At 50.0% G+C, this 57,671-nt stretch carries 44 protein-coding genes; 17 read left to right on the top strand and 27 right to left on the bottom strand.

What is annotated here, in order from left to right; translation table 11 throughout:
• Nucleotides 1-72: 72 nt before the first annotated feature.
• Nucleotides 73-939: a PfkB family carbohydrate kinase gene (locus AC2215_RS21065; RefSeq protein ID WP_486811977.1), complete on the bottom strand. Its 867-nt coding sequence runs from the start codon at nucleotides 937-939 to the stop codon at nucleotides 73-75.
• Between the two features lie 87 nt (nucleotides 940-1,026).
• Here AC2215_RS21065 and AC2215_RS21060 point away from each other — a divergent pair, with 87 nt between their 5' ends.
• Complete coding sequence (locus AC2215_RS21060) at nucleotides 1,027-1,284, top strand: hypothetical protein (RefSeq protein ID WP_486811976.1); 258 nt, start codon at nucleotides 1,027-1,029, stop codon at nucleotides 1,282-1,284.
• Between the two features lie 309 nt (nucleotides 1,285-1,593).
• Entirely contained in the window at nucleotides 1,594-2,022 is a 429-nt protein-coding gene (locus AC2215_RS21055; protein WP_486811975.1) for a hypothetical protein, read from the top strand.
• Between the two features lie 87 nt (nucleotides 2,023-2,109).
• On the opposite strand, the gene AC2215_RS21050 is transcribed toward AC2215_RS21055, so the two are convergent.
• Together AC2215_RS21050 and AC2215_RS21045 are read right to left on the bottom strand one after the other, a co-directional pair.
• Nucleotides 2,110-4,383 carry a heavy metal translocating P-type ATPase gene (locus AC2215_RS21050; RefSeq protein WP_486811974.1) on the bottom strand — a complete coding sequence of 758 codons (2,274 nt, stop codon included), beginning with the start codon at nucleotides 4,381-4,383 and terminating at the stop codon, nucleotides 2,110-2,112.
• 343 nt (nucleotides 4,384-4,726) lie between these two features.
• The gene (locus AC2215_RS21045; protein WP_486811973.1) at nucleotides 4,727-5,566 is read right to left on the bottom strand and encodes a sulfotransferase domain-containing protein; all 840 of its coding nucleotides are present in this window, start codon (nucleotides 5,564-5,566) and stop codon (nucleotides 4,727-4,729) included.
• A gap of 325 nt (nucleotides 5,567-5,891) precedes the next feature.
• Here AC2215_RS21045 and AC2215_RS21040 point away from each other — a divergent pair, with 325 nt between their 5' ends.
• Nucleotides 5,892-6,362 (top strand): peptidoglycan-binding domain-containing protein, encoded by a 471-nt coding sequence (locus AC2215_RS21040; protein ID WP_486811972.1) that lies wholly within the window; start codon nucleotides 5,892-5,894, stop codon nucleotides 6,360-6,362.
• Between the two features lie 131 nt (nucleotides 6,363-6,493).
• On the opposite strand, the gene AC2215_RS21035 is transcribed toward AC2215_RS21040, so the two are convergent.
• Nucleotides 6,494-7,801, bottom strand: a complete 1,308-nt coding sequence (locus AC2215_RS21035; RefSeq protein WP_486811971.1) for a PAS domain-containing sensor histidine kinase — start codon at nucleotides 7,799-7,801, stop codon at nucleotides 6,494-6,496.
• Nucleotides 7,802-8,577: 776 nt separating this feature from the next.
• Entirely contained in the window at nucleotides 8,578-10,320 is a 1,743-nt protein-coding gene (locus AC2215_RS21030) for an ABC transporter ATP-binding protein (RefSeq protein ID WP_486811970.1), read from the bottom strand.
• A gap of 363 nt (nucleotides 10,321-10,683) precedes the next feature.
• Between AC2215_RS21030 and AC2215_RS21025 the strand changes: the two genes are divergently transcribed.
• Entirely contained in the window at nucleotides 10,684-10,947 is a 264-nt protein-coding gene (locus AC2215_RS21025; RefSeq protein WP_486811969.1) for a hypothetical protein, read from the top strand.
• An 850-nt stretch (nucleotides 10,948-11,797) separates the two neighbouring features.
• Here the strand turns inward: AC2215_RS21025 and AC2215_RS21020 are convergent.
• The 5 genes from AC2215_RS21020 to mutL form a co-directional block, all read right to left on the bottom strand.
• Nucleotides 11,798-11,998 (bottom strand): hypothetical protein, encoded by a 201-nt coding sequence (locus tag AC2215_RS21020; protein WP_486811968.1) that lies wholly within the window; start codon nucleotides 11,996-11,998, stop codon nucleotides 11,798-11,800.
• Between the two features lie 303 nt (nucleotides 11,999-12,301).
• Nucleotides 12,302-13,237 (bottom strand): RuBisCO small subunit-like domain-containing protein, encoded by a 936-nt coding sequence (locus AC2215_RS21015; RefSeq protein ID WP_486811967.1) that lies wholly within the window; start codon nucleotides 13,235-13,237, stop codon nucleotides 12,302-12,304.
• Nucleotides 13,238-13,252: 15 nt separating this feature from the next.
• A complete protein-coding gene (gene hisI, locus AC2215_RS21010; RefSeq protein WP_486811966.1) occupies nucleotides 13,253-13,738 on the bottom strand; it encodes a phosphoribosyl-AMP cyclohydrolase in 486 nt (161 codons plus the stop codon).
• Between the two features lie 337 nt (nucleotides 13,739-14,075).
• Entirely contained in the window at nucleotides 14,076-14,210 is a 135-nt protein-coding gene (locus AC2215_RS21005) for a transposase (protein ID WP_486811978.1), read from the bottom strand.
• Nucleotides 14,211-14,930: 720 nt separating this feature from the next.
• The gene (gene mutL, locus AC2215_RS21000) at nucleotides 14,931-16,610 is read right to left on the bottom strand and encodes a DNA mismatch repair endonuclease MutL (RefSeq protein ID WP_486811965.1); all 1,680 of its coding nucleotides are present in this window, start codon (nucleotides 16,608-16,610) and stop codon (nucleotides 14,931-14,933) included.
• Between the two features lie 327 nt (nucleotides 16,611-16,937).
• On the opposite strand from mutL, the gene AC2215_RS20995 reads away from it, so the two are divergent.
• A complete protein-coding gene (locus tag AC2215_RS20995; protein ID WP_486811964.1) occupies nucleotides 16,938-17,315 on the top strand; it encodes a CAAD domain-containing protein in 378 nt (125 codons plus the stop codon).
• Between the two features lie 435 nt (nucleotides 17,316-17,750).
• Here the strand turns inward: AC2215_RS20995 and AC2215_RS20990 are convergent, their stop codons facing one another.
• The 4 genes from AC2215_RS20990 to AC2215_RS20975 form a co-directional block, all read right to left on the bottom strand.
• Nucleotides 17,751-18,692 (bottom strand): DNA polymerase III subunit delta', encoded by a 942-nt coding sequence (locus tag AC2215_RS20990; protein WP_486811963.1) that lies wholly within the window; start codon nucleotides 18,690-18,692, stop codon nucleotides 17,751-17,753.
• Nucleotides 18,693-19,046: 354 nt separating this feature from the next.
• Entirely contained in the window at nucleotides 19,047-19,964 is a 918-nt protein-coding gene (locus tag AC2215_RS20985) for an alpha/beta fold hydrolase (protein ID WP_486811962.1), read from the bottom strand.
• Nucleotides 19,965-20,051: 87 nt separating this feature from the next.
• A complete protein-coding gene (locus tag AC2215_RS20980; protein ID WP_486811961.1) occupies nucleotides 20,052-20,876 on the bottom strand; it encodes an SDR family oxidoreductase in 825 nt (274 codons plus the stop codon).
• A complete protein-coding gene (locus AC2215_RS20975; RefSeq protein WP_486811960.1) occupies nucleotides 20,873-21,313 on the bottom strand; it encodes a DUF1824 family protein in 441 nt (146 codons plus the stop codon). The genes AC2215_RS20980 and AC2215_RS20975 overlap by 4 nt, the downstream gene beginning before the upstream one ends.
• Before the next feature lie 97 nt (nucleotides 21,314-21,410).
• Here AC2215_RS20975 and msrB point away from each other — a divergent pair, with 97 nt between their 5' ends.
• Complete coding sequence (gene msrB, locus AC2215_RS20970; RefSeq protein ID WP_486811959.1) at nucleotides 21,411-21,818, top strand: peptide-methionine (R)-S-oxide reductase MsrB; 408 nt, start codon at nucleotides 21,411-21,413, stop codon at nucleotides 21,816-21,818.
• 191 nt (nucleotides 21,819-22,009) lie between these two features.
• Nucleotides 22,010-23,185 carry a formate-dependent phosphoribosylglycinamide formyltransferase gene (gene purT, locus AC2215_RS20965; protein ID WP_486811958.1) on the top strand — a complete coding sequence of 392 codons (1,176 nt, stop codon included), beginning with the start codon at nucleotides 22,010-22,012 and terminating at the stop codon, nucleotides 23,183-23,185.
• Nucleotides 23,186-23,320: 135 nt separating this feature from the next.
• Here purT and AC2215_RS20960 read toward each other — a convergent pair whose 3' ends face one another.
• Nucleotides 23,321-24,613, bottom strand: a complete 1,293-nt coding sequence (locus AC2215_RS20960) for a glycosyltransferase family 4 protein (RefSeq protein ID WP_486811957.1) — start codon at nucleotides 24,611-24,613, stop codon at nucleotides 23,321-23,323.
• A gap of 400 nt (nucleotides 24,614-25,013) precedes the next feature.
• Here AC2215_RS20960 and AC2215_RS20955 point away from each other — a divergent pair, with 400 nt between their 5' ends.
• The 3 genes from AC2215_RS20955 (at nucleotide 25,014) to AC2215_RS20945 (ending at nucleotide 27,622) form a co-directional block, all read left to right on the top strand.
• Nucleotides 25,014-25,526, top strand: a complete 513-nt coding sequence (locus tag AC2215_RS20955; protein WP_486811956.1) for a hypothetical protein — start codon at nucleotides 25,014-25,016, stop codon at nucleotides 25,524-25,526.
• A gap of 16 nt (nucleotides 25,527-25,542) precedes the next feature.
• A complete protein-coding gene (locus AC2215_RS20950) occupies nucleotides 25,543-26,430 on the top strand; it encodes a hypothetical protein (RefSeq protein ID WP_486811955.1) in 888 nt (295 codons plus the stop codon).
• Between the two features lie 493 nt (nucleotides 26,431-26,923).
• A complete protein-coding gene (locus AC2215_RS20945) occupies nucleotides 26,924-27,622 on the top strand; it encodes a lecithin retinol acyltransferase family protein (protein WP_486811954.1) in 699 nt (232 codons plus the stop codon).
• Between the two features lie 178 nt (nucleotides 27,623-27,800).
• Here AC2215_RS20945 and AC2215_RS20940 read toward each other — a convergent pair whose 3' ends face one another.
• Both AC2215_RS20940 and AC2215_RS20935 read right to left on the bottom strand, forming a co-directional pair.
• On the bottom strand, nucleotides 27,801-32,201 hold the full coding sequence (locus AC2215_RS20940; protein WP_486811953.1) for a tetratricopeptide repeat protein: 4,401 nt from the start codon (nucleotides 32,199-32,201) through the stop codon (nucleotides 27,801-27,803).
• A 630-nt stretch (nucleotides 32,202-32,831) separates the two neighbouring features.
• Nucleotides 32,832-33,185: a Rieske (2Fe-2S) protein gene (locus AC2215_RS20935; RefSeq protein WP_486811952.1), complete on the bottom strand. Its 354-nt coding sequence runs from the start codon at nucleotides 33,183-33,185 to the stop codon at nucleotides 32,832-32,834.
• Here AC2215_RS20935 and AC2215_RS20930 point away from each other — a divergent pair.
• Nucleotides 33,185-33,367 (top strand): hypothetical protein, encoded by a 183-nt coding sequence (locus tag AC2215_RS20930; protein WP_486811951.1) that lies wholly within the window; start codon nucleotides 33,185-33,187, stop codon nucleotides 33,365-33,367. The two genes, AC2215_RS20935 and AC2215_RS20930, sit on opposite strands and share 1 nt — an antisense overlap.
• 202 nt (nucleotides 33,368-33,569) lie before the next feature.
• Here the strand turns inward: AC2215_RS20930 and AC2215_RS20925 are convergent, their stop codons facing one another.
• Complete coding sequence (locus tag AC2215_RS20925) at nucleotides 33,570-34,973, bottom strand: methyl-accepting chemotaxis protein (RefSeq protein WP_486811950.1); 1,404 nt, start codon at nucleotides 34,971-34,973, stop codon at nucleotides 33,570-33,572.
• Nucleotides 34,974-35,242: 269 nt separating this feature from the next.
• On the opposite strand from AC2215_RS20925, the gene AC2215_RS20920 reads away from it, so the two are divergent.
• Nucleotides 35,243-37,009: a hypothetical protein gene (locus AC2215_RS20920; RefSeq protein WP_486811949.1), complete on the top strand. Its 1,767-nt coding sequence runs from the start codon at nucleotides 35,243-35,245 to the stop codon at nucleotides 37,007-37,009.
• A 116-nt stretch (nucleotides 37,010-37,125) separates the two neighbouring features.
• Here AC2215_RS20920 and AC2215_RS20915 read toward each other — a convergent pair whose 3' ends face one another.
• The gene (locus tag AC2215_RS20915) at nucleotides 37,126-37,674 is read right to left on the bottom strand and encodes a hypothetical protein (RefSeq protein ID WP_486811948.1); all 549 of its coding nucleotides are present in this window, start codon (nucleotides 37,672-37,674) and stop codon (nucleotides 37,126-37,128) included.
• A 1,348-nt stretch (nucleotides 37,675-39,022) separates the two neighbouring features.
• Here AC2215_RS20915 and AC2215_RS20910 point away from each other — a divergent pair.
• Nucleotides 39,023-41,674 carry a two-partner secretion domain-containing protein gene (locus AC2215_RS20910; RefSeq protein WP_486811947.1) on the top strand — a complete coding sequence of 884 codons (2,652 nt, stop codon included), beginning with the start codon at nucleotides 39,023-39,025 and terminating at the stop codon, nucleotides 41,672-41,674.
• Here AC2215_RS20910 and AC2215_RS20905 read toward each other — a convergent pair.
• The 3 genes from AC2215_RS20905 to AC2215_RS20895 all read right to left on the bottom strand — a co-directional run bounded on the left by AC2215_RS20905 (nucleotide 41,629) and on the right by AC2215_RS20895 (nucleotide 44,624).
• The gene (locus AC2215_RS20905; RefSeq protein ID WP_486811946.1) at nucleotides 41,629-41,805 is read right to left on the bottom strand and encodes a hypothetical protein; all 177 of its coding nucleotides are present in this window, start codon (nucleotides 41,803-41,805) and stop codon (nucleotides 41,629-41,631) included. The genes AC2215_RS20910 and AC2215_RS20905 overlap by 46 nt on opposite strands.
• 127 nt (nucleotides 41,806-41,932) lie before the next feature.
• A complete protein-coding gene (locus AC2215_RS20900) occupies nucleotides 41,933-44,137 on the bottom strand; it encodes a RelA/SpoT family protein (protein WP_486811945.1) in 2,205 nt (734 codons plus the stop codon).
• A 355-nt stretch (nucleotides 44,138-44,492) separates the two neighbouring features.
• A complete protein-coding gene (locus AC2215_RS20895) occupies nucleotides 44,493-44,624 on the bottom strand; it encodes a hypothetical protein (protein WP_486811944.1) in 132 nt (43 codons plus the stop codon).
• 341 nt (nucleotides 44,625-44,965) lie between these two features.
• Between AC2215_RS20895 and AC2215_RS20890 the strand changes: the two genes are divergently transcribed.
• Nucleotides 44,966-45,667, top strand: a complete 702-nt coding sequence (locus tag AC2215_RS20890; protein ID WP_486811943.1) for an RNA polymerase sigma factor — start codon at nucleotides 44,966-44,968, stop codon at nucleotides 45,665-45,667.
• Nucleotides 45,664-46,704: a tetratricopeptide repeat protein gene (locus tag AC2215_RS20885; RefSeq protein ID WP_486811942.1), complete on the top strand. Its 1,041-nt coding sequence runs from the start codon at nucleotides 45,664-45,666 to the stop codon at nucleotides 46,702-46,704. Before AC2215_RS20890 ends, AC2215_RS20885 begins: the two co-directional genes overlap by 4 nt.
• Before the next feature lie 139 nt (nucleotides 46,705-46,843).
• Here the strand turns inward: AC2215_RS20885 and AC2215_RS20880 are convergent, their stop codons facing one another.
• Nucleotides 46,844-47,695: a tetratricopeptide repeat protein gene (locus AC2215_RS20880; RefSeq protein ID WP_486811941.1), complete on the bottom strand. Its 852-nt coding sequence runs from the start codon at nucleotides 47,693-47,695 to the stop codon at nucleotides 46,844-46,846.
• A gap of 207 nt (nucleotides 47,696-47,902) precedes the next feature.
• Nucleotides 47,903-50,788, bottom strand: coding sequence for a DNA polymerase I (gene polA / locus AC2215_RS20875; protein WP_486811940.1), 2,886 nt, complete (start codon nucleotides 50,786-50,788; stop codon nucleotides 47,903-47,905).
• Between the two features lie 497 nt (nucleotides 50,789-51,285).
• Between polA and AC2215_RS20870 the strand changes: the two genes are divergently transcribed.
• Nucleotides 51,286-52,791 carry an arginase family protein gene (locus AC2215_RS20870; RefSeq protein ID WP_486811939.1) on the top strand — a complete coding sequence of 502 codons (1,506 nt, stop codon included), beginning with the start codon at nucleotides 51,286-51,288 and terminating at the stop codon, nucleotides 52,789-52,791.
• Between the two features lie 48 nt (nucleotides 52,792-52,839).
• Nucleotides 52,840-54,495, top strand: coding sequence for an urea transporter (locus AC2215_RS20865; RefSeq protein ID WP_486811938.1), 1,656 nt, complete (start codon nucleotides 52,840-52,842; stop codon nucleotides 54,493-54,495).
• 11 nt (nucleotides 54,496-54,506) lie between these two features.
• Here AC2215_RS20865 and AC2215_RS20860 read toward each other — a convergent pair whose 3' ends face one another.
• The 3 genes from AC2215_RS20860 to AC2215_RS20850 all read right to left on the bottom strand — a co-directional run bounded on the left by AC2215_RS20860 (nucleotide 54,507) and on the right by AC2215_RS20850 (nucleotide 57,388).
• Nucleotides 54,507-55,718 (bottom strand): glycosyltransferase family 2 protein, encoded by a 1,212-nt coding sequence (locus AC2215_RS20860; protein WP_486811937.1) that lies wholly within the window; start codon nucleotides 55,716-55,718, stop codon nucleotides 54,507-54,509.
• A 294-nt stretch (nucleotides 55,719-56,012) separates the two neighbouring features.
• Nucleotides 56,013-56,615, bottom strand: coding sequence for a Uma2 family endonuclease (locus AC2215_RS20855; RefSeq protein WP_486811936.1), 603 nt, complete (start codon nucleotides 56,613-56,615; stop codon nucleotides 56,013-56,015).
• Nucleotides 56,616-56,707: 92 nt separating this feature from the next.
• A complete protein-coding gene (locus tag AC2215_RS20850) occupies nucleotides 56,708-57,388 on the bottom strand; it encodes a TVP38/TMEM64 family protein (protein WP_486811935.1) in 681 nt (226 codons plus the stop codon).
• Between the last annotated feature and the right edge of the window lie 283 nt (nucleotides 57,389-57,671).

The raw sequence follows: 57,671 nt of genomic DNA, 5'->3' as shown, positions 1-57,671 counted from the left end.
CCAACCGCCCGAATCTCACCCAGAGTCGGCATCCCGTCGACGTCGCGGTCGCAAAACTGACGTTTTATAGACTTACTTGAGACTGGATGGAAAATCCGTAAGCGGGCCAAACTTTTCCAACTTCCGGGTGGCGGCCCGCGCGGCGAATCGACCGGCTTTCTCGAAATCTGTAGCGTTGAGGCGTTGGTAGATGTACCCGGCGATGTAGGTATCGCCGCAGCCGGTGGCATCGATCGCCTCTTTCGGGGCAAAAGCAGGGATTCGATAAAATTGGTTTTGGGCGTATACCAGGGAACCCCGACTGCCGAAAGTGACGATCGTTTCTCCCACTCCCCACTGACTCAGTTGGATGGCGGCGCGATCGATATCGGTTTCACCCGCTAAGATTTTGGCTTCGCGATCGTCGACTTTGAGGATATCGATCGAGGGAAGTTCGAGTTGTTTATTAAACCAATCTACATCGCGCACTTCTCCAGAAGGGGTAATTTCTCGAACTAAGCCTTGTGCGTCTAACGTGAGAAGATGTTGGCTGTTGGCAACTGCGGGTAAGAAACCCTCAGTAAAATCGCGATCGGTTAGCGGCCCAATATGGAAGACTTTAGCTTCGATATCGACAATATCGTTGGGAGAAAAAGATTCGGCAATTGCCCAGACTTTTTCAGTGCGCAAATCTAGGTTTTCTCGATAGTAGATTTCTTCAAATAACGAAGTTTCCGGACTGGGTTGCCAAAATACAGTGATGCCTCGGGATTTGAGTTCGGTGAGGAGTTCGGTGCGATCGCCTCGGGCCGTTTTGGTGATGACGGCGACGTTTAAACCGAGGCTAGCCAGGGCGATCGAGGTGTAATATGCCGTTCCGCCGGGGATGGATTTCTCAATTTTTCCATCCACTCGAATAATATCTTTGGTAATGTGACCGATAACGCAAACATCAAACACTAATTACATTTTTCCTCTTCATCTATACTAATGATAACAACTATTAATCACGACCAACTGCAAAAGATTTGCGATCGAGTTATCGAGATGTTAGCAGATTTTCAAGAAATTAAGCTTGCCGATGCCGATTATTACTGGTCTATTAATGCTCCAGAATGCTATAAAATGACCGACAATCCTGAAATGGTTATGGGTTCGCTGACAGACGATATCGAAGCGTTAAAAAAGCTTATCGATAACGAAGAGCGCCCAGTCACATTTGTCGATCTCGATCGACTTGCATCTGTTCTTCATGGAATTTCTGAGGGTATGAATCCTTGCGAATATCGTAAAATAGAGTCGTAATGATCGTCGATCGCTTAAATGCTAGACCCGAAAGATTACGCCTGTCAAATTTGTGGTTTCCTACAGCTATCTCCTCCTTGGGGAGATGACGGCAATACACCATTATTTGACATTTGTAATTGCTGCGGTGTTGAGTTTGGTTATGAGAATACAACAATACAAACAATAAAACAGTATCGCGAGCAATGGTTATCGGACAAAGATGACTCGCAGCCCAAACAGTAATGCGACGATAGAAGTTAATGCTCCTCAGAGTACTCCTGAAATTGACAAAATTAAATTCAATCCGTAACCTAAAAATCTGAAATCATGAACTCACAGTTTTGGAATGACTTTATTATCGAAGGAACAGAAGACTATGTTGGTCTATGGCTAATTATTCGCGAACTTGAGCGAGAACATCCAACTATTGAAAAGCATGAAATTCAAGTTATGGCTCTCGACTTAATTCGAGAAATACTTGAGACTGGTTTTATGAGAATAGGAATGTTTGAATATAATAATGACAAAAAGCTAGAATATAAACTTTGGGAACTCGGTATTGATAGTATAATATATCGACTTAAAACAGAGTGGGACGAACTTGGAAAAACACCAAATATTGGTGACATTGCTTGGCTAATCACAACAGAAAAGGGAGAAAAAGAAGCTGAAAAAATTATAAGAAAAAGAAAAAAATTAGATTCAGAAACTTACATCCCACATATATTCAAGCATATTTTCGATAGCGAACCATAATCTTTCTTTTTATTGGAGATCGAACTAGATAAACTTAAAGACTCTCAGTTCTAGATAAATTTCGATCGAACTCGTGGATATATTGAATCAACCTAACCCCGATCTCACTCTCGGTTCAAACTTTCGCAACCGCAAGGCATTCGTCACCACCGACACTGAACTCAACGCCATCGCTGCCCCCGCAATCTTCGGATCGAGCAACACACCCAAAATCGGGTACAGCACCCCAGCAGCGATCGGAATACTGCACACATTATATATATAAGCAAAAAAGAGATTTTGGCGAATATTCCCCATCGTGGCGCGGCTGAGTTCGATCGCCGTCACGATCCCTCGCAAATCCCCGGAAATCAGGGTAATATCGCTTGCAGCCATCGCTACATCCGTTCCCGTACCGATCGCAACCCCCACATCTGCCTGGGCTAAAGCCGGGGCATCGTTAATCCCATCCCCCACCATCGCCACCACTTTGCCACTGGTTTGTAAAATCTTCACCTGGGCAGCTTTGCGATCGGGGCGAACTTCGGCAAACACGCGGGAAATCCCCACCTCGCGGGCGATCGCTTCTGCGGTTTGGCGGTTGTCTCCCGTCAGCATCACCACCTCCAACCCCAGATTTCGCATCGCCGCCACCGCATCCACCGATGAGGGTTTGATGGCATCGGCAATTCCCAACAAGCCTTCAATTTCCCCATCCACTGCAATCCACGCCGTCGTGTTAGCCGCCGCTTCCCATTCCCGTTCCTGGGTTTGCAGCGCTTCCATTTTGATGTTTAATTCTACCATCCACCGCCCCGTACCGATTTGTACCAGGCGATCGGAAACGATGCCCTGCACTCCCATTCCCGCCACCGCTTGGAACTCCTCCACCTCTGGCAATGGCATCTTTACCCCCTGAGATCGGGCGTAGTCTACTACTGCCTGGGCGAGAGGATGTTCGGAATTGCGTTCCACGGCTGCTGCCAGTCGCAGGAGTTTGATTTCGTTACCGTAGGCAGTTCCCCCCACCGTGGCGTAGCGGGTGACGCTGGGTTTGCCTTGGGTGAGGGTTCCGGTTTTATCGAGGACGATCGCATCCAGTTCGTGCGCCAGTTCCAAACTATCCCCCCCTTTAATCAGAATGCCGTTTTCCGCCCCTTTCCCCGTTCCCACCATAATCGAGGTGGGGGTTGCCAAACCCAGGGCGCAGGGACAGGCGATAATCAACACCCCAACCGTCGTCACCATCGCTAGGGTGAGGTTTTTGGTGACGTTAAACCACACGAGAAATGTAATCAGGGCGATCGCGATGACAACGGGAACGAACCATTCGGTTATCCTGTCAGCGAGTTTCTGAATCGGGGCTTTGGCAGCTTGGGCATCGCGCACCAGTTGAACGATTTGCGCCAGCAGGGTATCTTTGCCCACCCGCGTCGCCCGGAACTGGAAACTCCCTGTGGCGTTCAGGGTTGCCCCCACCACTTCATCCCCCGCTTGCTTTTCGACAGGGATGGATTCTCCCGTCACCATCGACTCGTCTACCGTCGAGGAACCCACCATCACTTCTCCATCCACGGGGATTTTTTCACCAGGACGTACTACGACAATATCCCCCACCACCACCTCGGCAATAGGAATATCGAGTTCCGTTCCTTCTCGGATGACTCGTGCGGTTTTCGCCTGCAAGCCCATTAATTTGCAGATGGCGGCAGAAGTTTGCCCTCGGGCGCGATGTTCCAGCAGTCGCCCGAGCAGAATCAGAGTAATCACGACTGCGGCAGGTTCGTAGTAGACATCGGCGGCGAGTCCCCGATCTTGGAAGAAGCTGGGAAATATCGTTGCGAATAGGGAATAAATGTATGCCGTCCCGGTTCCCAACGCCACCAGGGTATTCATATCAGAGGTGCGGCGTTTTAGGGCTTTCCCTGCGCCGAGGAAAAAGGAATTGCCGCACCAAAACATCACCGGCGTACTCACGGCGAACTGCAACCAGGGATGATGCAGCCACATCGGGATAAAGGGGATGGGAAAACCCAGCATCATGGGCAGGGAACCGACGACGAGAAAAAGGCTGAGGATGCCACCGACGATAACTTTGCGCTGAAGTTGGTTCTGTTTTGCCGTTTGGGTTGCGGTTTCGGAATCTTCGGGATTGGAACCTTCGGTTTCTGTGTCGGGAATGGCAGTATATCCGGCTTTGGCAACCACTTGTTGGATGGTGTCGGGGTTCGTGGCGGTTCGATCGAATTTGACCGTTGCCCGTTCTAGGGCAAAGTTAACGTTGCACTCAGTCACACCGGGAATCCCTTGAATCGATCGTTCGATGGTTCGAGCGCAGGATGCACAACTCATGCCTTGCAGTCGTAGATGGAGGGTTTCCATATTCGGGATCTGTTAAACGCGGTGGATTCGTCGTCAGGAGAAAGCGTGAATCGGGTCAGGTCGATCGTCAATCCTGAATGCTTCTCTCGATCTTTCCCATTTTTTTGGGTTCTCGTATCTTCGGATATTTACGTCAGGTTATCAACCCAAAATCAAATGAGGATGAAATTCTAACGGTACTGAGGTTACGTGAGGACAGCTATACTTCCGCCTGAATCTTTCTCCCCCTGCTCCCCCCACTATCCCTCAACTCACCCTGGCGATGTCAAACACGAGCTTGAAGATCGCGATCGACCCCAGCCCAAATTTATTAGGTAGATCGTTTCTTTGAAGTTTTACGCTCTTAATCTTCCGAATCCATATCTTGTAATTCCAGCTGCTTTGCCCGATCGTACAGTGACTTTCCCTTCGATTCAATGAGTTGAACTGTTTCAGGCAGGAGTTCGTTTTTGGTGACGGTTTGCCCTTGACTGAACCGATTCGGACGAGTATCCGATGGATAACCTTTCCAGCCTTTTAACTGGTGTTTCTGGGATGAGTGGTTTTCCACGGCTTGACTGACCATCGATGAGTCGAGGGATAACCCAGTAAAGTTTAAGACTCTGGTTAAAGTATCAATGGGATTTTCTTTCAAGCATTCGTAGGAAATAAATAAGATGTCTTTTGACTCGAGTTGCTTCGCTCGAATATGGGTTTGTATATTTTTGCACCATTCAGATAAAGCGATCGAGCAAAATCGATCGGGGTCTTTTTTATTGAATTTTGAATAAGATAGTAAGGTTTGATGGGGGTTTCTAAATAAATAGATAATTTTTGGGGTTTGGACTAGATGAGGGAAGCCACCAATGCGATCGTATTTTTCGTGAGTCTTAATTAACCGAAAGGGAATTTTTAATCGATCGTCTATTTCATCGAGATCGTCTCTGTAGATATCGGGGACAACTTGACCGAGACTGACGGGAAGATCGGTCTGGGTTGGAATCCCGCTGGCTTGTAAAAGAAAATCCGCGAGCATGAGGCGCATCCAAGTATTTCCCGATCGAGGATAGGAGGAGAGGAAAATATCGTTGTTTTTTAAGTTTTTTTTGTTCTTTGTATAGGTAGTTCGTGCGGATTCATTTTTTAAAAAATCTAGACAATATCGCAAGGATAAATCTTGTAATAAACTCAGTTTGTCAATCATCTGTTTTGTTTGGTAGCTCTTACCCCAACCTACATCACGAAATTTTGTCCGTCAATTTGGTTAACCCGTATCTTTCCTCAATCCCTCTCGGAGTTCGATCGCCCTATTTTTTCGATCAATTCTCGGACTGTCATACTACCCCCGATGGGTACTGACTCAATCGGGACGGGCATTTGAAAAATTTGAGAAATCGCTGGCAAAAGTGCGATCGAGTTGGAATTGGAGAAGTGGCACGGATGGGGTTCGGAGTTCGTGAGGAATTGGCGATAGTGAAGACATCGAAAGAAACACACCCAACACCAACCGATTTACAGAGGATAAAATCATGACTGTTGCCAAAGAAACCGCCAAAACTCACCCCGTTCTCCGCAAAGGTAGCACTGGCGATGATGTCAAATACGTGCAAGATACGCTCAACTATATCTACGATTTTGAGTTGAAAGTTGATGGCATTTTTGGATCGACAACAGAAGGTGCCGTTAAGCAATTCCAAGAGGATTACCATTTAGTCGTCGATGGCATTGTTGGAGAGCAAACCTGGAATCGCCTAGTGGAAGTTCGCAATGCTCCCGTCACCCCGAGTTTGCCCACTCTGTACAAAGGCAGCACCGGCGAGGATGTTCAATACTTGCAAGATTTGTTAAATCATTTCGGCGAGACACTAACCGTTGACGGTATCTTTGGCATTCGTACGGAAGCGGCTGTCAAGACATTCCAAAATCGTAATGGTTTGGTTATCGATGGCATCGTTGGGGAGAAAACCTGGGATGCTTTGCATCAACAGTTTCACCACTAAGATCGATGTCTGAATTGGGATTTGAATAAAGAGAAAAGGCGATCGTTCTGAGGGGGGCGATCGCCTTTATTTGTTCGTTTTCGATCGGCTTAATTCCGATGTCTGAAGGGTGGAAATTCAGAACGATCGCCTTAATTCGAGTCCGGAATGGTGACTTTAAACACGGTTCCCTTTCTAGCATTATCTTCCACTTCCACTCGTCCTCCTTGCAGTCTTGCGTACTTTTGAGCGATCGCAAATCCCAATCCCGTTTCGGGAATTTCGCTCAGGCTGCCGGAACTATAACAGGATTCCAACAGCTTTTGTCGATCGCCGATGGGTAATGCGTTGCCTTGAGTTTTGACTAAAAAGACAATTTCATTCTCCTCCCGAGTCAGTTTGAGGGAAACTCGTCCTTTTTTTGAAGCATATTTTACGGCATTGGAGAGCAAACTCTTAATCGTATGTCGGAGAATTTTTCGATCGACATTCGCTGACATTTTTTTGGAAGCACTGCTAAATTTGAGAACGGAATCATTGCCCTGACTTAATTGAATTTCGTAGGTGAGACCTCGACAAAATTCAACGAGATCGAGAGTTGTTTTTTTCAGTTCGACGGTTTCTAGCTCGGTTTTGCCAACAATCGAGACGTAATCGACGAGTTCCGTCAGCCGTTTGACGTTAAAATCGATCGCTTCCAAGAGTTCTTCGCTCTCCTCTGGATTCACATCTCGGAGTAATTCGGAGGCAAATAAAATCGTATTTAAAGGCGTTCGCAATTCGTGAGAGGTCATCGCCACAAATCGCGATTTTAGCTCATTTATTTCTTTCTCTTTTTCGAGGGATTGTATTAGTTTAATTTCAGCCTTGACTCGATTGGTGATATCTTTTCCCAGATAGACAAAATCTGGCAGGTCTTTAATATCCGTTGGAATTTTTGCTCGAGACAAATCAACAATCACTTCGTCTCCGGATTTTGTCGAGCAAGAAATTTCTAGATTGCGATTTTGAGCATCTAAATCCGAATAATCTGTCGTTTTCGAAGTCGCAAACAATGAGAAATCAAACCCCTCGGGAAAAATAAAACTAATATTTCGATCGAGTAACTCCGATTCATCGTATCCAAATAAGGTTTGGGTGGCCGGATTGAGCTTTTTAATCGTTCCTGAATAATCGGTAACAATTAAAGCATCCGCCATGGAATTAATAATTTGGTCTAAGTAGGCTTGAGAAGCCGACCAAGCCATGGCTAGTAAACTTGCTTCGTTCGATTTTTTTAAAATTTTTTGTTCTAAAACTCTTTTTGTCGTTAACTCTTCAATACAAACTAAGACTCGATCGGCGGGGATTTCCCCATCTCGATCGACCCAGAAATGGAAGTCTAGGTGGAGTGATGTCTGAGGTGAGTTAGATTTGTCTAAAATAATAGAAGTTCGATAGCTATCTCTTGTTCCTGCCAAGAGTTCACCCAGAATAATTTTAATATCTGGTATGTCTGGGAAATCTAATGACAAAGGTTTACCAATCGAAACTTGTTCGAATTTATTCTCAAAATCTGGTAAGGAACAGTCAAGAACGATTGCATCTCGATCGAGCGTAAGATACTCGAAAGACAACAAACGTAATAAATTTTTCAGAGTGGAGTTCATCGACAATGAATTAATACTAGGGTCTGCCATCTCGCTCGAAAATCGCTGTTCGTACCCTCGAAACTTGTCTATCCTCGGCTTAAAGAGTCGGTCTACGACGACCCAAATTTTGCATTTTCACAGAATATTTCGATCGAGCAAGATAGATAGCCCCTCGAAATTGAGCCGGTCAAGGAATGTATAGAAATAAGCCAATGGTCATGACCGAAGTCGCGATGGCTCGAAATTTTTTCTCGAGCGAATCCCAAAAACACCTAGAACTGTACTGTCTCAACTCTAGATTCGGAATTTGGACTTGCTTTCAAAACCAACGTGCAAGTGCAACGAGCGCTCCCCAAGTTTGTGGCCGACTGATGCCAACAGTCACCAGATATACGGCACTGCTCGATCCTAGCGTAAAGGCTCAATAAAATTTTAGATTTTAGATTTTAGATTTTAGATTTTCGACTTTAGATTCGATCTCGATTGTCAAGATGCTTCGATATCGCAGTGGGTACGACCATTTGGACAACATCGGACAACTGTGCGATCGTACTAAAGTCTTCCCCCCCTGCTCCCGAAGCCCCCGACGCCCCCGAAGCCCACCTTTACAGGTCGAACTCGCGGGCGTAAAAACGCGCGTAACGATCGCCCTTTTCCAACAATTCGGCGTGGGTTCCCGATTCCACAATGCGTCCCCCCTCCAACACCAAAATCCGGTTGGCGCGGCGCACGGTGGCCAGGCGATGGGCGATGGCAAATACCGTCCGCCGTTCCATAATCCGCTCTAAGGCCTCCTGTACCAGCGCTTCCGATTCCGAATCCAGGGCCGATGTCGCTTCGTCGAGAATCAAAATGTGGGGGTCGAGGAGTACGGCGCGGGCAATGGCTAAACGCTGGCGCTGTCCCCCAGATAAATTCACCCCTCGTTCTCCCACCCAAGTCTGATAGCCTTCGGGAAACTGGCTGATAAATTGGTGGGCATTAGCAATTTTCGCCGCAGCCACCACCTCCTCCAAGTCGAACTCCGAACGACCGAAGGCAATATTTTCGGCGATGGTTCCGGTAAATAAAATCGTCTCCTGGGGGACGATGCCGATGTGTTGGCGCAAACTCGATAGGGTCACCGTGCGGATATCCACGCCATCGATGAAAATGTGCCCCCGTTGGGGTTCGTAAAAGCGGGGCAGCAGGTTCGCTAGGGTGGTTTTGCCCGCCCCAGAGGCCCCTACCAAGGCAATAAGTTCCCCCGGACGGACGAGTAAATCGAGGTCTTGCAAAACCCAGGGGGTTTCCGAGGTGGATGGCGATTCGTAGGCAAACCAGACGTTGCGGTACTCCACCTTACCGGTAACGGCCGATAACTCAGCGGCATCGGGTTGTTCGAGGACTCCTGGAGCAATGTTCGTTAACTCGAAAATGCGATCGACGGATGCTTCTCCCTGCTTATACTCGTTGTAGTTGCCGGTGACTTGACCGATGGGATCGATTAACATCGCCACCCCCGCCACGTAACTGACAAATCCGGGGCCGGTGAGGTTGCCCCGCGAAATCTGCCAAGCCCCCAGCCAAAACAGCAACAACACGCTCATGGCTTCAAAAAAACCCACTACGAAAAACTGGAGGGCTTTAACTTGTTCGGCCGCATATTTGGTGCGTTGGTTGGCCTGGGCTTGTTGGGTAAACCGGGCTAAGGTATAGTCTTCGGCGGCGAACGCCTGAATTAACCGCATCCCCCCAAAGAGTTCCGTCAGCAGGGCCGCTAAATTGGAGATTTGCGCCTGGGAACGGCGAGAAAATTTCAGCAGTCGTTCCCCGAACCAACCGATTAAAACCGCCATCAACGGGGCGATGATGAAGGCGGCGATGGTCAGTTGCCAGTTCAGCCACACCATGTAGCCCAGGACGACAACCAGTTGCAACATGGAGGGGAGGAACTGGTGAAAGATTTTGTAGATGACTTCGCCGATGCGATCGAGATCTTCAGTGAGTCGATAGGATAAATCGCCGGTTTTGGCGGTGGCGAAGTAGTCGAGGCTGAGGGTCTGGAGGTGAGCGTAAACCCGCCCTCGCAAGTTGAGTACCGCGCCCAGGGAAGCTTTAGCCATCAGGGTATCCTGACCGTACTGTACGGCACCTCGCAGCAGGAAGATAACGGCGCTGTAGGCGGCCAGTTGCGCGATAGCGGCGAAATCCCCTTGCCCGATGAAGTTGGCGACTCGACCGGCAAGCCATCCCAGAATCGGCCAGAAGATGGTAAATGCGAGGGTACAGGCAATTGCACCGGCGATCGTCCATCCATGGGGACGCAGGTAGGGGAGGAGTTGCCAGTAGCTAGAGCGTGTTTTCATCGGCGATCGCGACTCGGTGGAACGAGCTTAGCAGGCGCGACCCTCAACGAACAAGGAACGATCGCAGATATTGCGATACTTGAACCGACGTAAGGAAATCGCAAACCTGGTGTAACTCTCTCGTGCGTAAGTTTGTGCTGTTTTGATATATTCAAAGTTTTTTAAATTTGCACCTCTGAAGCGATGAAGTGTGCGTTTAAATACATCATGAAAGCTTATAAGAGGTATAACTATAGCTTAATACCAATAACAGACGATTAGGCGTCAGGGGTCGGGTGTGATATTCCTACCCCTTTTTTCTCCCCTGCACCGTTTCCCTTCAAGGTCTGCGAGTTTTTACTAAATTATTTCATCGAAGCCAATATGGACGCTTACCCTTCAAAAGATGCGATCGCAACTGCCTTTCGTTGGGAATGCTCGACCCGGCGCGCCGCCAGGATTCTGGAACTCAAACGCCAGCGCATTCTCGACGATCTCCGACAAACTCTCGAACATATGGCGCTCATCGTACCCTCTCCCAATAGTGGCGATCGCACCGGTTTACCGACAGAAGTCTTGCAAGATGCCCTAGAACGATTGGAAGATGATGCCTTTGCGGAATTTGTGATGCAAATGTTGCAAGAATAACGGTGTTTGGTGGTGGTGGGAACTAATCATCTGTCCTATGGCATTGGTGTGGACCAAACATAGGTTTTCGGTGAGGATTCGGGCTTATCTGCGGCTGCACAACACCACAGTTATAGAACCCATTTGACATCTTTCTCGGTGGTGTCTGGCTTTGAAGGAAGTCGTTCATCGAGTTGCTCCATACAGAGCTGCCTGAGTGGAGTCATTTGCGACTTTCTCAGGGCAAATCGGTCTCACTATAAGGCTTGTGGCTCAAGGATGATATCTCAAATGGGTTCTATACGGCAGCGGGCGGTGGATATAACGACAACTCTAAGAAGCACACTGTGAGTAGCCAGAAAAACGTATTAAATCGGCGTTAAACCGTACAATTTGCTGTTCACTTTCTCCAACTCCTCTGTAGTCGCTTCTCACAGCTTCGGAGGCTTAGCCTCTACCGTTAAGGGCGTAGTTTAGTAGGAGTCAGGTAGGCAGTCTACCCTAGCCTTGTACAATGAGAGGTAGGAGTCGCAAAACCCTATTTACTAGCCTCATCGCACACCTAAAGCGTTACCCCTCTAGGCTTTCCCCTTTTCCGGAAACTCCAGGATCGGGTTAGTTCTGTATCGAGCGATTGCTTTCAACCCAACGTTTCGAGCGGCGTTAAGACCCGAATGTGCCCGATAACCTTCGTTCCATACCCAGGTTGCACCGGGTTGGTACTCGGTCACACTTTCGTCGATCTCGTTCTGACGGGCTAAGTCATTTCCCCACGGGTCTAATTTCGAGGTGTTTCTTGGAGACACCCGCGTGGTCAAGATTCCGAAGTCCTGGTAAGCAATTCGCTTCACTCCCTCGTAAATCTTCGACTTTAGCCAGTACGCCCGTTTCTGATTCGACCGTCCCCAACCGTCATCAGCTCGATGCCACGCCACCCGCCGTTAGACTTAGCGGGGGTTTCGATGATTTCAGGATGCTTGTCAACGATGGTGAAGTAGAACTCCACCAGTTCGTTAAAAATCGCTTTCGTCGGCTGAAAACTCACACCATCGCGGTGTAGCTTCGTTCGCATCGACTTCGTTGCGATACTAAATCCTTTCTTTCTCCTGAGTGACATCGGCTTCGACCTCCTTTTGTCCGATTACTTGCATCGTGAAGGATGCGGTGCTAGCTCGACGATGCCCGCCAGGGGATTTCCGATCATCGAGCCTTCCTTCGTTTGCCCAGCGAGCGAGAGTTTTAGGGTGATAACCGTAGCGGTCTTGAACTTGTTTAGGAGAGAGGTACATAGGAGTCTCTGTTTGATTACGTTTTACTCCTATATACTGCGATATTTTACTATTTAATCGCTAGACCCAAAATTTGATTTTGAAGCTCACTCTGGCTTCTGAATCAGTCTCTCCCATTGACGCTGTTTTGCCTTGGGGTCAATGCTCAACAATCGCACGTAGTCGCTGGGACGATCGGCCAAAAACTGCTCCACCTGGGTTAGCACCTGAGCCTCATGGGCGCTGGTAATCGTAGGGCCACTCTGCCAGGAACCAACCTTGAATCGTCGCGCATTGGCAAATTCCAGGCCAATGTGGTGACCCAGGCGGAGTTGTTGTCGGATCGTGTCTACAATATCTGCCTGTAAAGGGTGAGGTGCTTTGCCATTTTGAGACATAGACCCAGAGCCATTACTCGAGGTCGGATTCTGCAAAGAGGTGACGCAGGTAGTATCGTCAGCACAGCGATACCCTGCCCGTAAGGCTTGATTAATTTCGACCACGTGGTGAGAAAAGGTGCGATCGCCCTCTTTAGCATCCGGCAGCCGATCGGCGGCCTGCTGAGTCGTAATCACCGCTCCCGACGGCACATACTTACCGGGGGGAATCTCCACATCCTGAATCAGGGCGTGCATCATCACAATGCAACCGTGACCCACCTGGGCATTAAACACCGTCGAGCGAAAGCCAATAAAACACTCATTCCCAATGTAAGCCGGACCGTGGATCAACGCCATATGGGTAATGCAGGTATCATGACCGATCCACACCGAGTAGGCTTGCCCATCGTCCCCTAAGATTCGTCCCTGCTCTAATCCATGGATGACCACCCCATCCTGAATATTGGTATTCGCACCGATGTAAAAGGGAGCCCCTTCGTCCGCACGAATGGAGGTATTGGGGGCGACGATTACATTTTCGCCTAGTTGCACATCCCCAATCAGACTGCACTGGGGATGGACATAGGCAGATGTGGCAATGGTGGGCCGATCCAGATCGCGGTCCCAGGGGGTGGGTGGGGCGGGTTGATGACGCAGCGGCATGATACTGTCCTCGGTTCAAAGTTGAGTTGGATTGGGCGCATCCCCATAGACGGCGATGGGGTTAAAAGTTTTGGTGGTTTCCGTAAAGGTGAGGGCAAAGGGGCGATTCGCCGTCAGATCGCCCTCGCCAGAGGAAATCTGGCGGTAAAAGCAAGAGCGATAGCCTACGTGGCAACTGGCCCCGGATCCGGCGACCTTGACTTTCATCCACAGGCAATCCTGGTCGTCGTCAATCAACAATTGCTGCACGGTCTGCACCAGCCCACTGGTGGCTCCCTTGTGCCAGAGCTGCTGACGACTGCGGCTGTAGTAGTGAGCTTCGCCGGTTTCAAGGGTTTTTAGCAACGCCGCTTCATTCATATAGCCGTGCATCAGCACCTCGCCGGTTGCAGCATCCGTGGTGATAACGGGGATGAGCCCATGGGCATCAAACTTAGGAGCCAGGAGCATCCCTTCTTCGACTGCTTCAACCGAGGTACGGGCAGCAAATGGAGATGACATAGATTGAAAGAATGATAATGATAATTATTATTACATAATTTGGTAAACTACAGCTGTTACAACCAGTTGCCTCCCCAGGCCAACAGCCATTGGTGAAAGCTGAAGGAAATCGCTCATTTGTCAAGGGGGCGATCGCCACTATTGGGAGAGAGGTCGAGCGGAGGTCTCAAGCGTTCTTTACGCAAGGGTTTAACGACTCCAAGATCTTGGTTTTCCTCTTGCATAGCGCTACGCGCATACGTTAGGACATTTTGTGAAAGCAGCATTTACACACTCGATTACAGGAGCCTTCAAACGTGAGTAGAGCAAACATTGTTTGCTCTATCAGGGCAGTCATTCAACTTACTCTTTGAGTTCTCTTCCCCGATTTAAGTGCGTAGCATCTTTCTCCCTGAGGACTGTAACCATAGGGGTAATCCTCTCGATTATTAAACTCCGACTCATCAACATAGACTCGCCTCTGGGGTTTAATCTAGTTTCATATTCTTTTAAATTTTTCTCGCTTTTATTCATCACTTTCCTGATAGCTTTCCGTTTTTTTTACGAGTAATCATTCCTAGCTTTTTCAAGACATGGCTGACATTTGGCTGCGTCAATTATTCTCCCCACTGTTCAGCTATTTTTGTTTGAATTTTATCTTTGTGTTGTGCGAGAAACTGACGAAACTTATCACGGTCTTTGAGCTTAGCCTGGATAATTCACCAAACGCTAAACCCCCAATCTCTCTCGAACCTCAAAAACAGACTGTTGTTCGGGTAACTTGCCAGCTTGCTTTTTGGGCAAGGCTTTGAGGGATTGTCGTCGAACCTCATGAATAATGCAGGTTAGGGACTTGTCCCCCCGCTCCTAGTAACGTCAGTTTTGGATAAGACTGTTTCAGGTGAGGGTGGGGAAGGGAGAATTCGGTAAAGGGAATGGGGAATGGAGTATATCTCTTGGGCAAAGAGATATACTCCATGTTGCCGCCTCGATGAAGAGCGACTGGCCGACCGCCCAAACGTCATCGAGAGTTGGTATCCTCGCGAGGCGGCTTAAGCAAAACTGACGTTAGTACACTAGGGGGAACACTCCCCGTTTCTTGGAGTCTTTTTAACCATGCCATCGTCACGAGCGCACCCTTGACAAACGAGGGATTTCCGCGCGCGTTTCACCAATGCCCCATACCCAGACACTGTCCGATCCCGAAGTGACGTTAAATTCCGTGACTTTTCCCAATGACCCAATGACGGCGGAAGTAGCGAGCGAGTGCCGTTTCTTCGAGTACCAAGTAAATCGGTCGTCCGTGGGGGCAAGTGCGGGGGTTGCGGGTACGCTGCCATCGATCGAGCAGGGTTTGCATTTCGGGTAAGGTGAGGGGCGTACCGTTGCGAATGGCACTGCGGCACGCCGTTGCCACCTGAGCCGCTTGCAAGTCTCCCCCCTGGCTCAGTTCGACGATCGCCGCCGCGCAGTCCTCTCGTTCTTTGAGAAGTGCCGGAACCGTACGCACGGCCCACATTTGCTCCCCAAAGGATTCAATATCGAGACCCAGACGCTGAAGCTGTTCGATTTGCTGGGTTTCGAGCCATTCCAGCACGATCGGGGGTTCGATGGGTACCAGTTGCCAGCGATCGCATAATTCTTCGTACAACACCCGTTCGTGGGCGATATGTTGCTCCACCAGCCACATACCTGTGGGGTGTTCGGCCACAATATAGGTATTGCTGACTTGGGCAACGGCGCGCAGGCTGTGGGGTAGGCTTTCCTCAGCAGACCCATCTCCAACATTCGATGGTGGCGTTACCGAATATTTTCCCCGAGGTTCGGACGCTTTAATCAGTTGAGTGACGCGCTGCTTGCTGGCGGCTGGTGCGTGGATCGGACTCAGTTGCAAAGCGCGATCGATCGCATCTTTCAATCGCGCCTGCCACGCTTCAACCCGGTGCAGGTAAATTTCGGTTTTGGCAGGATGGCGGTTCCAATCGATCGCCTCGGGAACCAATTCTAGGTGGGCGAAGCACAGAGGATAGCGATCGCGAGGTAGGGTTTTGGCAAACGCCGAGACGATCGTTCCTTCCAAATCCGGCATACGGACGATCCGACCGTTAGCGGCAACTTTCACCCAATCCAATCGCCGACGGTGGCAGCGATCGGGTAATCCCAGAACGAGTTCGATCGATTGGGCGATCGGGTTAGACGAGGGGAGATCTTCCGTTATCTCCACCCGCAAATGTTGCAAATCTTCCGGTCGAACGTTGCGGGCGATTTGGGGCAGAATTTGGCGAGGGGTGTCTCCGGGAGAAATGGCAAACCAATGTCGGTCATCCCGTCGCACCTGCCAGGTAATCTGGGGATGGCACAGTGCCATTTGTCCCACAAACTGCTGAACCGATCGCAATTGTTGGGACGCCGAGGGGAGGGCATCGCGTCGAGCAGACCAGTCTTGGAACAAATTCGCGACGGAGACGATAGTGCCAGGGGCGATCGCCACCGGTTCTATCTTTTGGGGTTTTCCTCGGCGATCGTAAGTGACTCGCCATCCGTTTCCGGCGCGAGTGCGGCTGCAAATCTCCAAATCCGCCAGTTGCGCGAGGCTGTGGAGGGCTTCTCCTCGAAATCCCAAACTGGTAATTCGATTGAGATCGGCACTGTGATGAATTTTGCTGGTACTGTGGGCAGATGCGGCTAACTTCAGGTTTTCCCAGCTCGTTCCCATACCGTTATCGGCCACTTGCACCCGCCACAGAGACGGCCAAACGGAAATCGAAATTCGGGTGGCCCCAGCGTCGATGGCGTTATCCACCAACTCCCGCACCACCGCCGCGATCGAATCGATGGTTTCGCCAGCCGCAATTAAATGTACGACTTCTGTCGGTAGGGGTTGAATGAGCACGATCGCGAGGGAGATTGAACGCTCTAAAGATTGGAGGAATCACGCTATCCAATTTTTCGCCTTCAATTGGTCGTTGTCAATTGTCGATTCTGCTCAATATCTCGTTACATTCGGGGTTTGAGGCGATAATCTCTTGCAATTTGCCATTCTCTGCTCTAGTCTCGTGTAAGTTTGAGCAATAGTATAGACTTAACGATCGAGCTGTTTATATTTTTCCCTCGCTCGGAAAATCGCCAATAGCACTATCCAGGTTGTTATTCACATAGTACCGATATGAATTCTGAAAGCAAAGCCCCTGACGTCTCAAAAACTACGTCCCCTGACACGATGAATATCAAAACTGATGAGGGAGGTTCGATTACTGCAGCTTCTGCATCGACCAACGCGAATGTTGAGGAGGTGAAAACCCAGGTTCTCGCCATTCTCTCCCATCTCTTCTCCTATATTGGTAAATTCTTCGACGAATATCAAAAACCAATTACGAACGTTGCCCTGATTGTGGCTTCTCTAATTACGCTCTATCTAGTCGCGGCTGTGGTGGATGCCATTAATGACATTCCCCTACTCGCCCCATTCTTCGAGTTGATTGGAATCGCCTACACCATCTGGTTTGTCCGACAGTATTGGTCGGCTTCTGCCCGCGAAGAACTCTGGAAAGACGTTCAAGCTTTTCTCGATCGAGTGGCGGGGAGCAACAAGTCCTAATTGTTGAATTTCCTCTGTGACTGCGAGGGTTGTAACTTTCTGAGTTCCCCTTGCAGTTTTATCCGCAGACAAACCGATACAAAATTTAATTTATTCAAGACAAACATAGATTTGAGAAATCAAGTCTATGTTTATTTTTTATGTCAGTCAGTGAGATCTGAGTTTCTGGTTCAGGTGGGGAACGGAGAAGGGAGAAGGGAGAAGGGAGAATTCGGAATAGGGCACGGGGATACAAAGAGGACAAGGGAGAGCGTTGCCACGGATCTATCGTCGAATGGCACTGAATTTAGACTGAGTTTCGACTTGACGAGTACGGAGCATCAAGGGTTGCAGACACCGAGTTTGGCTTAATTCAGTGCCATTCACCTATCGTCAATTGTCAATTGTCCATTTACTCTCCCCCTGCCTCCTCTGCCTCCTCTGCCCCACATCCCTTCAACTCCGCATACTCGAACTCAACTCCATTAACGTCACTTCCCATACCAGCCTGGGGGAGACGAAAGCGCGCAGGTACTGGCGGGCAGTTTCGAGTTGTTGGGCGGGGCAAACGGGTAGGGTTCGATGGAGAAATTGCTCCCAGTACTGGTGTTGGAGATAATCGAGCAACCACAACTGTTCGGGTGTATCTAGAGTTTTATCGATGTCTCGGGCTAATTCTAGGGCTTCTCGGAGCGATCGGGGTAATTGATGCAAACGTTCGAGCAGTTCTGGGGGAATGCGATCGAGTTGTTCCCAAGCGGCGATCGCGGCCCCCGGACTCCCTTGGGCGGCGGCGAGAATCGGATCTCGGCCTAAAATCTCCCCATATCCCGCCTGCTGTAACACCCGCGCCATCATTTCCCCAGACAAGCGGTAAAAGGGGATGCGCTGGCAGCGAGAGACGAGGGTGGGTAAGAGGGATTCCGCTGAGGGGGCCATTAAAATTAAGGTGGCGCGACCGGGTTCTTCGAGGGTTTTGAGCAATCCGTTTGCGGCCCCTTCTCCCATGGTTTGCGCCCCTTCCAACACCACCACGCTGCGGGAGGCTTCCAGAGGCGGACGACTGAGGAATTTGCCGATGTCGCGTACCTGTTCTAAGCGGATTTGCGGGGAACCTTTGCGCTTGAGACCTTTTTCTTGGGCTTCGCGGGGGGTGAATCGCTGACCGTTGTGCAGGTAAGTGGGTTCTACCCAGAGGAAATCCGGATGATTTTCCAGTTGTTTTTCTGGGTGGTGGGAAGTGAGTAGCGATCGAGCAAAATACCGGGCGGCGATCGATCTGCCCACTCCTTCGGGTCCGGCAAATAGATAGGCCGGGGCGATCCGCTGTTTGATAACGGCAGCGTTGAGGAGATCCATGGCAACGGTTTGCCCGATGGGTTGGGGAAAATTCGACACGATCGTTAATTTTCAATGATGCCTGATGTGTAATACACGCTCAAACCCTAACTTTCTCGTTACTTCTTGCCACCTGTTCCCCATTCCCCATTGGTGAGGCGGTTTTGCTTATGTGCTATTGGTCAAGGGGTGTAGGGTGTAGGGTGTGGGGCATTGGCAAGTGGAGATCGGTGGGCGGGTGAGATCGGTGAATATGGGTCTATTGTCACCATTTTCGGGTTGACGATGCTAAATATGGGGCCAGACAAATCACCAGTGATTTTAACCTTTCACCAATGCCTATTCCCCATTCCCCATTCCCCATTCCCCATTCACCCTTCACCACTCTGACGAGGTTCTTGCGCAAAAAGCGCTTTAATAACGATCGACAAACGGGGAAATCGCCGCCACAAACTCCGCCGCCGATTCGTAGGGCATCACGTTGCGTCCGGGTACGATCGCCCCTTCTACGTTCTTCATATGCGATCGATAGTCCTCCAGCCGTTTCTCGGCGGCATCGGTTTTCCCCGTCTGACTGATACCCGAAGCTTTTTCCCCAAATACTGCCAAAATCGGTTGTGGCAATTGGGTCAGGGTACTGTAATAGTTTTGCCGCCAAAACCCGGCCAGGAACGAAAAGACGGCGTAGCGACTCGCCACATCGATCGCCCCACCGCGCAACATCTCCAACCACTCGGCATCCACATCCGCTTCTTGGGCAAACAGTTGCCGAATGGAAAACGATCGCAAAAATTCCTCCCGTCTGGCGTAGCGATAGAAGCCATTCCCCAATCCCACGGGAGAATCGAATAGCAAGTTCCACAGCAGTTTTTGTTGCAGGGGTTTTCCAGCTTCCGTCATCAACGCCCAGGATGGCGGCCCGGAGAGTGCCATGGCGCGAACCCCCTTGGGTTCTAGTTTCGCCAGGGTTAGCCCGACGGTGAATAGCGCCCCCTGAACGACAACGATAACCGGCCCTTTCACCACCGTGTCGATGAAGTATTGCAACTGCTCGGCCCAATCGGTGGGAGAATAGGCGATGCGGGGCATGGCGCTTTCTCCGCAACCGAGTAAATCGGGGTTGTAGATTGGGTTGGCGTTCCCGGCGGCGTACCACTGCTGGCAAAATCTACCCCAAAATTTGCGCGATAATCCCACGCCGATGGGGTGAATTAACAGTAGGGGGGTTTTTCCATCGGAATTTTCCGGTTGATACGCATTGTAGGCGCATCGATACCCCTTCCAGGTATAAAATTGCGTCTGGGAGTTCGCTTTTACAATATCTGTTGCCATATCGATCGCCCTGTCGTTTTGATTTGAGTATAGATCCCAAATCGGTTCTACACTCCCTTGACCTTGGTTCTCCTCACCTCAAACGGCTTACGTATCAGCGTCGCACAATTGAGGATAGATAAATGAATATCCCGCATCTTTCAATTTTTGATTGGACACTTTCACATTTGGCCGTTCTACCGATTGGGAGGCATCCCAACTGACTTTGGGCAGATCGTGTTTTTCCATGATGCGATCGAGTAATTCTTGGCGGGTTAAATGCAAGCCGTCGACCACGTTGTAGAGTCCCTGCAATTGCTGCTTTCTAGCAAAGTCGATCGCCCCGACGATGTCATCGAGATGAATCCAGTTGGTAATCCCTTTCCCGCTTCCCGGACGAGTGGTGCCAGCAGACCGTCGAAAGATTTTAACGAGTTCTCGATTGGGACCGTAAATTCCTCCCAAACGCAAGACGCAAACCTTGGAGTTTTCATTGGTTGCACCAAGAAAAATTTCCTCGGTTTGGGTCAGAATTTTCGATCGATCGTTTCCTGGGAAAATCGGATTTTCTTCGGTGACCCATTCTCCACTTCGATCGCCGTAAATGCCATAACTTCCCGTATAAATGACTTGTTGGAGATGGGGGAATGTGGGTAAGAGCGAGGCGAGATTTTGGGCGGTCTGGAAATAGCTGGCTTCGAAAGAACTCCCTCGGGAACTCATGCAGAATAAAGCCAGATCTTGACCCGCTAATACCGCACTCAACTCTTCGATCTCGTTCCCTTTTGCGACGACGACGCGATCGGCAATTTGAGAAAGTTCCGAAACGCGATCGGGAGTCGTCGTGGTTGCGGTCACCTTGACCCCATCTGCACTCCACAAACGCGCGGTCGCACTTCCAACATAACCACAACCAATAATTGCCGCCTTCACGATTCTTCTTTACCTTTTACAACTTCCGAGCGAAATAAATCTAATGGAAAGTGACCGTACAGTTCGTTAATCCCATCGGACTGAGGAGACTGAAACGACACTAGCACTCCGCGCTCGCGACCGATATAAGGACTAATATACCGTAACTTCGTCTGAGGATTAAATTTGATATAGACTGCACCTTGAATGGGATCGAAATCAATCGGAGATTCGTAACCTAATGCCAAACAATAAGTTTGTAGGGCAAAGATGCCTTCTTCGTAATCTTCCGCACAAATCCCAATGATTTGATATTCAGAGTATTTTTTAATCCAGAAGATTGCATCTCGAATTCGATCGAAGATTATCGGCTCTTTATCGTTTGTTTTGTGGTCCTGAGAATAGGCGCGAAGAAATTTTTGTGCTTCGGCAACGTTAGAGAATAAAGATTCAGACATTTCAGCACGAGCACCCACTTATTAATATTATGTTACAATATATTAAGATACTGATAACCCAATCATTTTAACACGTCTGTACGGGAGTTTCATACGAATGCCTGCCAAAGTTCAAAAAACAGAAGCCCAATGGAAAGAACAGCTAACCCCGGAACAATTTCGCGTCACTCGTAAGAAAGGAACGGAACGAGCATTTACGGGTGAATATCATGATAATAAAGAAGCCGGAACCTATCAATGCGTTTGTTGTGGAACCGAGCTTTTTTCTTCAGAAACCAAATTTGATTCCGGGACGGGGTGGCCGAGTTTCTGGGCACCCATCAAGGAAAACAATGTCAAAGAAGAATCGGACTTCAGCTTTTTCATGAAGCGGACTGAAGTGTTGTGCGCTGCTTGCGACGCACACTTAGGTCACGTCTTCAACGACGGTCCTCGCCCCACGGGTCAGCGCTACTGCATGAACTCCGCCGCCCTCAAGTTCGTGAAAGCCGGGGAAACGGAATAGGACGCGGGGAGGGAGGAGATTTTGGGGGCGAAGGGGGCAGGGGAAGCTAAATTCTCTTTTGTTACCCCATCTCCCCGTCTGGAGCGTCTTTCCCATTCCCCATTCCCCATGACAGAAAATGTGTAATGTAAAGAGCGCGAACTGCTATAGAATAATCGAATTCACCACTCGGGTAGATGCGATCGAACCCTATGACACACGCCAAATCGCTGCCGCAAAAACTGATGCTTCTCGGGTCTGGGGAGTTGGGCAAAGAATTTGTCATCGCCGCTCAGCGTCTGGGTAACTTCGTCATTGCAGTCGATCGCTATGCCAACGCTCCAGCCATGCAAGTGGCCGATCGCGCGGAAGTCATTTCTATGTTAGACCCAGATGACTTAGAGCGGATCGTCACCGAGTACCAACCCGACTTCATCGTCCCGGAAATCGAAGCCATTCGCACCGAAAAACTCGCCGAATTCGAGCAGCGAGGTATCACCGTCATCCCCACGGCAGCGGCCACCAACTACACCATGAATCGGGATAAGATTCGGGAGTTAGCTCACCAAGAGTTAGGCATTCGGACGGCGAAGTACGACTATGCCACCTGTTTGGAAGAATTAGTTGCGGTTTCGACCGATATTGGTTTCCCCAACGTCGTCAAGCCGGTGATGTCCTCCTCCGGTAAGGGGCAATCGATTGTCCAATCCCCTTCGGAGGTCGAAGCGGCTTGGAACGATGCCATTGCTGGGGCGCGAGGGGAAAGCCACAAAGTCATCGTTGAAGAGTTTATCGACTTCGAGTTAGAAATTACCCTGTTAACGGTGAAGCAGTGGAACGCCCCGACGATTTTCTGCGAACCCATCGGTCACCGTCAGGAACGAGGAGACTATCAAGAATCTTGGCAACCGGCCTACCTGAACGAAGCGAAACTGAATCAGGCGCAGGAGATTGCCCGCAAAGTGACCGATGCCCTCGGGGGAGCAGGTATTTTTGGGGTGGAGTTTTTCATCACCGCCGAGGAAGCGATTTTTTCCGAACTGTCTCCGCGTCCTCACGATACGGGGATGGTGACGTTAATTTCTCAAAATCTCAATGAATTCGAATTGCACCTGCGAGCGATTTTGGGATTGCCCATTCCCCATCTTGAAGTGCGATCTCCCGGTGCGAGTGCGGTGATTTTAGCGGACGAACACTCTGATTCTATCTGCTATCGGGGGCTAGATTCAGCGTTATCCGTTCGAGATGTAGATATTCGATTATTTGGTAAACCCAACTCTCGTCCCTACCGGCGCATGGGCGTGGCGCTAGCGATTGGCAGTACCATCCAAGAAGCACGAGACAAAGCGGTAAATGCAGCCCGTCAGGTGGAAATTATTGAAGGCTAAATGCTCTAACTCCGTCAGGAGCGAAGGAGGCTCGCGGTTGTAATATCGGCATCGGTTGGAGGCTTGACAGTAAAGATCGCCATCCGTTGAGGTTGGTGCGATTCTCGATTGTCAATTCTTCACCCAACAACTCTATTACTTCGGTAACACTTCCGTTTCAGCGCGCGCGAGGCCAAACCGCTTTCGTGTTTCCGTATTGTCGGCAACGAGTCCTTCAAACAAAGCTTCATAGCGATTGAGAGCTTGTCCGAAGGTAAAATTCTCCACGGCATACTGCCGTCCCTGGCGACCGAGAGCCGCTAATTGCGAGGGATTATTGTAGAGTTGTTCGATTTGCTTGGCAAACCCAATGGGATCTTCGGGGGGAATCACGACTCCGCCACCACTTTGCTCGATCGCTTGAGCAGCCGTTCCCGCCAGAGGCACCGAAGCCAGAATTGGGCAACCACTTGCCAGGAGAACCGGAATTTTCGAAGGCATATTAATGCAAATGACGTTCCGTTTTTGCACCACTAACCCGATATCGGCCGCCGCGAGCATGGTCGGTAGTTCTTCTCGGGGTTGGAAGGGTAATAATAGAACCTGCTCTTCTACTGTCCAAAGCTTGCGCACTCGCTTCAAGCTTTCTAAGGCTCTTCCTTCTCCAACAATGGCGATCGCCACATCGGGCAAATGCCGCAGGTATCGCGCCGATTGCACCACCATCTCCACCCCTTGAGTCAGGGCGATATTTCCCGCGTACAAAACCACGAACTTACCCTCAAGCTGGTTGGCTTTGCGAAAGGCATTATCATGTTTCGGGAGGGGTCGGATAAAACTCGTATCCACCCAGTTGGGAATCTGGGTAATTTTTTCGGTCGGAACGCCTTTGTTGCGGATATTTTCCGCAAAGCCATCGGCAATCACGCTAATTTTGGTGGCATGGCGATAGGCAAATCGTTCGAGACCTTCAAAGACTCGGATCAGGGCTTTATTGCGCAGCAACCCCGTATTCACGGCGGCATCGGGCAAGATATCTTGTAGGTTCAACACCAACGGACACCCATGGAACCAGGCGAGTAACGCGGCCGGAACGCAGGCGGGTAGGGGGGGAACGGTTAGGAGAATCACGTCGGGTCGCCAACCGTTTAAAGCCTGGAGGAAACTACTGAGGACGAAGCTACCTTCGAGTAGAATCCGATCCATAAAACCGGGTTTGGGACGAATCCAAATATACGAACGCTGGACGACGACCCCATTTCGTTCTTCCGTGCAGTATAATTTGTTCCTATACCCGTCGTAAACTCGACGTTGGGGATAGTTTGGCATCCCTGTCACCACACGCACCTCGTGACCCTTCGTTACCAATCCTTCTGCGAGTTCGGTCATCAGGGGAGCGATGCCGATTGGCTCCGGATAATAGTTGTAAGAGTAGATTAAAATTCGCATCTCGAGTAAGGTTACCGAATGTCATGCTTGAGATTCCAGTCTAGCGACTCTGCTATAGGAGTTGCAGTGGTTGCGATCGCACACTTTTATCGAAAAATCGTTACAATAGGCGTTGGATACGCCTCAAAAACGGAAAGTAGACGCGAATTTAACTTCGGCTTTACGCCAAAATTCCCGAGCGATTGTTTACAATCCTACACCGATCGACACAGGAGGTCGAGACTTTTGGATCGGCGAGGGCAATTCTCACCCGTAGGTACCGCCAGACACTGCGTTCGATCTTGACGCGACCCCAATTGCCGAAGGCGATCTTGAAGGAAAACCAAAGAGTATTGCGATCGCCGCGCACTAGCAGAGAAGATGAAACATATTCTCACATCAAAACTTCAGGAGAGTAGCGATGAGCTTTGCATATGTGCGACAAACCTTAACTGCCGTGCTACTCAGTGCGATGCTACTGGTCGCCGGATGTAGTACGACAACCGCACCTCCAGCTTCATCATCCGGCAGTGCCCCATCCACGAGTGTCCCATCAGCGACCGTTTCAACCGATGTGGTTCCTGGAGGCGAGTTTAACAAGTTTTTCCCTGCTGCATCTGATGGGTTAGAGCGGGTTTATACCCAGGAAAAAGAAGGCTTTGCCGAAGCCAAACTCAAGCGAGACGGTAACGAGATTGCCATGCTTGCGATTTCCGATACCGCCAGTACTCCGGCTGCCGCGCAAAAGTACCAGCAAAGCAGCAAGTCGATTGCGGGCTACCCCGCAGTGGAACTGGGCAGTACCCAGACGTCGATTTTAGTGGCCGATCGCTTTCAAGTCAAAGCCATTTCTCGCGACCCGAGTTTCAGCCAGACCGATCGCGAGGCATGGTTGCAAAAATTCGATCTCAACGGTTTAGCACGATTGCAATAATTCAGGGAAATCTACGATGAGTAAACCCATTAATCAATTGGTGGACGAACTGCCGACGAGCAACATCACCACTTTTGCCCTCAAATCTCTTGATTTTGTCGTTCCCGGTCAGTGGGAGAATTTGGTGGGCTGGGATAATACGATCCGCACCGTCACCCAAGAGACCGATGGTGCGACGATCCAAATGGTCGGCGATCGGGCGATCGCTCTCTACAGCGATAAGTCTCAAGGCTACCAACAGGCCATCTGGCTGTATCAAACCATCGATAGCGTGGGCAGTACTCTGGGGACGGCAGCCTTGGCGAATAAGGTGGGAGAAAAAGTTCCCTTGCTGGGGTTTTTGAACAAACTCACCCCCAAAGCCGATAAAGTTCAAACCCTCGATCTCGCTCTGAAATTGGTGGTGGAAATTGTCGCGTTTTGCAAAATTAACGGCATTCCCGGCGATAGTATTGGGGATTTTCTCAAAGCTCTTGGAGACTACGGCAGCGAATCGTTGATGCGGATGGCGGCACTGGTTTGCTTTGATGGATTGATTCCTCTGGGTCCGGATTTCATTCGATCGGTGACCCAGACTTTAGATAATTTAAGTCCGTCGGAATTGCAAAAAAATCAGGCGTTTAAAAAAGTCAACGATCTGATTCCCGGCGGCAGTACCGAGGGCAAACTCAACTTCATCGGCGAAAGTTTTGACTCGGTGAAAGGATGGATGGGTGACTTTGTCAGTTCTCGGGATTTAACACCCCAAAAAGTCAGCCAAAGCCTGCAAAATTTTATTGATGTTACCGACGATCGCTTAGATTATCTGGCGGCCTTTCTCGATATGAGTACCAACTACTACGAACATACGGGAGTGCAAACCCTAGCTCGTCGTTTAATCGATCGGGCAATTGCCGAGATTTAATCTTTCTCAGAATTATCAAATTGTAAGCATTCGTTAAATCAGAGTTCTCTAAATTAGAGGAATTCACGATTTCTGATACGTGACTCAGTTTAAAAGCCGTTTAGATTGGAAACAAGCTGACGGCTTTTAAACTGAGTCGTTAATGCTTATCTAGAATCAACCCAAAAAACGGTCGAAAAAATTAAAAAAATCGTAAAAATAGCAATTAAGATGTCAACAAATTCCCATTGAATTTAACTAAAAATTGGGGTAGTATTCATCAATCTGGGTGCTTTTTTTTACTGTTATGCCACCACCGAGTCCTCAAAGACTCCTCTTTGAAGTTCAGCAAGTTTCTTGCCCTTTAACTCCACCCCACCGAAAAGAATCATTCTTACCCGTCTGGTTGGTCATCTCCGCGGCGATCGTCGCCTTCTCGATCGCCGTCCGAACCGTTCGGCGGTTCGCTCGCCGCTACCCTCACAGATCGATTCGATCGGTTACGATCCGATAGATGCGCGAAATCGATGCAAGTATGGCACGGGGCGACCAAATTTACGTCATGCGAGAGTTCCTGAAGTTTCAGGGCGTTTACGAACATCACGGAATCGACTGCGGCGACGGGACGGTGATTCACTATCGCAAACCCAGCGAAACCATCGAACGCACCTCGATCGCTACTTTTACTCGTGGGGGGAAACTCTATCTCAAGCAATATCAAGTTGGCTACATTGCCGAGACGACGATTTCCCGTGCTGTGAGTCGGTTGGGAGAGCAACAATATAACTTACTGTTCAACAACTGCGAACACTTTGCCAGTTGGTGTAAAACGGGAGTCGCTATCAGCCAACAAATCCAAAACTTTATTCCCTTTATCGACCAAATCGACCCCAAAGGATTGTACGAACCCCTCAAAGAAGCGATTGAAGGCAGCGATCGCCCGGAAACTCCCAAAATGGTTCGCGAAGCCCTCGCCGACATCCAAAAGGCTTGGAACGGAATCCAGCCGGAATACAATAATGCTGTGGGTGAGATGGAAGCTTGGGAAAAAGTTGCCCGAGAAGCGCTCAAACAGAATCGAGAGGATTTGGCGCGGGCAGCACTCTACAAAAAACACTACCACAAACAACGGGCTGCCAAACTCCAAAATCAGTTAAATCGCTTGGCGAAGATGACGCAAACTTTGGTGAGTGAGTTGAAGATTCTCGAGTGAGTGGAGGAGGATATTTAAGTAATTAAGTGATAAGTAAGAAGTAAGAATTAAGAAGTAAAAATTAAGAAGTAATAGATTTTCCCAGAAATAAAAAATTAGTTCGATATCTATACTGAAGTAATAAATTTATTCTCCTTTTCCCCTTCCCCCTCCCCTTTTACTAATCTTTCCCAATACCCTACAATCCATTGCCAATGAGAATAAATGGAGCCCAATAATAGGGATGACTCAAATGTTGTTCCACCTCTGAGGGCAGACTCTGGGCAAATACAAGTTCGATCGCATCTCCACGTTCTTCGCCAACAGCGCGATAATCTCCGGAAATTAGTGCTAACTGCGCTTGTCGCAGTGCCTCAGCTTTGGTGGTATTTTCCTGCAACGCCCTGTAAAAGGCATTCATCAAGGCTTGGGTTCCCCCGTCGTCTACTGACCACAACGAGGCAATCGCCGCTGTTGCCCCTGCTTGTTGCATCAGATACCCGAAGCCGAGGATTTCCGTTCCATCCCCGAGTTGTCCTCCCAACCCGGTTTCGCAAGCACTGAGGACGAATAAATCGACATTGCGAAACGTCCAAGTGCGGATTTCGTTGAGGGTAACGCGATCGCCATTTCCAAACAGAATAAACGAATTTTCCGGTTGTCCGGTTAAAAAGGCAGCATGGGTGGCAAGATGAACAATGGTGTGACTATCCATTTGCGGCACCATGGCATCGGGACTGAAGTTGGTATCGAAGAGAGTTGTGGTTTCTGGGATATCTCGTTCGAGGTTTTCCACTTCCACCTGCGCGTAGGGTAAGCCGGAAAAATTTAAGCTGCGATCACCCAGTTGAATATTATAGTTTCCCTGGCTGAACGCTCCGGCAATGACGCGCAAATCCGATGGCGGTTGCAGGTTGAAATCCGTGAGAGAGGCGGCGGTAATGTGGTTAATGCCGAAGCGTTCGGTCAGCCATCCGTTACCATCGTGGAGTGCGGCGAGGGGAACGTAGCGCAGTTGTGCGTCGGGGGCGTAGATAAGGGTTTCGGCATTGGCGGCTTCCAGGTCGTTTTCAATGGGTTTAATCAGCCAGGTGTAGAGTTGGTTGGCTGGGGTTTTGGCATCGCTGCCAGGGGATTCTAAGGCTTGGCGAAAGGCGGTAATGGCGCGATTGAGTTCTGCTCGTTTGACGGGGACGGTGCGGCGAATGGGGGGAGAGTAGGGCGTTACCAGGACGAGTTCGAGGCGATTTTCTAAAATCAGGGGATAGAGTAAAACGGCATTTTGTTGGAGATTTTGCAGGTTATTTTGCAGGGCGTTGAGGCTTTCTAAATCGAGGTTTTGCCGCTGTGCCGTGCGACTTAAATTCTCGATGGCAGCGACAACTTCGGGATTGTCGATAAACTCGTTAAATACGCTTCTAACTTCTCGTTCGTTTCGGCTTAATTCTTCGAGGCGCTGTTGCTGTTCGGGGGTCATTTCTGCGGGGGGAACAGTTCGCAGTTGTTCTAATTCTCTTCCTTGGGTAATGGCTTGGTTATACAGTTCCAAGATTTCCCGTTCTGATGGCAAATACTCGACACCCTGCGCTGTCTGTTCGTTGCCGCGCACGTGTTTGAGGTAGGTATCGAGTTCTTGAACTTTGAGTAAATCGAGAACTTGCTGGGCTTCGAGGATGCGATCGTTTTGCAGGAGTAAGTCGGCTAAGGCGCGGTAGGAGTCGGCAACGGTATCGATATAAGCCTGTTCGAGTTCTGGGGGGAGTTCTTGGAAGTCTTGGCGTATGGCTTCCCAGACGTTGACGGCTTGTTTGTAAAATAATATCGAGAGTTCGGGTTGGTTTTGATCGCCCAATAACTGGGCGATTTTTTGCAATACTAACCCTTCTTCGTTGCGAGAACCGAGCTGGCGAGTAACGGTTAAGGCTTGTTCGTAATAGGCAATCGCTTGTTGGGTTTCTCCGCGAGTTTTGTAGAGTTGGGCGAGGCTTTTGAAAAGTTCGAGATTTCCATCAACAATACTTAAATCTCGGTTCACAGCGAGTGCTTCTTGATAAATCTCGATCGCTCGATCTAATTCTCCCAATTCCTCAATATGAGCTGAAATTTTACTCAATAGAGTACTAGACTGACGTTCTCTGGCAATGTCAAGTGCTTCTTGAATTAACTGGTTTGATTTATGATTTTGTCCTGAAGTGTGATAAACAAGACTAGTTATCAAAAGATTCTCGATTATATGTATTCGTCCATAATTTTCATTTTTTAAAATACCTTCTAGTTTCTGATATATCTCTAAAGCTTTCTCGAACTGATTTAAGTAACGATATACTTGACCCAGTTTTTCAAGAATTTCTATTTTTTCAGATTTGTGAGAGTTAATTGGAATATATCCAAATGTCAGATAACCTGGAGAATGGCTATATGTTGGCAAAAGAGTAAGAGCTTTTTGGTAAGCTTCAATTGCTAGCTCGGGTTTTTCTAAGTCTTCATAAAGTTTACCGAAGTAGATCCAAAACTTAGTCTGTAGATCGCGCTCGTTTCGATTTTTAGCCGATCTTAGTGTTTTCTGAAATACCTCGATTGCTTGCTGCTCCTGACCCGAGATTTGATAAGCTTGAGCCAGATGGTTAACAATCTCAATTTCGTTTTTCCAATCCGATCTAGCTTGAGCTTTTTCTAAAAGAATTTTATAAATTTCAATAGCTTGCGAATATTGACCAAAATCGTGATATGCTAGCCCCAATTTCCTTGAAATTCTACATTCCCAATCTTCATCACCCCTAGTTCGGGAGAGTGCTAACTCTTTTTGATAAAGCTCTATCTTTCCTCGATCGTATTCGAGAAAATCATAGAGTTCTGATAGTGCTGTTAAAACCCTATCCTTATCCTCCAAATTTCCTTGTTCTTCAGCCTCATCTAAATATTGTTCGTAAAGCACGATCGACTGTTTATATTGTCCTAGCTCCTGGTATATTTTACCTAAATCGAGAATAATAAATTCTAGTTCGGAAAAATAGCTTTTTGCACTTGTTTCGCGGACTAAGGCGAGCTGTCGTTGCAATAGTTCGATTATCTTCTGAGATTGACCTTGAGATCGGTAAGCATTGACCAATCTCAAGATAAGCATATATTCTCCATGACGATCGCCCAGAATTTGAGCGGCATTTAATCCTTGTTCGTAAAATTCAATGGCTTTATGAAACTGACCCAAAGCTTGGTATCGAAATCCTAACAAATCTAAAGCGCGCTCTTCTCGCCAATGTTCTCCATTTTCTTTTGATAGGGCTAATACTTGCTGAAGAATATCAATCGATTTTTGATACTTATTTAAGCGCGAATAAACTTGGCTCAATTTTAACAGAGTATCAAGTTCTTGTGCGGGCAGATTTAGATTACGACCGCGGTAAATATCTAAAGCTTTCTGGTAAGCTTCAAGGGCTTTCTGATTTAAAGTATCCGCTCCCTCAGTCTGAAAATTAGACATTACAAAATAAGAGTCTCCCATATCGATCCAAGCAGCAGCTTCTCCAGATAAATTTCCCAATTTTTTATAAATTATTAAAACTTCCTGACTTATCTCCAACGCACGTTGGTGTTGTCCGAAGCGCGAACGAGTAATATCTGAGTAAATATCGAGAATCCGACTTAATACCTGAGCTTGCTCGCGACGATTCTCTAATTCTTGATAGATTGCTAAAGCTTGGTGGTATGCCTCAATTGCGGGCTGTTTTTGCTCGATTGCGTAGCGATGGATATCTCCTAAATTCATCAGGGCGATCGCTTCTTTTTCTCGATTCCCCATTTCCCGCGCTAGTTTCAAGATCTGGTGTCCCACATCTAGCGCTTTTCGATCGGTTTCGATCCACTCCTGAAGTTGCCATGTGTCTTGATAAGCACTACTAAGATTTTTGAGTGCCGATATTTGTTTTTGAAGTTGCTGAAACTGTTGAACTGGGGAATCATTCCCTAGAGTCTTAGCTGCGGCGAGTTCTTGCTGATAAAACTCGATAGCTTGAGAATAAGATTCAAATCTTGGATTTAGACCTTCTATATCGATTGTTATCCATTTAAAACCGCGCATTGATGCACCAGTATTTCCCGCTTCTTCTTGCTTTGTCAGCGCCTGTTGAAATGCCTCCACCGCCTCCGAATATCGACCCAATCCCCGATACGTCATCCCCAGATGGTGCAAACATTCAAGTTCGCCCTTGTTATCTTGCGGATCGAAACTGCGACTGTTAATTTCTTGGAAAATCGAAAGCGCTTGCTGGTGCAATTCCAGGGCAGAGGAATATTGACCCAAATACCGATCGACCGTACCTAAATCGTTGAGCGTATAAGCTTCGCTGAGTCGATCTCCCGCTTCCCGATAAATCTTTAATACCCGTTGAAACTTCTCCCGCGCGGCGGCATATTCACCCCGATAGAGTTGCGCTTTACCTTCCTCAGATAGCTGATTTGCATCTTCGATCGAGTTCGGTCTCGTATCCTCCGCCATCGCCCGAGAAATCCCCAAAGGAGCTATCTTTTCGGAAGTCGGAACCGCAATACAAACCAGTAGCGTGGTGGTTGCCCAACCCAAAGCCTTCAATGGAAAATGCACGGGATTGCCTCCAGATGCGATCAAGTGTTTCTAGGCTATACGTACCTCTCGGTTCAGACAACTTATGCAGTTCGATCGATTTTCAAAGAACGCGATCCGGGCAGGTGGGCAATTCGCAAATCGAGGTCAACATTGCCCACCCAACAACACTCAAATTATTTCTTAAAACCCTTCCCAGGTAATACTTACAGCCTTTTTTAGCCGGTTCCTCTTCAAAACTCGTGTCGCGAAGGTCATTTTCCCCAGTTTTTGACCCCATTTTTGCCGAAAATTGAGAAATTTTTCCACGAGGCTTCAAGGGTTTGGGGGGTATGGTATACTTGGCTTTAATGACTCCAAGGCGGGATTATGTCTACTTATCGTACTTATATCAATTTAGATGAGTTTGTCTTCCCAAGCACTCTTAACCCTACAGACTGAAAAAATAATCAAAAGAAACCTCTTCTGAGGCAGATAAAAACCCACCTCAGAAAGTCACTTCATCGAATCAAAAATTCTCGATCGACCTAAATAACAATCACGTGCAACTTGATACCAACTCACGAGGTTAGCGAGCAGAAAAATTCTCCCGTCCCCCGCGATAGAAGGTTTGGGAAAATTTAGTTGCACGTGGTGTTAAATCGGGGAGTATCAATCCGCAACATCAACCCAGATATTGCCCGATTCGATGCGAGTGGGAAACACTTCGAGTTTCTTTTCCGTCGAGATTTTCCCTAAAAGATTGCCCACCACCGGGGGAAACGGCGTCCAGTTTTTCACTTCACCGGTGCACAGGTCGAAGGCACTGCGATGGAACGGACAGACGATCGCCCCATCGGTAATTTTTCCTTTTTTGAGAGGTAATTTTAAATGCGGGCAGGCATTATTCACCGCACAAATTTTGCCATCGAGATCGACGAGTAGAATTTTTCGATCGCCGATTTTAACCACTTGTCTGCCACCCGCTTCTAGATTTTCGCGGGGAAGAGCTTGAACCCAAGTCATTGTGTTCTCCTTATACTATTTTCGAGCGTATCTTTGGCGCGCGATCGCACCGAGATTACCAGTGTTCTCCAAAATTCCAGAGGCTTACAATCGAAGCATCCGGATTGGGTATCACCATTATCGGCGCGCGCGTCACCATCGAAGGCATTCGCGCAAACCATTGCAACAATTTGGAGAATTAGGAACGGGGACAAGGGAGACAAGGGGACAAGGGAGGACAAGGGGACAAGGGGACAAGGGGACAAGGGAGGACAAGGGGACAAGGGGACAAGGGGAAGAATGTATCCGCGAACAACTCAAAATTTTTGGGTTTCCAAACCCCATTCCCCATTCCCCATTCCCCATTCCCTTTTCCGAACTCCGAATTCCGAATTCCCTACACCCTCACACCATTTCTTCAAGTTCGACAGCGGCTTCGTTGAGCTTTTGAGTGCCCAGCTTCACTTGAGTGATGCCGTCGGCGGTTTCTTGGGCGGCGGTATTGAGAGCGTTCATGGCTTCGACCACCTGCTGTACGGCACTCACTTGCTGCTTGATATTGAGGGAAATTTGTTGGTTGTTGAGCACCACATCGCCGATCGCCTGTTGGATATCGAGAAAGACCTCAGAAGTCTCGCGAGAAATTTGCACGCCGACCTCCACGCTTTGGCTGCCTTCATTGGTCGCTCGCACCGTTGAATCGATCGCTCTTTGGATATCGGCAACCAGCAGATGAATTTTTTCCGTGGATTTTTTGCTCTCATCGGCGAGTTGGCGAATTTCTGTCGCGACAATGGAAAAACCCTTACCGTTTTCTCCCGCCCGCACCGCTTCGACAGCAGCATTGAGAGCCAGCATATGAGTGCGATCGCTCAAATGGCTGACTAAGGTGGAAATATTGCCAATTTGAGAGGTGCGATCGCTCAAATGAAAAATTTGGTGGGAAATCGCCCCGGATTTATCTTTGAGAACCGTCATTTCCTCCAGGATGCGCGTCACGGTTTGGGTGCCGATGTCCGTCCGATTCAACACTTCCCTAGCGCGCACGGCAGCCGCTTCGATTTGCTCCATTACCTGGCGGGCGGAGGTTTCCAACTCATCCATCGTCGTCGTCGTTTGGTGGACGGAGATGGCTTGCTGGGTAGCTGCTCGCTCTTGCTGTTCCATCGCCGTGGCAATTTTAGCCGCCGAACGCCCCACAATAGCCGCGGATTTGTTCATTTTCCGAGCGATGCCATTGGCAATCCAAGTCCCCACAAAAACCGATGCGAGTACCGATAGCACCGTTGCCCCAACGGCAACGAGGAGTAATTCTTGGAGAGCTTCTTGCTGGCGTTCTTCGCGCTCTCGAACTAAACCTTTAGAGCGTTCGACAAAGGCTTCGAGCAGGGTTTCAATTTGTTGCGATCGAATTTGAGTATCTTGCTCGTTCCATCCTTCAATGGCGTCTGAAATTTTATCTTGCCCCACTAAAGCAATTAACTCCCGAGCGATCTCGTTGAGAGCCTCCACCTGTTGGACGATCTGAGCGAGGGTAATTTTGAGGGTTTCGTCTTCGAGACTCGATTCCAAGCTGCGCGCGACTTCGCTAAATTCCTCAAATTCTCGATCGTAGATTTCGACGGATGTTGGCTCTTGTTCTAATAAATAGTTTTGCGTTTCCTTCACCAATCCCTCTGTATTGAAGGCGAGTCGGGTAATTTGCTCAAACACCGTAATGTCTGATTGCAAGCGAGCGGTAATTTTTTTGACTTTTCTGACATCTTGCCAGACGAAACCCGACGAGAGTAGAGATAATCCAATTGGCACCAAGTATCCAGCCAAAATTAAATATCTCAACTTTCGATGTTTTTTAGCTGATAAGCGCATAACCTTCTTGAAGACGGATTCTTCCTTTCTTATTGTCTCCCTAGTCATGTGGCGGTGGCGATAATCTATCTTGGCAGTGCCATAAAATCCCAGCTTGATGGCAAAATGTAGTGACACCCCCCAACCAAAAGATGAACCCCCGTTGTTCCCGAGGGTGGGGTGAGTTCCGTTTACCACCAGATTGGCGCGATCGTCACTCGAATACCATCATGAGACACTGGGAATTTCTGATACAGCAAGAAGGCGATTTGGCTTGGCTGCCTCTAGAATCGCGCACGACGGAAATTTTAGAAGGTCGCTATCGAGTGGTCGCCCGCAGCGATCGTCCGAACACCCCAGTTGAGATCGCGATCGCCCACCGTACTTTCGAGCCGGAGGCTTCCCCTCCTCGAACCCAAAAACGCTCGAAGCAGACCGATGCCGACGGCGTTGCCGTCATTTTACCCTACACGGAGTTCGGACCGGGGGTTTGGACGTTAGGTTGCTCGGGACTGGGATCGGGCGATGACTCCGATTGGCAGTATGCGGTACAACTGCGGGTTCTTCCCCAAGGGGCAAAGGCTTCCTCAGAACCGGGTCCCACCCCACCCGCACCGGAACTGCCCCTGTCCTATCAATTGAAACTGGCTCGGGATGATTACAGCCTCAATCCTTCGGAAACAGAACTCACCCTCACCGGAGAAATTAGAGCAACGATCGCCGAACCCCTGGAAAAGTTGCACCTGAGAATTCGCCTGCGCGATCCCGAAACGGGTCAGTCGATCGCGATCGTCCAGCGGATTTTGCCCGTTGCGCCCTCCCCCCTCGCCTTTAGCTACACCCTCTCGCTGCCCCCCAAACGACGCACTCGTCTGATTTTGGGGGAAATCGTCCTGTGCGATATGAAACCCACGGTGCTTGCGAGTCGATCGTTTAGCGTGATGGCGACGGTGGAAGAATTGCTCGATGCGGTCGATGAAAACGCACAGCGCGCGGTCGTCGAGGCACCGGAAGTTAACCCCATCGAAGCGAGTTCGGCGTTCGCACTGCCCAGTCGGGGGGTGAATCCCGAAATTGCCCCTTGGCGGGCTAAATCGACGAAGGCAGCGGATTTGAAGGGTTTACCGCCGTTACTTCAGACCCCAGACTCCGGTCGGGGAGCCTCGAAGGGGATCGAGCTGCCCTTTGCGAGCGATCGCCCTACGATCGATGTCACCCCCCAAAATGGAGGAGCGATCGCTCCCCAAAAACCTCTGCCGGCTGCCGATCGCTCGACGGACCAGCAAACCGTCGAGACCCAGACGGAGCAAAATCCCTCCCCTGGGGGGAATTTTTCCGGTTCGGGTCTGTATCCCAACGATCGCCTCACGGCTCGTTTGAGCGATATGGCAAAAGATGGCGACCTCTCAGAATGGTTTTCTGGAGAGACGATTGTTGGTGCAGACAATCCCTTTGCCCTCGAATCGGAAAAGGAGTCTCCCAGCAGTACTGTCAGTTGGGACACCGATGAGATCGTGCTCGATGACGATCTGCCTCCAACCCCCACATCAGCGGCCCTGGTGAAGCCGGAGGTTCCCGCTCACTTCCAACTGCCGGCCGACGAACTGGTTCCCGCGCCGGAACTGCTGGTTCCCAAGGGCAAACTAACCTCCGGGCGTTCGATCGCCATTCGGGTGAAGTTACCAGACCTGCAACCGCGAATTTACGTGAAGCTGTGGATTCACGATCGCCAAAATCAAACCCTCTTGGAAGGACCGCTATGGCTGACGGATTTCTTACCGGCGGAACCCGGAAAGGTGGAAATTATTACGCAATTAACGATTCCCCACGGCGGATTGGAAATTCAAGTTGAAGCGATTGCCGTGGAAATGCAGACTCAACGGGAAAGCCGTAAAGTGAGCATCGAACGAGAGGTGGTTCCTGCCGCGCCTCCCTCACTGCCATTGGAGGAAAAGGAGAAGCAAGAGGTTTCCGTACAAGGGAATCCTGGTGGATAAACGATCGAAAGTCAGTGGAGTTCAGAGTTCGGAGTTCGCCAGTTTCGCGATCGCAATGGAGCTTCAAACGCTCGCTTCAAAATTCAGAATCGGAGAAACTCGTGGAGGGTCAATGCTTATGCGCGAGTTTTTTTGTTGGACTTAGATTTATGGGTGGATGATGACTTTCCCGGACGACCCCCTCCCGAACGGCGAGCGCGGTTTTTGGGGCGATCGACCAAACCCCCTTCGAGTTCCTTACGACCCCGCCGAATCGTATCGGGGTGCATCCCCGTCACCTGGGACATCTTTTGGATGCCACCGCGTCCGAGTTGTTCGGCAACGATCGCCACGAACCAGCGTCGTTGCTGTTCGTCGAGTCGACTCATAAATAAGTTCATGCGATCTTGTAATGTTTCGGGCAGCGGCTTGCCGGATTCTCCATGACTCGTGCAAAGGTTCTCGGGATCGGAAGAGGCTTTTGTTTTTTTGTTGGGGGTCGATGTCGATGGCATCCGATGGGATTCGGGGGAACGCAGATGCCGAGGTTGAGAGGAAATGTGGGAGAGGGTGCGATGAGTTAAAAATTCCGTTGGGTTATGAGTCTCGATCGCTCTTAAAGACGAACTCATAACAATGGCTTCCACGGTTCGATCGTGGATTGAAGAATCTAGAGAGTGTTTCATGCTATCTACTGAGCCTGTGTGTGATGTATGTAACTGGAGCGACGCGATCGGGTGACGTCGCTGATTTTTACCATTTTTATGGATTACATACCCTAACGTTGGGGACGAATCCCCATCCAACACCAATACCAAGTCAACTCTGAGGGTGTGGGATATCCCGGCATCGTTGAAAAAATTACCCTCAAGAGATTCGAGGGTCCGATCGGCTTCCGGGAAGCATCCATCTGAATTTCTTCTCAACCTTGGCACTCGAAAACGATTTGAATCGTGCGTTGGTTACGAAGAGTTGGGTGCTCTGGTGGATGACTCGTTGTTACCGAGTATTTGGGAATTAAGTTATAGCAGCGCGCGAACTATCTCGTTACAGATTTAGACAACCTAAATTCTGCTATATCTTGGGTTGCAAGCTTGAGCTCTATATTTGGCTATGGCTGCAAGCACGCAGCCGATCGGAGACTTTTCCTCCCGTTCCTTTTACTTGTTGTGCGAGTACCCAGTACGACGAGATCGTCAGTCGCTTTGTATAAAGTTGTTGGGGTGAATTTTAGCATTAATAGCACTTGAGAAACAAAAGGGATGTTGAGAGTCGGATTCCATCGAGCGCGATCGCAATTTTTCACCGAACGTTCGTTAAAGCCCGATCGTCGGCGGTGCTAGTATTCGAGTCTCTTGACTCGAAACCATCCTACATAAAATACACCCTCGCACAAATCCAAAGCCAAAATTTAGTTCAAAACGAACGGGCTTCAAAAGATAGAAACCGAGCGTCAAATTTTAGCTCAACTTTGACCAGTTTGCCGCTGACTTAAATTTTTAATCGTTATTCCTGGTTAGTATCCTAGACGATAGACTGAATTTTGTCTTTCCGATATCGGAAAAATAATTTCCAGATTTGGAAAGATCTCTCAATCGTTATCGAGGTAAGATGTTGAGAACTCATCAAAAAAATAAAATTAGTATATCAGCAGTATTTTATTAGTATTTTATACTTGCGTAGTACTAATTTTGTTAAGAGTGAAAAATAAAAAGTTTCAGCCGTTAGGATGAGAAATGAGGTGGCACTCCATTCTCAAACTTCTAAACACAGTAATTCTCGGGTTTAGGTTCATTTTATTCTAAAGAAATTAGAAAAATAGAATGCTCGCTAACTTAGAGAAATACTTTAAGATTAAAGTGTATTTTTAAGATATTTTTTTGAAAACGAATATTAAATTTAACTTAATATTCTCTAATTTCTGGTTTTCAAAGCTTTGTAGAGAAATGAATGCAGGAGCGACATTCAAGAGAAGCGTTTTGAAAACGTTTTATCCACTCATTCCGCAATGAAACCACTCTAACGAGCATCGAGATGTGGACATATTGGCAGAGCGATCGTTGGGGGGGAACCCTCGTTCTCTCATTGATTTTGACGGGATTAACGCTTTCGAGACCCGATCGCGGCACCACTCAAATCCTTCCCGACAATACCCTCGTCGAACCTTCGATTGTGACCCGAGAAGATGCCGTGCTGCGGATTACCGGCGGAACTCCAGCCGGAGCCAATCTCTTCCACAGCTTCGAGGAATTTAACGTTCTCACCCCAGAAACGGCTTACTTCGAGCGGACCCTGTCGATCGAGAACATTATCGCTCGGGTCACGGGCGATCGATTGTCTTACATTGACGGCACCATTGCTGCCAATGGCAGTGCCAACCTCTTTTTACTCAATCCCAACGGCACGATCTTCGGTCCCAACGCCACCTTAGATATTGGCGGCTCGTTTTTTGCCAGTAGCGCCCAGAGTCTGCTCTTTGAAGACGGTTACGTTTACAGCGTCCGAGACCCCAAACCCCTGCTGACGGTGAGCGTACCCATTGGCTTGCAACTCAACCGCGACTCTGGCCCGATCCTCGTCACCGGACCGGGACATCACCTCCGATTCGATCCCAATACCATTGCCACCATCCGCGACGCGCGACCGGCGGGTTTGCAGGTCCCAGACGGACAAACCCTGGCCGTGGTGGGAGGTGAGATTACCCTCATCGGTGGCAACCTCACCGCTGCTGGGGGGCACATCGAACTGGGCAGTATTGAAGACGGGACGATCGCTTTCACCCCCACTTCTGTCCCAACGGGTAATGCTTGGACTTTCGATTACCAGGGGGTTGCCACCTTTGCCGACATCGACCTCTCCGCAGCCGCCTCAGTGGATACGAGCGGGGAAGGCGGGGGATTCGTGGGGGTGCGCGCTCGGAACTTATCGATAACCGCAGGTTCCTCTATCCTTGCCGATACCTTAGGGGAGCGTCCCGGTGGGGGGGTTCGCATTCTCACCTCAGAATCGGTGGACGTGACCGGTTTGGCAGAGGATGGCTCCTTCTTCAGCAGTATTTTTGCCGCCGTCGCACCGGAAGCGAGCGGTGCGGGGGGCAATATCAGCGTGATGACCGAGATGCTGCACTTGAGCGATGATGGAACGATCGCGGCCGATACCTTTGGGACGGGGGATGCGGGTTCGATCGCCCTGGAAGGAAGAACCATCGATATGAACCGCAGTTTTGTGGCAACGATCGCTCAAAGAGGTTCTCGCGGCAATGGTGGAGATTTGACCGTAGAAGCCGATCGATTAGTCGTCGCCGAGGGCGCGCAAATTCTTACCCTCACCGAAGGTGTGGGAAATGCCGGAAATCTCACCATTCACTCGACTGAATCCGTGGATGTCACCGGAACCGGAGTCTCCTTCGGCTTTTCCCTAGCCAGTGCCTTAGCTGCAACGGCCGAGCAAGGTTCGACGGGAAATGGGGGCAATTTAACCCTGGAAACGGCTCGCTTGCGGGTGAGGGACGGGGGAGGCATCGGATCGGGAACCGATGGGAGCGGAAATGCCGGTCATCTCACCATTTGGGCGACGGAATCCGTGGAAGTGGCGGGCAATAGCGATGAGGGTCTGCCCTCGAATATCTTCACCAGCCTATTTACCGGACCCGCAGCCCTCAGTGATGTTGGCGGCACGGGGGGAACCCTCACCCTGGAAACGGGACGGTTGGTGGTGCGCGATGGGGGTCAAATTAGCGTCGGGACCTTGGGTGGGGGACAGGGGGGGAATCTCGACATTCATGCCGCCGAAGGAGTGGAACTCTCCGGTTCGATCCCGGTCCGAGACTTTGCCCAGCGAACGTTTTTTCGCGACGAATCCCAAGAGCGCATCCCCAGCGGTTTGTTTGCCGTTTCTGAAGGTTCCGGTCAAGCGGGAAATTTATCGGTGGTGACTCCCGAGTTAGTGGTGCGAGATGGAGCGCGAGCCACCGTGGAAAGTCGCAATGCGGGCAATGCGGGCAGTGCGGGGAATTTAGAGATCGAAGCCAGAACCATCGTACTCGATGGCGATGCCGACCTGCGTGCGGACAGCCAAGGGGGGTTGGGGAATATCGAATTGAGGAGCGATCGACTGCAATTGCGCCACAACAGTCAAATTAGCACCAATTCCACCGGGATCGCTACCGGTGGTAATATCACCATCGAAACCCAAACCCTGGTCGCCCTGGAAAATAGCGATATCAGTGCCAATGCTCGCAACAGCCGAGGGGGTCGAGTGACGATCTTTGCCGATGGAATTTTTGCCACTCCCGATAGCAATATTACGGCCACCTCAGAACGGGGACTTGAATTTAGCGGTACCATCGACATTCAAACCCCCCATGTCGATCCCGCACGGGGGATCGTGGCTGTTTCCGACGATGCCCTAGATTCGATCGCACCCATCGCTCTGAGCTGCTTGGTGCCCAGCCACCGCCAACAGGGTCGTTTCGTCATTCTCGGGTCTGGAGGCTTGCCCACCAGTCCCGAAAGCGCGGCTAATTCCATGTTTGAAACCTATACCATCCCCGAAACCTCCCCCGAAACAACCAACTCCCCCCAGGAGCGAGTCCCAGGGGGAGAAACGGTCGTACCCCTCGTGGAAGCCCAGGGGATTTTTCAACTCGAAGACGATCGCTTCGTTCTCGGTCGCCGGTGTGAGTGAGCTTCGGGGGCTTCGGGGGCTTTGGGAGCTTCGGGGGCTTCGGGAGCGTCGGGGGCTTCGGGGGCTTCGGGGGTAGAGGAGGCAGAGGAGGCTAAATTCTCCCTTGTCTCCCCATCTCCGCGTCTCCCCATCTCCGCGTCTCCCCATCTCCGCGTCTCCCCATCTCCGCGTCTCCCCATCTCCGCGTCTCCCCATCTCCACGTCTCCACGTCTCCGCGTCTCCGCGTCTCCCCATCTCCCCCTCCCCGCCTCACTCCATCAAGCTCGACTCACGCGGCGCATATTCAGCACATCGCTCATCTGACGAATTTGGGTAAAAGTATGTTCGAGTTGACCCAAATCCCGGATGCCGATGCCCAAATCGATGATGGCGGGTTTGCCCGTCGTGGTTTTCACCCGAGCGCTGTGAACGTTAATATGATTGTCCTTGAGCCGGGAGAGGATATCGTTGAGGACTCCGACGCGATCGATGGCTTCGATTTGAATGTCGATGGGATAGGTGGGCGGACGACCGTTGGTGCTATTGGCGTTCCAACTCACCGGAACTAAGCGATCTCCTTCGACATTTTCCACGTTGGTGCAGCCGTGGCGATGGATGGAAATCCCCCGACTGCTGCGAGTGACGACTCCAATAATCGGCTCGCCGGGAACGGGATTGCAACACCCGGCAATATGATAGAGCAACCCTTCAATTCCGGCGATCGGGGATTGACGTTCCGGGAGAGTGGATTTTTCTCGGAGGGGTTGAACGATCGGTTCTTCGGGGGCTTTTTCGATCGGCTGTCGGGTTTTAATGGCATCGCGCAACCGGTTCACCACCTGATTGAGAGTCACTTCTCCGTAACCCATGGCTGCAAGTAAGTCTTCGACGCTGTGATAGTTGCACCGTTCGGCAACAGCTTGCATGGGTTCGGATTTGAGCAGCGCCTCGAAGCCGTTTTTCCCCAATTCCTTTTCGAGCATTTCCCGACCCCGCGCCACGTTTTCATCTCGGTGCGATCGCCGGTACCATTGGCGGATGCGGTTGCGGGCGCTACTGGTGGCAGCAAAGTTCAACCAATCCAAACTCGGATGGCTGTTTTTCTGGGTGAGAATCTCGACGATATCGCCATTTTGCAACTCCGTATCCAGAGTCACCATCCGTCCGTCGATCTTGGCCCCAGCACAGTGGTTTCCCACCTCGGTATGAATGTGATAGGCAAAATCGATGGGGGTGGAACCTTGAGCTAAGGGAATCACGTCGCCATTGGGGGTGAAGACGTATACGTCCTCTTCAAACAAATTATTTTTGACGCTGTCGAGATATTCTTGGGCGTCTTTGAGATCGCTTTGCCAATCGAGCAGTTGCCGCAGCCAGGTAAACTTCTCATCGGCTGGGGTGAGTTGGGTGTGGTTCGAGGAACCGCTTTCTTTATACTTCCAGTGGGCGGCGATCCCGTACTCGGCGATGTGGTGCATCTCCAGGGTGCGAATTTGCACTTCCATCGGACGACCGGTTTGACCGATGACGCCGGTATGCAAGGATTGGTAGCGGTTGGGTTTGGGCAAGCCGATATAGTCTTTGAACCGACCGGGGATCGGTCGAAAGGCATCGTGGACGATCGCCAAAGAGCGATAGCATTCATCGTTGCTGTAAACGATAATCCGCATGGCGGCAATATCGTAAACTTGGTGAAATTCTTTTTGCTGTCGCTGCATCTTCTGGTAAATCCCGTAGAGATGCTTGGGACGGGCGCTCAGATCGAAACAACGGATGTTCCCTTGGTTGAGGCGATCGCGCAATAATTCTGTCACTTGCGTCAATCGGGCTTCGCGATCGATGCGCTTCTCACAGACGAGAGACTGAATGTGTCGGTAAGCCTCGGGTTCGAGGTATTTAAACGATAAATCTTCTAATTCCCACTTGACTCGTCCGATACCCAAGCGATTGGCGAGGGGGGCGAAGATATCGAGGGTTTCCTGGGCGATGCGTCGCTGCTTGACGGGGGGTAAATGCTCTAGCGTCCGCATATTGTGCAGGCGATCGGCCAACTTGACGACGATGACTCGAATATCTTTGGCCATCGCCAAGAACATCCGCCGGAAGTTTTCTGCTTGACGTTCGGTTTTGCTGGAAAAATTGAATTTCGAGAGTTTGGTTACGCCTTCGACGAGCTGACGGACTTCTTCCCCAAAGCGATCTTCTATTTCTTCGAGGGTGACGTCTGTATCTTCAACCACATCGTGGAGAAAACCGGCTGCTACCATCGCGCCGCTACCGCCTAAGTCTCGCAACAGTCCGGCGACGGCAACGGGGTGGTTGATATAGGGTTCTCCCGAAGCCCGACACTGACCCTCGTGCAGTTCGTAGGCAAAATCAAAGGCCCGACAGATGAGTGCGGCTTCGGCCGCGGATAGATCGAGATCGATCGGCGGTGAATGTGTCAGATTGGTACGAAAACAAGCTTGCAGCCATTCAGGCATGTCAATGGCAAATTTGCAAGTTGAAACTATAAGGCCAGGGATCGGATTCATGAAGTTACTGTTAGGATGTAGTGTTGTCAATCAAGAGATCGGTCGATTCGGGTTCGATAATTTCAAACCCAAAAAGTTTAAGAGAATATCGTACCTTGTCTCGCAGACAAGGCCGATACGAAATTGCTTCGACTCAAAATTGAGGTTAGCAAAATGGGGAGCAGCCGATCGCTTTATGCTTTGCTCCACAGATAGCAAACCTATTGAGGTTTTTTAATTTTTATAAAGATTTATTTGGGTTTATTGTAGCAACTTTTGCACCCAAATCATGAGATCTAAGTCCGATTTTCGAGAGACGCAGTTCCTAGTGGCTCAAGGTTTTGCCGATGTTGGAAGCGTGTAACTCATCGCTAGGAACACTTTCAACTGCTGGGTTAGACCCCTGAAACTGTTGGCGATCGAAAAATTTTCCCCAAAAATCTCGTTGTCTTTTCATCTTCTGCAGGCTTGGCACTACGCATCAACGCGCCAGGTCTCTTGAAAAGCTACAAGAAGATCGATTCTGGTTTTTGGCTCGAGGGCGCAGCAGGTTAACTCGGGGCGGATCGCCAATTGCGTACTGCGAGGTACAATTCGATCGCCAACCCTTCTTTTATGGGTGCGTGCGTTCGTCGTGATTGACCGCTCGCAGTCCTCCTATCTAAAAAGTTTGGAGCGTGGAGAGCGACCCGAAACCGACCCAAAAACTGGGTTATTTACTCTCGATCGACCTGCTTTCGAGCCAGAATGTCGATCTGGATATATCCTAGTTAATACTTTCCGCAACGCATAGCAACTATGCAAATCCCCAGCTTCCCGGAATCCAACCACCCGATCGTCAAAGCCCTGTTCCACTACAGCGACCAAGAGTTGCTGACGCTGTACCAGCGCCACCCAGAAGAGGGAAAATACTTCACGGCGATTTTTTGCCGCTACTCTCAAATTGTCTATACCCTGATTCGACATTCTGCCAAATCTCCGGTGCAAGCAGATTACCTCTTTGCCCTGATTTGGCGACATATCTTTTACGAACTGAAATCTCTCGATTGGCGCAAAAGTGCCAGCGCTAATGAAGAAGCCGCCGATAAAGAGCATCTGACTCTGCAAAACTGGCTCATCAACGTTACCGCACTGTGCATCAATCAGGCAGAACTGCCCCCGGTAGAATCGATTCGCTATTCCATCGACGCGGCTCCCCCGCCGTTCTGGACTTATTTGCAACAGGCTTTAGACATGCTCGATCCCTTGCAACGGGCGATCGTTCTCATGGCGCAAACCTTTCACTGGAGCGAATCGCGCATCTCTGCCTACCTGCAAGCGGAAGGGGATGATATTTCTCCAGTTCAAGTCGGCAAAGAGTTGCCTTACGCCTACGAAGCCCTCGAAGCAGCTTTGCCCGAAGATATCCGCACCATCTACCTCGAGGAGTATCCCGCCCGTCCCGACCGTGAGGACGCGCCCTTAGATCCCGATCGCTCGCTACCGATAACGAATTCATGAGACGATACCGTTGCTCGATCGCATCTGTTGCTTGGAGTTTGACCCTAGGCATCGCCGCACTCCCCACCCTCGTCCCGAATATTGCCATCGCTCAGAGCCAGCCACCTTTCCCCAGCCGCGAGCGAATTAACTTAGATGAAGCCTTGCGGTTGCGCTTGCTCGGAGACCAGAAACAGCGCGAGGGAGAACTCAACGAGGCGATCGAATTTTGGTTGCAATCCCTAGAGCTTTACGAACGCTTGGGCGAGTTGCCGGCGATGGGACAAATTTATCGCGATCTCGGTGAGGTCTATTTGCAAGCCGGTCGTCTCAATCAAGCCCTAACCGCCCGAGAAAATCAACTTTCCGTCGCGCGCGCCCTCAACGACGAACTCGGCTTGGCATACGCCCTCAACGATTTCGGCTCTGCCTTGCTGGCACGGGGACTCATCGATCGAGCTGCCGTCCAATTTGAGGAGGCTTTAAGCATCTCCGAGGGACTCGGTAGCCCCTTGGGACGGGGCATCTCTCTCAACCATCTGGGGTTGGTTGCCATGGGTCAAGGGAATTTGATGGAGGCAGCCGAGCGTTACGAGGAGGCTTTACGCTGGCACTATCAAGCAGGAGACCCCCTCGAACAAGCCACCACCCTGAATAACCTCGGAGCCGCCTATTGGCTTTTAGAAGACTACGATCGCAGTATTGGCGTTTATGGGGAAGCCCTGCAACTGGCTCGAGCCAGCAGCGATAATGCCAACCTATTTCGGGCGATTGATGGTCTAGCGGTTGCTCACACGCAAGTGGGGCGCTATTTCCGAGCGCTGGAACTTCTCGAAGAGCGCCTCGAACTCTCTCAAGCTCTAGAAGACGAGCGTCAAGAACTCGCTTCCCTGACGCTGACAGCCCAGCTCTACGATGCGGCAAATTTGCCCCAGGATGCCATCTGGTATTACCAAGAAGCTCTTCAGTTAGCGCGCTCGTTAGACGATCGATGGGAGGAAAATGAGTTGGAGGATCGACTGCGCAACTTGTTGGGGCGCGTTGGGGAGGAGAATTAACAATTAACGTCAGTTTCGCAGAAGAGAAATCTGAAGGACCATTCACCTTCGGTAAAAATGCACAGTTGAAGGTGAGTCAATCGTCGGCGATTTAGACGTTTGGATAACTGAAGAAAATTTAACGCATTTATTCAGCAGTCTACCGCTCCACTAACCGCTGAAATTGTCGGCGATGGCGAATTCCATCAAAATCTCCATCGGTGGCGGCCAATTCTCGATAGAAATCGGGTTGCCGTTCGATGGCTTCGATTAAGTTTTCGATCGCCCGACTTCCTTCTCCAATTAAGGCATTGCAACAGGCGCGATTGTACCAGGCGACGCTATCGTCGGGATGAATTTTGATGGCTTGGGAATAGCAATCGATCGCAGCTCGGTAGCGCTCTAAATATCGATAGCATTCGCCTTTTTTGTAGTATGCCCAAAAATCATTGGGTGTGGCATCTAAGGCTCGATCGTAACTGGCAATTGCCTCTGTATAGCGTTTGAGATGACGCAGGGCATCCCCCCGACGATAGGCGGCCCAAAAATCTCTCGGTTTGGTTACCAATGCCCGATCGTAATTTTCGATCGCCTCTGTGTATCGTTTGAGGTGGCGCAGGGCATCTCCCCGACGATACCACGACCAATAATCTCCGGGTTTTGCTTCTAATGCTCGATCGAAACACTCAATTGCATCTTCAAATCGATCGAATTCTTCGAGCAGTAAATACCCCTGAGAGTACCACGCCCAATAATCCGTCGGACGCATTTCTCGGGCGATCTCAAAACTATCGAGTGCCCCGTCAAAATCTCCTAATTCTGCCAGGACGTGACCTCGTTGATACCACGCCCAATAGTCTTTCGGTCGTAAGGTAATTGCTTTGTCGTAACAGGCAACTGCCGCCTCGTAATAGGCGTCTTCATCCATTTGCTTGCCCTCTAAATACCACAGCCAGTAGTTTTCCCATCTAGACTCTAAATGCTGATATTTACTGGAGAGGAACAATTTCATCTTTTTTTTACTTTGCTAGGGATCGATCGAGGTACTTTAATCTCTTCTTAACTTCGATTGAAAATCGACTGAAAAGATGTTTATCTATTAAAACACCTGCTATACAAAATTAGACTCTATGCCATGTAATTATGTCAACTAAAACTGATTGATTTTGCATAATCTTAACTTAAGAGTCTTGACGCTTTTGTGGACGATCGAAAGGAACTATTTCGCGTCCATCCAGTTGCTTCCCGTTCCCACATCTACGACCAATGGGACGCTCAAATCGATCGCCTCTTCCATGGTAGACTTAACGATTGGCTGCAATTCCTCCCATTCTTCTGGCGGTATTTCTAGCACTAATTCATCGTGAACCTGTAAGAGTAATTGCCCTTGATAGTCTTGCAAGACTTCCTGTAGCTTGACCATCGCAATTTTGATAATATCAGCACTCGAACCCTGAATTGGGGCATTAGCTGCAGCTCGTAAAGATTGAGCGTCAAATTGTCCGATACTTTTAAGTTTATCCAAATTAATTTGGGATAGATCGGAGCCTTTGAGCTTGCGCAAACTGCTAGAATCGAACTCAAAATAGCGACGGCGACCGAGAATTGTTTCCACGTATCCCAGGGCGATTGCCTCTCGTTTCATTTGCTGCAAATATGCAAACACTTTGGCGTAGCGATCGTTGTAACGCTCGATAAATTCTCGTCCTTCGGTGACGCTAAATCCCGCTTCTCGGGCAAATCTTTGCGCCCCCATGCCGTAGATTACCCCAAAATTAATCGTTTTCCCCAATCGTCGTTCGTCTGGGGTGACATCTTCCTTTTCAAATAATAACTGCGCCGTCAGCCGATGCACGTCGCGATTATTTTGATAGGCTTCAATTAAAACCGGTTCTTGGGATAAATGGGCCAGGATGCGCAACTCAATTTGGGAATAGTCTGCCGCCGCCAAAATCCATCCCTCTTTTGGGACGAAAGCCTTACGAATTTGCCGAGAAAATTCCGTTCGGATGGGGATATTTTGTAAATTCGGATTCGACGAAGATAGCCGTCCCGTTGCCGTCACCGTTTGGTTGAAATCCGTATGCACCCGCTGGGTATCGTCTCGTACCAACGCCGGCAGCGCATCGACATAAGTGGATTTCAGCTTTGATAGCGTCCGATATTCCAAAATATTATCGATAATCGGATGGTCCCCTTGCAACTTTTCCAAGACAGCTGCATTCGTGGAATATCCCGTCTTGGTTTTTCGGGTTTTGCGCTTATCGAGTTCCAGCTTTTCAAACAGTAATTCGCTCAATTGCTTCGGCGAACCCAGATTAAATTCTTCCCCTGCCGCCTCGTAAGCTTGCGCTTCGATTTGCTGCAAACTCGATGCTAAATGGGTTGAAAGTTCCTGGAGATATAACCTATCGATGCAAATCCCCCGACTTTCCATGTCTGCGAGAACCGATTCCAGGGGTTGTTCCACCTCCAGTAGCAGTTTTTCTAACTTGGGAACCGCTGCCAACTCCTCTCGTAACTTCGCCACCAAACCAAAGGTCGTATATACATCCATACCGCAATAGTTCGCCACGGCTGCCACCTTTAAATCAGCGATGGTTTTGCCTTTGGGAACCAAATCTTGATAGCTTTGAGCGGTAATCCCCAAATAACGCAGGGATAAATCGCTGAGGTTATGGGTGTTTTCTGGGTTGAGGACGTAACTCGCGAGCATCGTGTCGAACGTCACCCCCGCCAGTTCGATTCCCTGATGACGCAGAATCAGGCGATCGAATTTTGCATTTTGCAGGGATTTGGGATACGCCGCACTTTCGAGAATCTCCCGCAATCCCTCCAACACCGTTTCTAACGGCAAATTCTCTCCGGTTTTATGTCCGACGGGGATATACGCCACGTCTGCTTCCCCCGTTCCCCAGCAGCAACCAATTCCCACCAACTCGGCATCCCGAGGTTCCAATGCCGTGGTTTCCGTATCCCACGCTACGGGGGTTTCGGGGTGGGTGTGGGTTTTCAGGCATTCGACGAGTTCGGCGAGTTTAGCAACAGTATCGATAATTTGCGGTTCAATGGGAACGGCTTCCGGCTGTTGCGCGGTTTCAGTATCTTCGGCACTGAAAAACCAGGTATCGTTATCTTCTTCGGGGGCAATTTTTTCGGCTTTTGTTTCCTCAACTGCCTCTCCCCCCAATTGCACCTGCAATCTGCCGATGTTGTTAACGAAGGTGTTTAACTCCAACTTTTTGAGGACGGGAACCACCTTTTGAGTTGAAAATCCCTTTAACTGACAGGATTCAAGTTCGAGTTCGAGGGGAATATCTTGCTTGATTTCGGCGAGAAATTGCGATCGATACGCGGCCTCTTTCCCCGCCACTAGCTTCTTCTGGTTCGCGCCTTTAATCCCATCTAACGCCGCATAAATCTTATCTAACGATCCGTATTCTTGAAGTAATTTCACCGCCGTTTTCGGCCCGACTCCATTCACACCGGGAATATTATCGGAGGCATCCCCGCACAGTGCCTTGTAATCTACCACCTGTTCCGGGGGAACTTTTAGCTTGGCGAGAACTTCTGCTGGGGTAAACTCTTCTGGTGCAGAGGCATTGTTGCGTTTGCCATAGGAACCGCTGGTGTAGAGAACGCTAATCCCTTTTTCCCCATCCACCAACTGAAACAAATCGCGATCGCCGCTCAGAATTTTCACCGAATAGTTCGCTTGGGCAGCAACTCTCGAAAGGGTGCCCAGGATATCATCCGCCTCGTACCCCGGTGCTGTCAACACCGTCAGATCGAAGGTTCTGAGGAGTTCTTGCAGGTTTTGGATATCGGGGATGAAATCTTCGGGGGTTTCGCTGCGATTGGCTTTGTAGCTAGCATCGGCTTCGTGGCGGAAGGTGGGGGTACTCGTATCGAAGGCAATGGCAAGGTACCCCGGTTTGTGGGTTTCGATGGTTTCGAGGAGAGACTTGAGAAAGCCGAAACAGACGCTGGTGGGAACTCCCGTCGACGTTCGCAATCCCCCCTCCCGGCTTTTGGCAAAGGCATAGTAGGCGCGAAAAGCCAGGGAATGGCCGTCGATGAGGAGAAAGGTGGGATTGGCTGACACGTGTTTGAAACCCGCAGGCGATCGGTTTTGCGTATTTTATTGTACCGAGGAGACTGCAACCGGCGATCGCAAATTGGTAAAGCCAAAGAAAAGTTTGAAGGTACCGATTGAAAGAAAATAAAAGTTGTCAATGTTGGAAACCAATTTTCCGATTTTGGAAAGACATGGCGATAGAGATGCGTTATTTTACGATCGAAGGCACTTTTTAGGAAAAATATCGAGATAAATTTAATTTTAACGCGCTAAGAAAAATCAGTTCACCTGGATCGAAATTTTATATTTTTGTGTTAATATCTATGAACAAAAAATATTTTTTATTCTGCTAAGTAAGTGGGCGTTAAAATCTTTCCTTATGTAACTAAATGTAAATAACCTCAACTCCTCTCTCCAGGCGAAGTCGGAGTTTTTTTTTACAAATTGCAACATAAAATAGCTTTTCAGTGCCGACCTACTTAGTACTTTGTTAAATCCAAAATTCCAACAATGTAGGAAAAGAAATGACGATTACAACTTCAGTTTCGCCCGAACAACTGACAGAATTCGATCGCATTTTTCACTTATTTGATGCCAATGGTGATGGTTCGCTAACGCGCCAAGAGATCTCCGAGGCGATCGAAGTCCTCGGTTCTGGCATCTCCCCGACCGATCGCACAACCCTACTCCAGCGTCTCAACGATGACGGCATTGTCACCCGAGACGTCTTCATCGACTGGATGGCAACTCGCCAAGATCTCGATCTGGCGGCAGACCTGCGACAAATCTTCAATCTCATCGACACAGACGGCAGCGGAAAGCTATCCGTTGGGGAATTTGCCGAAATCCTGCACTGTTTCAACACCACCACCAGCAACGAGGAAATCGAAGCCTGGATCGCCCATGCCGACTTAGATGGTGACGGCGAAATCGATTTCGAGGAGTTCGTCGCCAGCCAATCTCGCGGATCGGAGTTAAAAATCTCCCTAGCCGCCTTGCGTAGCTTCAAAAAAATCCTGATGCAATACGCCAAAGTGGCTGAAGTATCCTCCATCGTCCTGGTGGAAGTGGATTCCGAGTTAGGGGCGGGAACCCGAGGGGCTTCTAGCGGAATTGATGCCCTCAAGACGGCAGCCATGGAGAAACAAGCGGCTCGGATGCACGCCGATAACGGCATTCTCAGCATGGACAGCCTGCGCGTCCAAACAGAAAACGACGCGATCGCCAGACCCCAGAAACACAGGCACGCCAAATACATCGATGCCGTGTATAAAGTACTGGCGCGAACCACCGATTTGGTGGCGGCCACCTTGCGGGAAGGGCTGTTTCCCCTGGTGCTGGGCGGCGACCATTCCACCGCCGCCGGAACGATCGCTGGGATTAAAAAAGCGTTCCCCGAACGACGACTCGGTGTCATCTGGATCGATGCCCATGCCGACATCCACTCCCCCTTCACCACGCCATCGGGAAATCTGCACGGGATGCCCGTGGCGATGGCGACGGCAACGGATAACCGCAGCCAACAAATCAACGAGTTAGAGCCGGAAACCCGTCAACTTTGGGAGCAGTGCAAAGCCCTGGGCGTACCGGACGGTCCGAACTTGAGCCTGGACGATGTCGTTTATGTCGCCGTGCGAGATACGGAAGCCCCAGAGGATTACCTCTTCGAAACCCACCACATTCTGAATATCACCACGGAGCAACTGCGGAAAATGGGCGCCCAAGCGGCGGCACAACGATGTTTGGAGAAGCTCGCCGAGGTGGATCTCATTTACGTCACCTTCGATGTAGACAGTATGGATTCCACCATTTGTATGGGAACGGGAACCCCAGCACCCGGTGGTCTCTTTTTTGAGGAAGCCCGTTTGCTCAACGAAACCCTCGTCAAAGATCCGCGCGTGTGCTGCTGGGAAATCTGCGAGATTAACCCGCTACTCGATACCTTGAACACAATGACCGAGAACTCCCTCAGCATTTTCCAAAGTACGATCGATGCCATTGGCAATCGCCTCGAAAAATCCGATTCGTAACGTTTGGCTCGGGAAACATTCAAACAACAACTTTGAGAAAATTCCATCATGGTTAACGATCCTTCTGCCTCTACCCATCACGAACCCTTACCCCTGCACGAACTGCTCTCCGAAATTTTAGCTCCAGACGGGCGATCGTCCCCTCCCCGATTCGGGAGTCTGCCCGCACTGGGTACGATGCAACAACTCAACGAGCGCCTTGCCCGTCAACCCCTACTCGATTTTCTCAACTACAATCTGCGGGGCATCGGGCAGGTCATTTTCGTCAACAACCCCATCAGCGGCGCGATCGTCCTGGTAGCCCTGTTCCTTCAGTCTCCCTGGGTTGGGGTGATGGCAGTGTTGGGCGTGATGGCCTCCACCCTCACTGCCATTGCCTTAAAACTCGATCGCGATACGATCCGCAACGGCATCTTCGGCTATAACGGCATCTTGGTGGGGGCGGCACTGGCCACTTTCGGCTTACCGGGGAATGGCGCATGGAACCTCTCTTGGGCGATCGCCGCGATCGGATTTTCCGCCCTAACCACGGTGCTGATGAAAACCCTGGGTACCTGGGTGGCTACCCACCTCAAATCGCCCCCCCTCACCCTACCGTTCAATATCGCCACGCTGGTCTTTTTGGGTTTAGCGATATGGGTTCCTCAGTCCCTGTTCGATTTGGGGGCTGCCGCCGCCCCTGTTGACTCAGCCGAGGTCTTCGATGGTGTCCGGCTGGCAACTGCTCTCCCCATCGGTTTCGGGCAAGTATTCCTTGCCGACAGACTCATCTGCGGTTTTCTTATCGTTTTAGCCGTGGCGATATGCACCCCCATCGGCGCTGGGGTGGGTTTGCTCGGCTGTCTTTTCGGAGTTCTGGCGGGGTTGGTCATCGGGATCGCCCCCGACACCTTGTACGCTGGACTGTGGGGTTACAACGCCCTTCTGTGTGCGATGGCCATCGGCGGCGTGTTCTACGCTCCCACCCTACGCAGTATTGCCATCGGCTTGTTTGCCGCATTCCTATCTGCCCTTGCCGGCGGTGCTCTCGGTCTCCTGTTCGCCCCTCTGGGTCTGCCCGTCCTTACCCTGCCGTTCTGTGTGGTGACGATCGCCGTCTTCGTTGTTTTGCAGCGTTCTCTCCCCTCCCTGGTGCCTGTTGCCCTCCATGCCCTCACCAGCCCGGAAGAACACTGGCAGCGCTACTTGGCCGCAAAGGATATCATCACCAACTTTCGACGACAACTTGAAGGTGCAATGGAGGGCCAGCGTTGCACTTACCTGTTCGAGAAAGCATCATCGTCGATGAAAGGGAACCTCCGCTACCTGTTCGATGCCATCGATACCGATCGCAGTGGTACCCTCTCCACCGCAGAACTGGCCGCCCATCTATCCGCAGCCGGCCGAGTGTCTTCGGAAGCCGAACTCGCCTATCTTTTCACCTGTATGGATGCCGATGGTAGCGGCGAGATCGATTTTGAGGAATTTGGGGAATTGATGCTCCGACACCAACGCCTGATGGCTCAATATGGGAAGTTCGTCACCTACTTTTTGCCCATCGATGCCAATGGTGATGACATCATTAATATTGAGGAGATGAACGTTGCCATGGCAAGTGTGGGAGAGACTGCCCTCACCACAGACGAAACCACCTTTATGCAACAGACAACCGGCGGACAGCCGTTGACTTGGAGTCGGTTTATCGAAGTGCTGCTAGTGACTTGAGCCATTCAGCGTTACTTCAACGTGTCCCGTTCGGTTCTCACCCAATCTTTTTGGGGTCGCACTAAAAATTTGAAATAGAGCGGCACTTTCCCCAGAACGTACATCGGAACCGTGAGGAGCATTTTCGCCGGAACTTCGGTGCGCCCGAATTTGCTCCAAGCGCCAACGATCGCCACCGCCATCAAGATACATTGCACCGCTAACACCGCGAAGGGTTGCCATCCAAGTCCGAATATTCCCCCCAAGAACGCCACTCCCGTAGCCACCACCTCGAGTCCCACGAGTAATGAAAGCGGCGGCACGCATAAATCTAAGGCTAAAGCCAGCAAATCCGATCGCTTTTGAGCCACAGCAGCCTTTGTTAATCGCGGGACTTGAGAGACGAGAGTTTGCAAATGTCCGTGTTCCCAGCGGGTTCTTTGACTGTCGGCGGCGGCGTCTTGGGCGGGGAAAACGCCCGTCACTTTGGCTTCGGGGCAAAATACCGGGGCGCGATCGACTAAAGCCAAATCTAAACCCAGTTGCATATCTTCGACGATATTACCGCTAGCCAGGTCAACCATGCGAATCGTCGACCAGGGAAACGCCATTCCCGTACCCGTCAACAAGCAGGGTTGTCCCAAACGTTCGAGTCCTTGGGGACGAACCAAATTTTTCACCAAAAAGGCCAAAGCCGACACCGCATCTTTTGGGGAAGGGGAGGGGGGTTGTTTCATCAGGTATAGTGCTTGGACCGGCTTTTGCAATGCCGCCGCCTGTCGGGCAATGCGATCGATCGCGCCGGGTTCGACTTGACAGTCGGCATCCACCATCACCAGAACATCGGGGGGATCGCTCTCTAAAGCGCGCAAACCGAAGTCGAGGGCATATCCTTTACCCCGTCGCTCGTTATCCTGTCGTTCGAGGACGGTTGCTCCTGCATTGCTGGCAATCTCTGCGGTTCGATCGCTACAATTATCCGCAATGACGATTGCACGATCGGTGGGTTCGAGTTGCGGGAGGAGGGTGGTGATGGTTTGCTCGATGACTGCGGCTTCGTTATGAGCTGGCATTAAAACCGCGATTTTCGGTCGGGGGGTCTCGGAGTCAGAATCTCGATCGCGCGCTTTCAAAAAAGCCGCAGCACATTCAATAACGAGAACGCTCGTGGGAATTGCCAACCCCACCGTTACGATCCACAGGATAATTTTGAGAATGACGTTGGCGATTTCGCTTGCAACCATAACTAAAACGTTCCTATCTGTTGTGTGGTTTTACAAAGAGCGAATGGGCGATTTGCGTGGATTTTGTTCGATCGATCGGACTGACGCAGAGCCATCATAATATGATTCGATCGGAGCAACCACGGATTTGTCTACGCAGCGCTCCGCCTCTATATCTGAAAGCCATTGTGTCAGTCCGATTCAAACGTTGGACTTACCGCAGTTATAGCAGTTCGCGAGGCGTATGGTTACAAACTTCAAGGGATGGGGAATCAGGAGAGCCGTTGACCGTGAATCTTGATGCGATCGAGCGCGCTATTGGGCCTCTCCAAGGGGGTTCTCTTCAGGGCGATCGTCCGCTTCTAGACTTACATCTTCATAAAGCATTTCAAACGTACCGGTATAGTGGATGCTTTTGAGGTGAAATGTTTCGCTATCGTCGTAGTTTTGGAACAGCCAGAGACCGTCGGTGTGGCGGCGGAAGATTTCCACGCGACGGTGTTGGGTGTTAATCAGGACGTATTCTTCCAGACTATCGAGGGTTTGGTAGTCGTTGAATTTGTCGCCTCTATCGAAGGATTCGGTGGATTTGGAGAGGACTTCGACGATGAGTTTGGGGAAGCGTTTGTAGGTGTCGGTTTCCCGGTCGCGGGGGTCGCAAGTGACGAGGATATCGGGGTAAAAGAAGTGGTTACGAGAGTCGATGCGAGCTTTCATATCAGAGATGAAAACCCGGCAGCCGGAACCCCGCAGATGCGATCGCAACTCGGCAAAGAGGTTACCGGCAATCGTGACATGGGCATCGGTTGCCCCTGCCATGGCGAAGATATCGCCGTTGAAGTATTCGTGTTTGCCGAGGCTGTGGGTTTCGAGTTGCAGGTACTCTTCGGGGGTGAGGTGGGGAGATCGAGCGAGCATGATGTCGCGGGGTAGCGTCACTCTTTATTCTACGAATGGGTGGGGGAGAGCGTTGAGGATGGTTTCGATGCCAGGACGATCGCCCGATGAAATTAGCCCGATCGATTTTTGCCGGAAATGACCATCGGTAGTGCCGACAATAGGGCGATCGCTCCTAATGCCAGCAGAAACGGCCCGCGATCACCTCCTGCAATCGCCTCACCTCCCGTCACTCCCAACCAGGTATAAGCCAGCGTTCCGGGAATAATCCCTACCAATGTCGCAATAGAATAGGGAACCCAGCGAACGCTAGTCAAACCGAAGAGAAAATTGACCAGGTTAAAGGGGGAAATGGGTGCAAAGCGAACGATAAAGACGAAAGACCAGGGATGCTTGCGGACGGCGCGATCGAAGCGATGCAGGGTTTTATGTCGCCGAAAGTGACGTTCGGCCCAGTTACGCAAAAAATAACGGGCGATAAAAAATGCCGCCATAGCCCCCAATGTCGCACCCACAACCGAAAGCAGAGTTCCCCACACCAATCCGAACACCGTTCCCCCAGCAACGGTCATTACCGTTCCGGGAATCCCAATCGCCGTGAGCAAAATATAGACGAGGATAAACCCGCCAAAGGAGGCACGACCCCAGCGGTGTAAGGATTCGGCGAGCGCCGCGCCGTCAAAGAGAGAATCCAGGGGGAGAAAATACAGCAGCACACAGGCGATCGGGAAAAAGACCAAGCCAAGGCGCAGATGGCTTGATTTTTCTCTTTTTCGATTGTTAACGGACTTCACGGGAAAACTTTATCTAGTGACATCGAAATAGTTATGGACTTGCGAGTATGGGAGGCAGGGGAGCTGTTCGTAAGTAATAAGTTGAAAGTAATCAGTAATAAGTTTTACCGGTGCTGAAAATTAGAAGATTAAACAAACGAATTTAATCGGATTTTTTGATTTATTCATGAAGAGGCTGAATACCATTTAATTCGCCCCTTACTTATTAGTTATTACTTATTACTTATTACTTATTACTTATTACTTATTACTTATTACTTATTACTTATTACTTATTACTTAT

The sequence above is a fragment of the Zarconia sp. genome (assembly GCF_057467645.1).
Note: the sequence above shows the minus strand (reverse complement) of the source record. Positions and strands in the feature narration are given on the sequence as shown.

Bases quoted from the DNA above. Each gene is read 5' to 3' on its own strand.
- AC2215_RS21060 (WP_486811976.1), top strand. From the start codon at position 1,027: ATGTTAGCAGATTTTCAAGAAATTAAGCTTGCCGATGCCGATTATTAC.
- AC2215_RS21055 (WP_486811975.1), top strand. From the start codon at position 1,594: ATGAACTCACAGTTTTGGAATGACTTTATTATCGAAGGAACAGAAGAC.
- AC2215_RS21050 (WP_486811974.1), bottom strand. From the start codon at position 4,383: ATGGAAACCCTCCATCTACGACTGCAAGGCATGAGTTGTGCATCCTGC.
- AC2215_RS21045 (WP_486811973.1), bottom strand. From the start codon at position 5,566: ATGATTGACAAACTGAGTTTATTACAAGATTTATCCTTGCGATATTGT.
- AC2215_RS21040 (WP_486811972.1), top strand. From the start codon at position 5,892: ATGACTGTTGCCAAAGAAACCGCCAAAACTCACCCCGTTCTCCGCAAA.
- AC2215_RS21030 (WP_486811970.1), bottom strand. From the start codon at position 10,320: ATGAAAACACGCTCTAGCTACTGGCAACTCCTCCCCTACCTGCGTCCC.
- AC2215_RS21025 (WP_486811969.1), top strand. From the start codon at position 10,684: ATGGACGCTTACCCTTCAAAAGATGCGATCGCAACTGCCTTTCGTTGG.
- AC2215_RS21020 (WP_486811968.1), bottom strand. From the start codon at position 11,998: ATGCGAACGAAGCTACACCGCGATGGTGTGAGTTTTCAGCCGACGAAA.
- AC2215_RS21015 (WP_486811967.1), bottom strand. From the start codon at position 13,237: ATGCCGCTGCGTCATCAACCCGCCCCACCCACCCCCTGGGACCGCGAT.
- hisI (WP_486811966.1), bottom strand. From the start codon at position 13,738: ATGTCATCTCCATTTGCTGCCCGTACCTCGGTTGAAGCAGTCGAAGAA.
- AC2215_RS20995 (WP_486811964.1), top strand. From the start codon at position 16,938: ATGAATATCAAAACTGATGAGGGAGGTTCGATTACTGCAGCTTCTGCA.
- AC2215_RS20985 (WP_486811962.1), bottom strand. From the start codon at position 19,964: ATGGCAACAGATATTGTAAAAGCGAACTCCCAGACGCAATTTTATACC.
- AC2215_RS20975 (WP_486811960.1), bottom strand. From the start codon at position 21,313: ATGTCTGAATCTTTATTCTCTAACGTTGCCGAAGCACAAAAATTTCTT.
- msrB (WP_486811959.1), top strand. From the start codon at position 21,411: ATGCCTGCCAAAGTTCAAAAAACAGAAGCCCAATGGAAAGAACAGCTA.
- purT (WP_486811958.1), top strand. From the start codon at position 22,010: ATGACACACGCCAAATCGCTGCCGCAAAAACTGATGCTTCTCGGGTCT.
- AC2215_RS20960 (WP_486811957.1), bottom strand. From the start codon at position 24,613: ATGCGAATTTTAATCTACTCTTACAACTATTATCCGGAGCCAATCGGC.
- AC2215_RS20955 (WP_486811956.1), top strand. From the start codon at position 25,014: ATGAGCTTTGCATATGTGCGACAAACCTTAACTGCCGTGCTACTCAGT.
- AC2215_RS20950 (WP_486811955.1), top strand. From the start codon at position 25,543: ATGAGTAAACCCATTAATCAATTGGTGGACGAACTGCCGACGAGCAAC.
- AC2215_RS20945 (WP_486811954.1), top strand. From the start codon at position 26,924: ATGCGCGAAATCGATGCAAGTATGGCACGGGGCGACCAAATTTACGTC.
- AC2215_RS20935 (WP_486811952.1), bottom strand. From the start codon at position 33,185: ATGACTTGGGTTCAAGCTCTTCCCCGCGAAAATCTAGAAGCGGGTGGC.
- AC2215_RS20920 (WP_486811949.1), top strand. From the start codon at position 35,243: ATGAGACACTGGGAATTTCTGATACAGCAAGAAGGCGATTTGGCTTGG.
- AC2215_RS20915 (WP_486811948.1), bottom strand. From the start codon at position 37,674: ATGAAACACTCTCTAGATTCTTCAATCCACGATCGAACCGTGGAAGCC.
- AC2215_RS20910 (WP_486811947.1), top strand. From the start codon at position 39,023: ATGTGGACATATTGGCAGAGCGATCGTTGGGGGGGAACCCTCGTTCTC.
- AC2215_RS20905 (WP_486811946.1), bottom strand. From the start codon at position 41,805: ATGGGGAGACGCGGAGATGGGGAGACAAGGGAGAATTTAGCCTCCTCT.
- AC2215_RS20900 (WP_486811945.1), bottom strand. From the start codon at position 44,137: ATGCCTGAATGGCTGCAAGCTTGTTTTCGTACCAATCTGACACATTCA.
- AC2215_RS20895 (WP_486811944.1), bottom strand. From the start codon at position 44,624: ATGAAAAGACAACGAGATTTTTGGGGAAAATTTTTCGATCGCCAACAG.
- AC2215_RS20890 (WP_486811943.1), top strand. From the start codon at position 44,966: ATGCAAATCCCCAGCTTCCCGGAATCCAACCACCCGATCGTCAAAGCC.
- AC2215_RS20885 (WP_486811942.1), top strand. From the start codon at position 45,664: ATGAGACGATACCGTTGCTCGATCGCATCTGTTGCTTGGAGTTTGACC.
- AC2215_RS20880 (WP_486811941.1), bottom strand. From the start codon at position 47,695: ATGAAATTGTTCCTCTCCAGTAAATATCAGCATTTAGAGTCTAGATGG.
- AC2215_RS20870 (WP_486811939.1), top strand. From the start codon at position 51,286: ATGACGATTACAACTTCAGTTTCGCCCGAACAACTGACAGAATTCGAT.
- AC2215_RS20865 (WP_486811938.1), top strand. From the start codon at position 52,840: ATGGTTAACGATCCTTCTGCCTCTACCCATCACGAACCCTTACCCCTG.
- AC2215_RS20860 (WP_486811937.1), bottom strand. From the start codon at position 55,718: ATGGTTGCAAGCGAAATCGCCAACGTCATTCTCAAAATTATCCTGTGG.
- AC2215_RS20855 (WP_486811936.1), bottom strand. From the start codon at position 56,615: ATGCTCGCTCGATCTCCCCACCTCACCCCCGAAGAGTACCTGCAACTC.